This is a genomic window from Streptomyces sp. NPDC056224 (genome assembly GCF_042267665.1).
Lineage (GTDB): Bacteria > Actinomycetota > Actinomycetes > Streptomycetales > Streptomycetaceae > Streptomyces.
In genome coordinates this window covers 55,629-111,166 of sequence record NZ_JBHJTK010000005.1, presented here as the reverse complement: position 1 = coordinate 111,166, position 55,538 = coordinate 55,629, and the positions used below count along the sequence as shown (strand labels likewise).

The 55,538-nt window shown below is 71.8% G+C and carries 52 protein-coding genes, 3 tRNA genes and 1 pseudogene (2 of these 56 cut by a window edge); 30 read left to right on the top strand and 26 right to left on the bottom strand.

Annotated features, from left to right (window positions below; genetic code table 11):
- From gyrB to ACFCZ1_RS09420, 6 genes are all read left to right on the top strand, one after another.
- Positions 1-775: the end of a DNA topoisomerase (ATP-hydrolyzing) subunit B gene (gene gyrB, locus ACFCZ1_RS09445; RefSeq protein ID WP_376677977.1), read on the top strand. The gene continues 1,247 nt to the left of window position 1, outside the view; the window shows 775 of its 2,022 coding nt (coding positions 1,248-2,022); its start codon lies beyond the left edge, outside the window; its stop codon occupies positions 773-775.
- Positions 776-815: 40 nt separating this feature from the next.
- Entirely contained in the window at positions 816-3,434 is a 2,619-nt protein-coding gene (gyrA, locus tag ACFCZ1_RS09440; protein WP_376677804.1) for a DNA gyrase subunit A, read from the top strand.
- An 87-nt stretch (positions 3,435-3,521) separates the two neighbouring features.
- Positions 3,522-4,070 (top strand): DUF3566 domain-containing protein, encoded by a 549-nt coding sequence (locus tag ACFCZ1_RS09435; RefSeq protein WP_376677803.1) that lies wholly within the window; start codon positions 3,522-3,524, stop codon positions 4,068-4,070.
- 105 nt (positions 4,071-4,175) lie between these two features.
- Positions 4,176-4,249 (top strand) — tRNA-Ile (locus ACFCZ1_RS09430).
- Positions 4,250-4,394: 145 nt separating this feature from the next.
- Positions 4,395-4,529 carry a DLW-39 family protein gene (locus ACFCZ1_RS09425; RefSeq protein WP_208809277.1) on the top strand — a complete coding sequence of 45 codons (135 nt, stop codon included), beginning with the start codon at positions 4,395-4,397 and terminating at the stop codon, positions 4,527-4,529.
- A gap of 122 nt (positions 4,530-4,651) precedes the next feature.
- On the top strand, positions 4,652-5,977 hold the full coding sequence (locus ACFCZ1_RS09420; protein WP_376677802.1) for a hypothetical protein: 1,326 nt from the start codon (positions 4,652-4,654) through the stop codon (positions 5,975-5,977).
- On the opposite strand, the gene ACFCZ1_RS09415 is transcribed toward ACFCZ1_RS09420, so the two are convergent.
- Positions 5,964-7,310 (bottom strand): protein kinase, encoded by a 1,347-nt coding sequence (locus tag ACFCZ1_RS09415; RefSeq protein ID WP_376677801.1) that lies wholly within the window; start codon positions 7,308-7,310, stop codon positions 5,964-5,966. The genes ACFCZ1_RS09420 and ACFCZ1_RS09415 overlap by 14 nt on opposite strands.
- A 44-nt stretch (positions 7,311-7,354) precedes the next feature.
- Entirely contained in the window at positions 7,355-7,903 is a 549-nt protein-coding gene (locus tag ACFCZ1_RS09410; RefSeq protein ID WP_376677800.1) for a helix-turn-helix domain-containing protein, read from the bottom strand.
- 161 nt (positions 7,904-8,064) lie between these two features.
- On the opposite strand from ACFCZ1_RS09410, the gene ACFCZ1_RS09405 reads away from it, so the two are divergent.
- Positions 8,065-8,137, top strand: a tRNA-Ala gene (locus ACFCZ1_RS09405).
- 103 nt (positions 8,138-8,240) lie between these two features.
- On the opposite strand, the gene ACFCZ1_RS09400 is transcribed toward ACFCZ1_RS09405, so the two are convergent.
- Complete coding sequence (locus tag ACFCZ1_RS09400) at positions 8,241-8,765, bottom strand: GNAT family N-acetyltransferase (RefSeq protein ID WP_376677799.1); 525 nt, start codon at positions 8,763-8,765, stop codon at positions 8,241-8,243.
- Between the two features lie 790 nt (positions 8,766-9,555).
- Here ACFCZ1_RS09400 and ACFCZ1_RS09395 point away from each other — a divergent pair.
- Positions 9,556-10,098 carry a LysM peptidoglycan-binding domain-containing protein gene (locus ACFCZ1_RS09395; RefSeq protein WP_376677798.1) on the top strand — a complete coding sequence of 181 codons (543 nt, stop codon included), beginning with the start codon at positions 9,556-9,558 and terminating at the stop codon, positions 10,096-10,098.
- Positions 10,099-10,160: 62 nt separating this feature from the next.
- Here ACFCZ1_RS09395 and ACFCZ1_RS09390 read toward each other — a convergent pair whose 3' ends face one another.
- A complete protein-coding gene (locus ACFCZ1_RS09390; RefSeq protein ID WP_376677976.1) occupies positions 10,161-10,871 on the bottom strand; it encodes a DUF5324 family protein in 711 nt (236 codons plus the stop codon).
- A gap of 174 nt (positions 10,872-11,045) precedes the next feature.
- Between ACFCZ1_RS09390 and ACFCZ1_RS09385 the strand changes: the two genes are divergently transcribed.
- Complete coding sequence (locus ACFCZ1_RS09385) at positions 11,046-11,573, top strand: peptidylprolyl isomerase (RefSeq protein WP_376677975.1); 528 nt, start codon at positions 11,046-11,048, stop codon at positions 11,571-11,573.
- A gap of 110 nt (positions 11,574-11,683) precedes the next feature.
- On the top strand, positions 11,684-12,559 hold the full coding sequence (locus ACFCZ1_RS09380; protein WP_376677797.1) for a rhomboid family intramembrane serine protease: 876 nt from the start codon (positions 11,684-11,686) through the stop codon (positions 12,557-12,559).
- Positions 12,560-12,674: 115 nt separating this feature from the next.
- Here ACFCZ1_RS09380 and crgA read toward each other — a convergent pair whose 3' ends face one another.
- Entirely contained in the window at positions 12,675-12,929 is a 255-nt protein-coding gene (gene crgA / locus ACFCZ1_RS09375; protein WP_376677796.1) for a cell division protein CrgA, read from the bottom strand.
- 91 nt (positions 12,930-13,020) lie between these two features.
- Here crgA and ACFCZ1_RS09370 point away from each other — a divergent pair, with 91 nt between their 5' ends.
- From ACFCZ1_RS09370 to ACFCZ1_RS09345, 6 genes and pseudogenes are all read left to right on the top strand, one after another.
- Positions 13,021-13,809 carry a DUF881 domain-containing protein gene (locus ACFCZ1_RS09370; protein ID WP_376677795.1) on the top strand — a complete coding sequence of 263 codons (789 nt, stop codon included), beginning with the start codon at positions 13,021-13,023 and terminating at the stop codon, positions 13,807-13,809.
- On the top strand, positions 13,766-14,527 hold the full coding sequence (locus ACFCZ1_RS09365; protein WP_376677794.1) for a class E sortase: 762 nt from the start codon (positions 13,766-13,768) through the stop codon (positions 14,525-14,527). Before ACFCZ1_RS09370 ends, ACFCZ1_RS09365 begins: the two co-directional genes overlap by 44 nt.
- Before the next feature lie 87 nt (positions 14,528-14,614).
- Positions 14,615-14,791, top strand: a complete 177-nt coding sequence (locus tag ACFCZ1_RS09360) for a hypothetical protein (protein ID WP_030011120.1) — start codon at positions 14,615-14,617, stop codon at positions 14,789-14,791.
- Positions 14,788-15,426, top strand: coding sequence for an aminodeoxychorismate/anthranilate synthase component II (locus ACFCZ1_RS09355; protein ID WP_376677793.1), 639 nt, complete (start codon positions 14,788-14,790; stop codon positions 15,424-15,426). Before ACFCZ1_RS09360 ends, ACFCZ1_RS09355 begins: the two co-directional genes overlap by 4 nt.
- Positions 15,390-16,250 (top strand): annotated as a pseudogene (locus ACFCZ1_RS09350) (class E sortase); the annotation flags it as partial. The gene ACFCZ1_RS09355 and the pseudogene ACFCZ1_RS09350, both read left to right, overlap by 37 nt.
- Positions 16,251-16,272: 22 nt before the next feature.
- A complete protein-coding gene (locus ACFCZ1_RS09345; protein WP_376677792.1) occupies positions 16,273-17,010 on the top strand; it encodes a class E sortase in 738 nt (245 codons plus the stop codon).
- Positions 17,011-17,277: 267 nt separating this feature from the next.
- Here the strand turns inward: ACFCZ1_RS09345 and pknB are convergent, their stop codons facing one another.
- From pknB to ACFCZ1_RS09315, 6 genes are all read right to left on the bottom strand, one after another.
- Positions 17,278-19,290, bottom strand: coding sequence for a Stk1 family PASTA domain-containing Ser/Thr kinase (gene pknB / locus ACFCZ1_RS09340; RefSeq protein WP_376677791.1), 2,013 nt, complete (start codon positions 19,288-19,290; stop codon positions 17,278-17,280).
- A gap of 219 nt (positions 19,291-19,509) precedes the next feature.
- Complete coding sequence (locus ACFCZ1_RS09335; protein WP_376677790.1) at positions 19,510-20,976, bottom strand: peptidoglycan D,D-transpeptidase FtsI family protein; 1,467 nt, start codon at positions 20,974-20,976, stop codon at positions 19,510-19,512.
- Complete coding sequence (locus ACFCZ1_RS09330) at positions 20,973-22,397, bottom strand: FtsW/RodA/SpoVE family cell cycle protein (RefSeq protein ID WP_376677789.1); 1,425 nt, start codon at positions 22,395-22,397, stop codon at positions 20,973-20,975. Before ACFCZ1_RS09330 ends, ACFCZ1_RS09335 begins: the two co-directional genes overlap by 4 nt.
- A gap of 31 nt (positions 22,398-22,428) precedes the next feature.
- A complete protein-coding gene (locus tag ACFCZ1_RS09325; protein ID WP_376677788.1) occupies positions 22,429-23,931 on the bottom strand; it encodes a PP2C family protein-serine/threonine phosphatase in 1,503 nt (500 codons plus the stop codon).
- A 93-nt stretch (positions 23,932-24,024) separates the two neighbouring features.
- Positions 24,025-24,522 carry an FHA domain-containing protein gene (locus tag ACFCZ1_RS09320; protein WP_376677787.1) on the bottom strand — a complete coding sequence of 166 codons (498 nt, stop codon included), beginning with the start codon at positions 24,520-24,522 and terminating at the stop codon, positions 24,025-24,027.
- Positions 24,523-24,532: 10 nt separating this feature from the next.
- On the bottom strand, positions 24,533-25,363 hold the full coding sequence (locus ACFCZ1_RS09315; protein WP_376677786.1) for an FhaA domain-containing protein: 831 nt from the start codon (positions 25,361-25,363) through the stop codon (positions 24,533-24,535).
- Positions 25,364-25,656: 293 nt separating this feature from the next.
- On the opposite strand from ACFCZ1_RS09315, the gene ACFCZ1_RS09310 reads away from it, so the two are divergent.
- The 6 genes from ACFCZ1_RS09310 to ACFCZ1_RS09285 all read left to right on the top strand — a co-directional run bounded on the left by ACFCZ1_RS09310 (position 25,657) and on the right by ACFCZ1_RS09285 (position 31,219).
- Positions 25,657-25,739: transfer RNA gene (locus tag ACFCZ1_RS09310), tRNA-Leu, on the top strand.
- A gap of 333 nt (positions 25,740-26,072) precedes the next feature.
- Positions 26,073-27,746 (top strand): sensor histidine kinase, encoded by a 1,674-nt coding sequence (locus ACFCZ1_RS09305; protein WP_376677974.1) that lies wholly within the window; start codon positions 26,073-26,075, stop codon positions 27,744-27,746.
- 20 nt (positions 27,747-27,766) lie between these two features.
- The gene (locus tag ACFCZ1_RS09300) at positions 27,767-28,414 is read left to right on the top strand and encodes a response regulator (protein ID WP_376677973.1); all 648 of its coding nucleotides are present in this window, start codon (positions 27,767-27,769) and stop codon (positions 28,412-28,414) included.
- A gap of 53 nt (positions 28,415-28,467) precedes the next feature.
- Positions 28,468-29,868, top strand: coding sequence for a DUF2252 domain-containing protein (locus tag ACFCZ1_RS09295; RefSeq protein ID WP_376677785.1), 1,401 nt, complete (start codon positions 28,468-28,470; stop codon positions 29,866-29,868).
- Between the two features lie 82 nt (positions 29,869-29,950).
- Complete coding sequence (locus tag ACFCZ1_RS09290) at positions 29,951-30,784, top strand: J domain-containing protein (protein ID WP_376677784.1); 834 nt, start codon at positions 29,951-29,953, stop codon at positions 30,782-30,784.
- Positions 30,785-30,874: 90 nt separating this feature from the next.
- Positions 30,875-31,219 (top strand): rhodanese-like domain-containing protein, encoded by a 345-nt coding sequence (locus ACFCZ1_RS09285; RefSeq protein ID WP_376677783.1) that lies wholly within the window; start codon positions 30,875-30,877, stop codon positions 31,217-31,219.
- 12 nt (positions 31,220-31,231) lie between these two features.
- Here ACFCZ1_RS09285 and ACFCZ1_RS09280 read toward each other — a convergent pair whose 3' ends face one another.
- The 6 genes from ACFCZ1_RS09280 to paaA form a co-directional block, all read right to left on the bottom strand.
- A complete protein-coding gene (locus ACFCZ1_RS09280; protein ID WP_376677782.1) occupies positions 31,232-32,380 on the bottom strand; it encodes an acyl-CoA dehydrogenase family protein in 1,149 nt (382 codons plus the stop codon).
- 89 nt (positions 32,381-32,469) lie between these two features.
- A complete protein-coding gene (locus tag ACFCZ1_RS09275) occupies positions 32,470-33,573 on the bottom strand; it encodes a 2Fe-2S iron-sulfur cluster-binding protein (protein ID WP_376677781.1) in 1,104 nt (367 codons plus the stop codon).
- Positions 33,574-34,080, bottom strand: a complete 507-nt coding sequence (gene paaD, locus ACFCZ1_RS09270) for a 1,2-phenylacetyl-CoA epoxidase subunit PaaD (RefSeq protein WP_376677780.1) — start codon at positions 34,078-34,080, stop codon at positions 33,574-33,576.
- A complete protein-coding gene (paaC, locus tag ACFCZ1_RS09265; RefSeq protein WP_376677779.1) occupies positions 34,074-34,820 on the bottom strand; it encodes a 1,2-phenylacetyl-CoA epoxidase subunit PaaC in 747 nt (248 codons plus the stop codon). The genes paaD and paaC overlap by 7 nt, the downstream gene beginning before the upstream one ends.
- Positions 34,817-35,101 (bottom strand): 1,2-phenylacetyl-CoA epoxidase subunit PaaB, encoded by a 285-nt coding sequence (paaB, locus tag ACFCZ1_RS09260; RefSeq protein WP_030817166.1) that lies wholly within the window; start codon positions 35,099-35,101, stop codon positions 34,817-34,819. The genes paaC and paaB overlap by 4 nt, the downstream gene beginning before the upstream one ends.
- On the bottom strand, positions 35,098-36,135 hold the full coding sequence (gene paaA / locus ACFCZ1_RS09255; RefSeq protein ID WP_376677778.1) for a 1,2-phenylacetyl-CoA epoxidase subunit PaaA: 1,038 nt from the start codon (positions 36,133-36,135) through the stop codon (positions 35,098-35,100). Before paaA ends, paaB begins: the two co-directional genes overlap by 4 nt.
- Positions 36,136-36,210: 75 nt before the next feature.
- Between paaA and ACFCZ1_RS09250 the strand changes: the two genes are divergently transcribed.
- Genes ACFCZ1_RS09250 through ACFCZ1_RS09240 form a run of 3 tightly spaced genes read left to right on the top strand, consistent with a single transcriptional unit; the run spans position 36,211 to position 38,921 of the window.
- Positions 36,211-36,945, top strand: coding sequence for a DUF5819 family protein (locus ACFCZ1_RS09250; protein WP_376677777.1), 735 nt, complete (start codon positions 36,211-36,213; stop codon positions 36,943-36,945).
- A gap of 50 nt (positions 36,946-36,995) precedes the next feature.
- Positions 36,996-38,111 carry an HTTM domain-containing protein gene (locus ACFCZ1_RS09245; RefSeq protein ID WP_376677972.1) on the top strand — a complete coding sequence of 372 codons (1,116 nt, stop codon included), beginning with the start codon at positions 36,996-36,998 and terminating at the stop codon, positions 38,109-38,111.
- A gap of 48 nt (positions 38,112-38,159) precedes the next feature.
- Positions 38,160-38,921, top strand: a complete 762-nt coding sequence (locus ACFCZ1_RS09240) for a TrmH family RNA methyltransferase (RefSeq protein WP_376677776.1) — start codon at positions 38,160-38,162, stop codon at positions 38,919-38,921.
- Here the strand turns inward: ACFCZ1_RS09240 and paaN are convergent.
- Positions 38,918-40,600, bottom strand: a complete 1,683-nt coding sequence (gene paaN, locus ACFCZ1_RS09235; RefSeq protein WP_376677775.1) for a phenylacetic acid degradation protein PaaN — start codon at positions 40,598-40,600, stop codon at positions 38,918-38,920. The genes ACFCZ1_RS09240 and paaN overlap by 4 nt on opposite strands.
- Positions 40,601-40,724: 124 nt before the next feature.
- Here paaN and ACFCZ1_RS09230 point away from each other — a divergent pair, with 124 nt between their 5' ends.
- Together ACFCZ1_RS09230 and ACFCZ1_RS09225 are read left to right on the top strand one after the other, a co-directional pair.
- Positions 40,725-42,263 (top strand): 3-hydroxyacyl-CoA dehydrogenase, encoded by a 1,539-nt coding sequence (locus ACFCZ1_RS09230; protein WP_376677774.1) that lies wholly within the window; start codon positions 40,725-40,727, stop codon positions 42,261-42,263.
- Positions 42,260-42,847 carry a TetR/AcrR family transcriptional regulator gene (locus ACFCZ1_RS09225; RefSeq protein ID WP_376677773.1) on the top strand — a complete coding sequence of 196 codons (588 nt, stop codon included), beginning with the start codon at positions 42,260-42,262 and terminating at the stop codon, positions 42,845-42,847. Before ACFCZ1_RS09230 ends, ACFCZ1_RS09225 begins: the two co-directional genes overlap by 4 nt.
- A gap of 141 nt (positions 42,848-42,988) precedes the next feature.
- Here the strand turns inward: ACFCZ1_RS09225 and ACFCZ1_RS09220 are convergent, their stop codons facing one another.
- The gene (locus ACFCZ1_RS09220) at positions 42,989-43,549 is read right to left on the bottom strand and encodes an Lrp/AsnC family transcriptional regulator (RefSeq protein WP_376677772.1); all 561 of its coding nucleotides are present in this window, start codon (positions 43,547-43,549) and stop codon (positions 42,989-42,991) included.
- Between the two features lie 202 nt (positions 43,550-43,751).
- On the opposite strand from ACFCZ1_RS09220, the gene pdhA reads away from it, so the two are divergent.
- From pdhA to ACFCZ1_RS09205, 3 genes are read left to right on the top strand one after another with little or no spacing between them, the layout of a single operon-like run.
- The gene (gene pdhA, locus ACFCZ1_RS09215; protein ID WP_376677771.1) at positions 43,752-44,888 is read left to right on the top strand and encodes a pyruvate dehydrogenase (acetyl-transferring) E1 component subunit alpha; all 1,137 of its coding nucleotides are present in this window, start codon (positions 43,752-43,754) and stop codon (positions 44,886-44,888) included.
- A complete protein-coding gene (locus ACFCZ1_RS09210; protein ID WP_376677770.1) occupies positions 44,885-45,904 on the top strand; it encodes an alpha-ketoacid dehydrogenase subunit beta in 1,020 nt (339 codons plus the stop codon). The genes pdhA and ACFCZ1_RS09210 overlap by 4 nt, the downstream gene beginning before the upstream one ends.
- Positions 45,904-47,283, top strand: coding sequence for a dihydrolipoamide acetyltransferase family protein (locus ACFCZ1_RS09205; protein ID WP_376677769.1), 1,380 nt, complete (start codon positions 45,904-45,906; stop codon positions 47,281-47,283). Before ACFCZ1_RS09210 ends, ACFCZ1_RS09205 begins: the two co-directional genes overlap by 1 nt.
- A 116-nt stretch (positions 47,284-47,399) precedes the next feature.
- Here the strand turns inward: ACFCZ1_RS09205 and ACFCZ1_RS09200 are convergent, their stop codons facing one another.
- The 7 genes from ACFCZ1_RS09200 to ACFCZ1_RS09170 all read right to left on the bottom strand — a co-directional run.
- Positions 47,400-48,398 (bottom strand): NAD(P)H-quinone oxidoreductase, encoded by a 999-nt coding sequence (locus ACFCZ1_RS09200; RefSeq protein WP_376677768.1) that lies wholly within the window; start codon positions 48,396-48,398, stop codon positions 47,400-47,402.
- Positions 48,399-48,424: 26 nt separating this feature from the next.
- The gene (locus ACFCZ1_RS09195) at positions 48,425-49,525 is read right to left on the bottom strand and encodes a potassium channel family protein (RefSeq protein ID WP_376677767.1); all 1,101 of its coding nucleotides are present in this window, start codon (positions 49,523-49,525) and stop codon (positions 48,425-48,427) included.
- Positions 49,513-50,868: a molybdopterin molybdotransferase MoeA gene (locus ACFCZ1_RS09190; protein ID WP_376677971.1), complete on the bottom strand. Its 1,356-nt coding sequence runs from the start codon at positions 50,866-50,868 to the stop codon at positions 49,513-49,515. The genes ACFCZ1_RS09195 and ACFCZ1_RS09190 overlap by 13 nt, the downstream gene beginning before the upstream one ends.
- Positions 50,814-51,683 (bottom strand): NTP transferase domain-containing protein, encoded by an 870-nt coding sequence (locus ACFCZ1_RS09185; protein ID WP_376677766.1) that lies wholly within the window; start codon positions 51,681-51,683, stop codon positions 50,814-50,816. The genes ACFCZ1_RS09190 and ACFCZ1_RS09185 overlap by 55 nt, the downstream gene beginning before the upstream one ends.
- A 301-nt stretch (positions 51,684-51,984) precedes the next feature.
- Positions 51,985-52,524 carry a bacterial proteasome activator family protein gene (locus ACFCZ1_RS09180; protein ID WP_376677765.1) on the bottom strand — a complete coding sequence of 180 codons (540 nt, stop codon included), beginning with the start codon at positions 52,522-52,524 and terminating at the stop codon, positions 51,985-51,987.
- Between the two features lie 95 nt (positions 52,525-52,619).
- Entirely contained in the window at positions 52,620-55,472 is a 2,853-nt protein-coding gene (locus tag ACFCZ1_RS09175) for an FtsX-like permease family protein (protein ID WP_376677764.1), read from the bottom strand.
- A protein-coding gene (locus ACFCZ1_RS09170) for an ABC transporter ATP-binding protein (protein ID WP_376677763.1) crosses the window boundary here: on the bottom strand, positions 55,469-55,538 show its 3' portion. 677 nt of this gene lie beyond the right edge of the window; 70 of the gene's 747 nt are visible here — the last part of the coding sequence; its start codon lies off the right edge, out of view; the stop codon is at positions 55,469-55,471. Before ACFCZ1_RS09170 ends, ACFCZ1_RS09175 begins: the two co-directional genes overlap by 4 nt.

Here is a 55,538-nt window from a genome sequence, read left to right as displayed (position 1 = left end):
CGTGGCGGCCCGCAAGGCCCGTGACCTGACGCGCCGCAAGGGTCTGCTGGAGAGCGCCTCGCTGCCGGGAAAGCTGTCCGACTGCCAGTCGAACGACCCGACGATGTGCGAGATCTTCATCGTCGAGGGTGACTCGGCCGGCGGCTCCGCGAAGTCCGGCCGCAACCCGATGTACCAGGCCATCCTGCCGATCCGCGGCAAGATCCTGAACGTCGAGAAGGCCCGGATCGACAAGATCCTGCAGAACACCGAGGTCCAGGCGCTGATCAGTGCCTTCGGCACGGGTGTGCACGAGGACTTCGACATCGAGAAGCTCCGCTATCACAAGATCATCCTGATGGCGGACGCCGACGTCGACGGCCAGCACATCAACACCCTGCTGCTGACCTTCCTGTTCCGCTTCATGCGGCCGCTGGTCGAGGCCGGTCACGTGTACCTGTCCCGCCCGCCGCTGTACAAGATCAAGTGGGGTCGCGACGATTTCGAGTACGCGTACTCGGACCGCGAGCGCGACGCCCTGATCGAGCTCGGCAAGCAGAACGGCAAGCGGATCAAGGACGACTCCGTCCAGCGCTTCAAGGGTCTGGGCGAGATGAACGCCGAGGAGCTGCGCGTCACCACCATGGACGTGGACCACCGCGTGCTCGGCCAGGTCACCCTGGACGACGCGGCGCAGGCCGACGACCTGTTCTCGGTGCTGATGGGTGAGGACGTCGAGGCCCGGCGCTCCTTCATCCAGCGCAACGCCAAGGACGTTCGGTTCCTCGACATCTGAGTCGGCTCAGCTGACTGCCTGAAAGGACTTCTGACCAGCAATGGCCGACGAAACCACCCCCACCGCCGAGAACCCCGCGGAGGAGCAGCCCGTGCTGCGGATCGAGCCCGTCGGGCTCGAGACGGAGATGCAGCGCTCCTACCTCGACTACGCGATGTCCGTCATCGTCTCGCGCGCGCTGCCCGACGTACGGGACGGCCTCAAGCCGGTCCACCGCCGCGTGCTGTACGCGATGTACGACGGCGGCTACCGGCCCGAGAAGGGCTTCTACAAGTGCGCCCGCGTCGTCGGTGACGTCATGGGTACGTACCACCCGCACGGCGACTCCTCGATCTACGACGCCCTGGTGCGCCTGGCGCAGCCGTGGTCGATGCGCATGCCGCTGGTGGACTCGAACGGCAACTTCGGCTCTCCGGGCAACGACCCGGCGGCCGCGATGCGCTACACCGAGTGCAAGCTGATGCCGCAGGCCATGGAGATGCTCCGGGACATCGACGAGGAGACCGTCGACTTCACGGACAACTACGACGGCCGCAACCAGGAGCCGACGGTCCTGCCGGCGCGCTTCCCGAACCTGCTCGTCAACGGTTCCGCCGGTATCGCGGTCGGCATGGCGACCAACATCCCGCCGCACAACCTGCGCGAGGTCGCGGCGGGCGCGCAGTGGGCGCTGGAGCACCCGGAGGCCTCGCACGAGGAGCTCCAGGAAGCGCTCATCGAGCGGATCAAGGGCCCTGACTTCCCGTCGGGCGCCCTGGTCGTGGGCCGCAAGGGCATCGAGGAGGCGTACCGGACCGGTCGCGGCTCCATCACGATGCGCGCGGTGGTCGCGGTCGAGGAGATCCAGAACCGCCAGTGCCTGGTGGTCACGGAGCTCCCGTACCAGACCAACCCCGACAACCTCGCGCAGAAGATCGCGGACCTGGTGAAGGACGGCAAGGTCGGCGGCATCGCCGACGTCCGTGACGAGACCTCGTCGCGGACCGGCCAGCGCCTGGTGATCGTCCTGAAGCGTGACGCCGTCGCCAAGGTCGTGCTGAACAACCTGTACAAGCACACCGACCTGCAGACGAACTTCGGCGCGAACATGCTGGCGCTGGTGGACGGCGTGCCGCGCACGCTGTCGATCGACGCGTTCATCCGTCACTGGGTGCAGCACCAGATCGAGGTCATCGTCCGGCGCACGCGCTTCCGTCTGCGCAAGGCCGAGGAGCGCGCGCACATCCTGCGCGGTCTGCTCAAGGCGCTGGACGCGATCGACGAGGTCATCGCGCTGATCCGGCGCAGCAACACGGTCGAGATCGCGCGCGAGGGCCTGATGGGCCTGCTGGAGATCGACGAGATCCAGGCGAACGCGATCCTGGAGATGCAGCTGCGGCGCCTGGCGGCGCTGGAGCGGCAGAAGATCGTCGCGGAGCACGACGAGCTCCAGGCGAAGATCAACGAGTACAACGCGATCCTGGCCTCGCCGGAGAAGCAGCGCTCGATCGTCAGCGAGGAACTGGCCGCGCTCGTCGAGAAGTACGGCGACGACCGGCGGTCCAAGCTGGTGCCCTTCGACGGGGACATGTCCATCGAGGACCTGATCGCCGAAGAGGACATCGTCGTCACGATCACGCACGGCGGCTACGTCAAGCGCACCAAGACCGAGGACTACCGCTCGCAGAAGCGCGGCGGCAAGGGCGTGCGCGGTACGAAGCTGAAGCAGGACGACCTGGTCGACCACTTCTTCGTCTCCACCACGCACCACTGGCTGCTGTTCTTCACGAACAAGGGCCGGGTCTACCGGTCCAAGGCGTACGAGCTTCCGGACGCCGGCCGTGACGCGCGCGGGCAGCACGTGGCGAACCTGCTGGCCTTCCAGCCGGACGAGAAGATCGCGCAGATCCTCGCCATCCGCGACTACGAGGCGGCGCCGTACCTGATCCTGGCCACCAAGGGCGGCCTGGTGAAGAAGACGGCGCTGAAGGACTACGACTCGCCCCGTTCGGGCGGCGTCATCGCGATCAACCTCCGGGAGACGGGCGCCGACGGCGCCGACGGCACCGCCGACGAGCTGATCGGCGCGGAGCTGGTGTCCGCCGAGGACGACCTGCTGCTGATCAGCAAGAAGGCGCAGTCGATCCGCTTCACGGCGACCGACGACGCGCTGCGCCCGATGGGCCGCGCCACCTCGGGCGTGAAGGGCATGAGCTTCCGCGAGGGTGACGAACTGCTCTCCATGAGCGTTGTCCGGCCGGGTACGTTCGTCTTCACCGCGACCGACGGCGGCTACGCCAAGCGGACGCCGGTCGACGAGTACCGCGTGCAGGGTCGTGGCGGTCTGGGCATCAAGGCCGCGAAGATCGTGGAGGACCGCGGGTCGCTCGTCGGGGCGCTCGTGGTGGACGAAACGGACGAGATTCTCGCCATCACGCTCAGCGGTGGTGTGATTCGTACGCGCGTCAATGAAGTCAGGGAGACCGGCCGTGACACCATGGGCGTCCAGCTGATCAACCTGGGCAAGCGCGATGCCGTGGTGGGCATCGCCCGTAACGCCGAGGCCGGTCAGGAAGCTGACGAGGTCGAGGCCGACGAGACCGAGACCGAGGCGGCCGACGGACAGGCCGCCGAGGCCGCCGAGGGCACGCAGCCTTCGGCTGGGGAGCACGAGGAGTAAGTCGTGAGTGGAGCCACGGGCGCCGGACCGGCCGAGACTGGAGCGAATGGTGCCCGTGGCCCCGCCGCGGACTCCCAGGGGGGGACTGTGACGGACACCCGAGGACCGCAGCCGCAGGCCGACGTGGAAGCCGGTCAGGAGCGGCCCGCGCAGCCCTATCACCCGCCGCAGGCCTACGCGGCGCCCGCGGGCCCGGGTGCGCCGCGCGGCGGCGGTGCGGGCGGCGCGCAGCGCAAGCCGCGGACGGGGGCCCGGATGGCGCCCAGGACGCGCAAGGCGCGGCTGCGGGTGGCCAAGGCCGACCCGTGGTCGGTGATGAAGGTCAGCTTCCTGTTGTCGATCGCGCTGGGCGTCTGCACGATCGTGGCGGCGGCGGTGCTGTGGATGGTCATGGACGCGATGGGCGTCTTCTCGACCGTCGGCGGCACGATCAGCGAGGCGACCGGCTCGAACGAGAGCAACGGCTTCGACCTCCAGTCGTTCCTGTCGCTGCCGCGCGTTCTGATCTTCACATCGGTGATCGCGGTCATCGACGTGGTCCTGGCGACGGCGCTGGCGACGCTCGGTGCGTTCATCTACAACCTGTCGGCGGGGTTCGTCGGCGGTGTGGAGCTGACGCTCGCCGAGGACGAGTGACCTGCGCAGACCTTCGCAGGTCGGTGTCCACAGGGCTCCGCGGCGGGGATTTTGGACCTCCCGGGTCTGTGCGCTAACCTTCAGGAGTCAGCGCGCAGCGCGGATGGGGCTATAGCTCAGTTGGTTAGAGCGCATCCCTGATAAGGATGAGGCCACAGGTTCAAATCCTGTTAGCCCCACAGTGTCGAAGACCCCCAGGCCCATGGCCTGGGGGTCTTCGTCGTTGGGCCAGTTGATGGGCCGGCAGGTCACCGATCGGTATCGGTCGGTGTGTATTGTTGGGCGCCAGAAGTCCCCTACGTCAACGAAAGACGAGGTCGCGCGGTGAAGAAGCTGCTCCTGGTCGCACTGGCCGCCATCGGCGGGCTCCTCGTGTACCGCCAGATCCAGGCGGACCGCGCCGAGCAGGACCTGTGGACGGAGGCAACTGACTCCGTGCCCTCTGGTTCCGGTGTGTGAGACCGAAAGCTGATCTCATGAAGCCCCGGCTGCCGCTGCGGCCGGGGCTTTGTGCTGTTCTGTGACGAAGAATTACATTATGCAAAGATTTGGCTTGCGCTAGCAAAATCGGGGTGGGCGTGATGGGTCGGGTACGGACGGCAGCGCGTACGGGGGCCGTGGCGGGGGCGGCGGCCCTGGTCATGGCGGCGGGTGTGCCGGGCGCCGCCCACGCGGAGGGCACGGCGTCGCAGCCGGTCCCGGAGTACCGCGCGGCGGACGGCGCGAAGGCGGTCGAGGGCAAGCCCTCCAGTGCGGACGCCCCGCTCCTGGAGGCCGGGAACTTCTACGAGGACACGCTCGCCCCCGGGGAGCGCGTCTACCGGCTCGTCCTGGAGCAGGACGGGTCCGATGTGTACGTCTCCGCCGTGCTCCGGCCCGCTCCGGGCGCCAAGGTCTCCTCCAGTGACGGCATCGAGGTGGAGATCATGACCACCGCAGGGCGCTCCTGCCCGGGCAGTACCGGCCGCGCGAGCTTCAACTACGACCCCGCCCCCGTCAGCGCCGCCGGTGTCCGGCGGGGGGCGGAGGACGAGGACTGCGCGCCGGCCGGCGTCTACTACGCCAAGGTCACCCGTACGTCGGCCAAGAGCTCCGACCAGAGCCCCTGGCCGCTGGAACTCCGGGTGCAGCGCGAACCCGGCCGCGGCACGGGCGGCCCCACCGCCGCGCCCAGCGGCTGGCCCTCGGGGGCCCCGGCCCTGCCCGGCACCGAGGCGGTGGCCCGCACCGGTGGCACCGGCTTCAACGACGCCCGCGCGCTGGGCCCCGGGGTGTGGCGCGATGAGATGCGCCCCGGCCAGACCCGCTATTACCGGGTCCCGCTGGACTGGGGGCAGCAGCTGGGCCTCAGCGCCGAACTCGCCGCCGCCAAGATGACCAGGCAGTACGGATCCGCCTCGGGCGGGCTCGTCGTCTCCCTCTACACCCCTTACCGGAGCCTGATCTCCGACAAGGACACCTCGTACGACGGCAAGCAGGCCGGGATCACCCTGGAGAAGACCCCTCCCGTCGCCTACGAGAACCGCTTCGCCGGCGACCGGGCCGTCGCGTCCGTGGGCATCGCGGGCTGGTACTACGTCGCGGTGACCATGGGTGGGAAGGTCGCCGAATTCACCGAGGACGCGGTGCCCGTGCCGCTGACCCTGCGGGTGGACGTGACCGGTACCCCCGCCAAGGCGCCCGCGTACAAGGAGGGCCTGGCGGCGGGCGGGTTCGGGGTCGGAGCCGGGGACCGGGCCGCGGCGAAGGCCGGGCTCACCGCTCCGGAAGCCGCCGACGCGGCGGAGAACCGCTCCGTGATGCGGGTGGTGGCGGGCGCCGGATTCGGCACCGGGACGCTGCTGCTGCTCGTGCTGGGCGGCTGGATCCTGCTGGCCCGCAGGGGCGCGCGCACTACAGCCGGGTGAGCGCCCAGACGCCGACGGCGAAACAGAGCAGCGCGGCGGTGAGGATGCCGGCCGTCACCTTCCCCGGCGGCGGGGCGATCCCGGCGGCCCGGGCGGGCGGTGCCGACGAGGTGTGCGGTGCGGGCGGCGTCGGCGGCGGGAGGTGGAAACTCCCGGTCTCCGAGGGCCCCGCGTACGCGGCGGGCACCGGGACGGTCCCGGCCGTGCCGCGCGGATCGGTGCCGGAAGCCTCCGCCACGGTGGCCGGAGCCGCGTAGGGGGACGCGTACGGCGAGGCGTACGGACCCGGAGTGGCGTACGGATTCGGGGACGGGGACGGGGACGGGGACGGGGACGGGGTCGTGGCCGGGACCGGTGTCCCGGTCGGGCTCTGAGGTCCGGTCGGGGTCTGAGGTCCGTTCGGCGGCGGTACCACGGCGGCCGTGGGTCCGTCCGGGGCCGCCGCTGCCGACGTCTGCGGACCTTGAGGGCCGAAACCGGCGGGGAGCGGGCCGAGTTGGTCGAACACCTCCACCGGATCCGCGCCCGGCGCGGTCGGCGCGAGCAGCTCCACGGCCCCGGCAAGGGCCTTGCGCGCCCCCGTGGCCGTTTTGAACCGGGCATGGGGGTCCGGCTGCAGGAGACCGGCGATGACGTCCCACAGCGGCGCGGGGACGCCTTCCGGGGCACCGGGAGTGCCATGGGCGAGGAAGTGTTCCACCAGGGCCTGCGAGTCGGGCTTGCGCCCCTGGAGCAGGTACAGGGCGACCAGCCCGACGGCGAAGAGGTCGGCGGGGAAGTCGGGCTCGGCACCCAGCAGTTGCTCGGGGGCGAAGTAACCGGGGGTGCCGACGACGTAGTTCGTCTCGGTCAGCCGGGGCTCGCCCTTGCGCATGGAGATGCCGAAGTCGGACAGCCGCAGGTGCGGCCGCCCGGTTCCGGTGGCCTCCATCAGGATGTTGGCCGGTTTGATGTCGCGGTGGACGACGCCCTCCGCGTGCACCGCCGCCAGGCCCGACAGGAGCTGGTCGAGCAGGGTGCACACGAACCCGGGCGGGAGGGGACCGTAGTCCCCGATGACGTGGCCCAGGGAGCCGCCGCTGACCAGGTCCATCGTGAAGAGGACCTTGTCGTCGTCGGCCGCCCAGCTGGCGGGGGCCAGTACGTGCGGGTGATCGATGCGCAGGGCCTGCTCCCGTACGAACCTCAGGAGCGTGTGGGCGTCGCTCTGCAGGAGGACCTTCGCGGCGACGTACCGGCGGCGACGGTGGTCCCAGGCGCGCCACACGGCGCCCGCGCCACCGCGCCCGATCGGATCGATCAGTTCGTACCGACCGGCGAAAACCTCACCCATCGCTGTGCCCGTCCCCCGTCACCCGTAGTCCGCCGTCGCGCTCGTCAGTTCTGGTGGGCCTCGTAGTGGGCGACCGCGTCTGCGGTGCGGCCCGCGCCGTACACCCTGAGGAACTCCGCCAGTTCCGGGTGGCTGGGGGCGAGGCTGTCCGCCGCGTCGATGATGTCGCCCGCCGCGGAGACCGAGCGCAGCAGCGACTGGATCTCACGGACGACGCGCTTGACGGTGGGCGCACCCGAACTGGTGGTGCTCTGACCGCTGTTGCTGAGGACGGAGCCCCCCTGGGTCTTCTTGATCTCGTCCATCCGGTTGGTGGCCTCCGCGGCACTGACGCTCCCGTCGGCCACCTGGCCGGCGAGATCCTGGAGCGCCTGGACACGCTGCACCACGGCAGGGTTTCCGATCTTGGCGCGCTGGCCGCTCATCAGCTGGGACAGCATGGGCGCCGACAGTCCGAGGACGGCAGCGAGGCGGGCCTGGTTCAAGCCGAGGTCATCTATGAGCCGGCGGAAGAGCGCTCCCAGCGGCTCCCCGTACCAACTGCGCTGAAGCTCTCTGGCTCTGGCCGTGGCCTCTTGCTGTACTGCGTCCACTCTTACTACTCCCCTTCGCTGGTGCGAACCTCGCGAGCATCTTACGGAGAGTGGTCGCACGGCGGGAGTCCCTATCATTTTGCGAGATGAGGGGGTACACCCGGTACTCTGTTCTGCGGAACACCCGCTCCCCGCACGGGGACAGGCGTGTGCCGACCCATGGGGCCTTAGCTCAGTTGGTAGAGCGCTGCCTTTGCAAGGCAGATGTCAGGAGTTCGAATCTCCTAGGCTCCACATGTAGACCCTCCTTGACCTGCGGAAACGCGGTCAAGGAGGGTCTTTTTCGCGTCGGGGCCGAGGCGGTGGGCACGTCGGCCGGACCGATCGCAGGGGGTTTCTAGAGGTCGATCCAGTAGCGGTACTTGGGGCCGATCAGGGTCTCGCGGAGATCTTCGAGGACGCCGCCGCAGCTCTCGATCGTGCGCACGGATGCGGTGTTGTCCGGGTCGCAGGTCAGCAGGACCCGGTCCATCCCCATCACCCGTGCCTCGTGGAGCACCGATTCCAGCGCCCAGCCGGCCAGCCCCCGCCGCCTCGCCGAGGGGCGCACGCTGTAGCCGATGTGGCCGCCCGCGTCGAGGAGGAAGGCGTTCAGGTGGTGGCGCAGGTCGATCGCGCCCAGGTAGGTGTCGTCCTCGGCGATCCACCAGTACGTGGCGTGGACCCTGCCCTGCTCGACCGGCACCGTACGGTCCGCGTACCCGTGCAGCCGCTCCACCCAGGCCGCGAATCCCCCGGGGCTGTCGACGTCGTCGTCGGAGCCGAGGCCGGCCCCGTCCATGGGGGCGTCGGGACCCCATTCCTCGCGGGCGGCGAGCCAGGAGGAGTGCAGGCGGGAGGCGGGCCGTATGAGCTCGGGCATGTTCCGGACGCTATCAGCCGGTCCGCGGCGGCCGGGGTCCTCGGCGTTCGGTCCGGCCAGGCCGGCCTTCGCCGGGGCGTCCGCGGTGAAGACCGTCGTCGTGGGGCCCGCGCACACCCTCGGCCTCGGGGCGCTCTCCGCGGCCGCGTCGTACCCGCCGACTGCCCCACCGGCCTGCCGCCGGTTCTGCCGCAGGCTGCCGACGCGGGCCCGGCCCCGCCCGCCGCCACCAGGCCGGGCGCCCCCACCAGGCCGGGCGGGTCCGCCCCCGGGCCCGGGCCCGTTCCACACCGCCCGGTACATCGGCGCGGCCCTCGGTGGGGCCGTCCTGTCCACGCCGGCCGCGCCCGCCCGTGTGACCCAGGGCGGGACCGAAGAGCTTGGCCTTCGGGAGTCAGGTGCCGCCCGGGCCCCATGCATCGAGTCCGCCGTGGATGGGCCACCCACGTTTCGGGCCCCCTGCTCCTGCCCGCCGGGGCGTCTCTGTTTCACGTGAAACATCGGCGGGGCCGCCCCTGCGCCGCGGAGCGCCGAGCCCGGATCATCGCCGCCGCCGGCAAGGGGCGACCGTCGCCGTGGACAGCCCGCGGGTCGTCGGCCAGGCCCACGCGGACGCCGTGGCCGCTCCGCCGACAGCCCGCACCGGCGCGCCGCTCCCGTCGGCGACCGGCATCCGCCGCTCCCCGGGTCCCCCGGACGGCTCCGTCACGGGGCCGCCCGGCCCCCGGTGTCCGACAGTGGGGGAGGGCACCGAGCCCAGGGGGGATCACCACGCCGGAGGCGTACACACATGGGACTCTTCGACTTCCTGAAGTCCGACAAGAAGAAGGAACACGAGGCCGCCGAGAAGGCGAAGGAGCAGGTCCAGCAGCAGACCTCCGCGGCGACGACACGCCCCGGGAGCCAGGCGGCCGACGCGGCCTCGGCCACCCGCGCGGCCGCCGAGCGCATGGCCGCCGCCGCGCCGCCGAAGCCCAAGCACGCCCCCGCGGCCCCGACCCCGGCCTCGGCCGCGCACAAGGCCGTCCCCGTCACCCCCCAGCCCGCCCCCATGCCGCCCAAGCCGACCTCGGCCTCCTCCGCCCCCGGAGCCCCGCACACCCCGACCCCCGCGTCGGCCGCGCACAAGGCCGTCCCCGCGGCTCCCGGGCCGGCGCCCGTGGCCAAGAAGCGCACGTACACCGTCCGGCCCGGCGACTCGCTCTACGAAATCGCCCGCCGCGAGCTCGGCAACGAAGCCCGCTGGCGCGAGCTCTACGCCATGAACAAGGGCGTCATCGGCTCCAACCCCGACCTCGTCCGACCGGGCATGGTCCTGACCCTGCCCGGCTGACCGGCCGGACGACACGGCCGAGGGGCCCGGATCCTGGTGGATCCGGGCCCCCTCGGCGCGGGTCAGCGCTGCTCGTCCTCCGGGGCCGGTCCCGGGCCCGTTTCGCGCTCCTTCTCCGCCAGCTCGTCGTCGAAGCTCGCCGGCCCGGCGTCGCGCGCCGGCACCTCCGTGGCGGCCGGCGGCTCGACGAGCCAGTCCGGGTTCGACTGCTGGTCCCACCACTTCCACGCCGCGAAGGCGGCGCCGGCCAGCACACCGACCAGCGCGACACCGCGCAGCACCCGGCCCCTGCGCGCCCGCCGCTCATGGCGCGCCACCATCCGCTGCACCTCCTTGGCCGACACCTGCCCGCGGAGCGCGGCCAGGGCCGCCGCCGACGCCGCCGCCGACCGTGCGGCGGCCTCCTCGGCCACCGGGGAGGCCACGGCGAGCGCGCTCTCGATCCGCGGCTGGGTGTAGTCGGCTGCCTGACGCGCCACCAGACGCGTCTGCTCCACGGCCTTCTTCGCAGCCCGGTCGACGTTCGGCGGCACGTGGGCGCGCGCCGACACGATCCGGGGATGTACGTGGCAGTCGTATGTCGTGCGCGCTTGCCGCGCGGCCTCGTTGGCCGCCTGCGACACCATGGGCGCCAGCCGCTCGTTCGCCTCCTGTACGTAGTGCACCGCGGCATCCTTGGCGGATTCCGCATACGGCGCCACCACTTCCGCCGCGTGCCGCACACTCTCCCTGGCGCTCTCGGCTGCCAGGCGCACGCTGTCCTTGCCGGTCACGGGATCCTCCTCCTCGGTGGCGGACACAGTTCACCTTTCCACCCTTTGTCGGATCATGCCTGCCATAGCGCCGACCGGCATGCGTGACAGGGCATACGGGTGGACGATTTCTGTGCCGCACTGCGCTGCGTGCGACCATCTGGACCGACAGTGATGACTATGGAAGGCAGATCCGTGGCCGAGAAGCTCTACGCCACCCTGAAGACCAACCACGGCGACATCGTGATCGAGCTGCTGGAGAACTTCGCTCCGAAGACGGTCCGGAACTTCGTGGAGCTCGCCACGGGCGCGCGTGAATGGACCCGCCCCACCGACGGCCAGAAGACCACGGACCCGCTCTACGACGGCACCGTCTTCCACCGCGTCATCAGCGGTTTCATGATCCAGGGCGGCGACCCGCTGGGCAACGGCACCGGCGGCCCCGGCTACCAGTTCGCCGACGAGTTCCACCCCGACCTGGCCTTCACCAAGCCCTACCTGCTCGCCATGGCCAACGCGGGCCCGGGCACCAACGGCTCGCAGTTCTTCATCACCGTCGCGCCCACCGCGTGGCTGACCCGCAAGCACACCATCTTCGGCGAGGTCACCGACCCGGCCAGCCAGAAGATCGTGGACGCCATCGCCTCCAGCGCCACCAACCCGCGCACCGAGCGTCCGGTGGACGACGTGATCATCCAGTCGGTCGTCATCGAGAAGCGCTGACCCCGGAGGGAACCTTTGGGCCCCGCCCGTCCGTCCTGCATGCATACGAAGTGTGGGGCCGACAGGACCGGCGGGGCGCTCCTGCGCCTCGCCGCCGATCGAGGGAACCGATGGACACCGACCGTCTGCCGGGCTGCTACCGCCACCCGGACCGCGACACGGGGATCAGCTGCACCCGCTGCGAGCGCCCCATCTGCCCCGAGTGCATGATCAGCGCCTCGGTCGGCTTCCAGTGCCCCGAATGCGTCCGCGAGGGCTCCGGCACCGGCCACCGGCCGACCGCGAACGCGCCGCGCACCATCGCGGGCGGGGTGGTGGCCGCGGATCCCCACCTGGTCACCAAGGCCCTGATCGGCGTCAACGCCGCGGTGTTCCTCGCGGGTCTGGTGGCCCCGGCGGTCGTGGTCCAGCTGGAGCTGCTCGGCCAGTACGTGGAATTCTTCGGCGGCCCCGTCGAAGGGGTTTCCACCGGCCAGTACTACCGCCTGCTGACGTCGGTGTTCCTGCACGTCGAGTGGTGGCACATCATCGGCAACATGATCGGCCTGTGGGTGATCGGCGGCCCGCTGGAAGCGGCGCTGGGCCGGTCCCGCTATCTCGCCGTCTACCTGCTCTCGGGGCTCGGGGCCAGCGCCTTCGTCTATCTGCTGACCGCACCGAACACCCCGACCCTCGGCGCCTCGGGCGCGGTCTTCGGGCTGCTCGGCGCCACCGTCGTCCTCGCCCGCCGGCTGCGCTACGAGATGCGGCCGGTGATCGTCATGGTCGTGCTGATGCTGGTGCTGACCTTCGTGCCGATCGGCGGCAGCCTCACCGTGTCCTGGCAGGCGCACGTGGGCGGGCTGGTCACCGGCGCCCTGGTGGGCCTGGGCATGCTCCGGCCCGCCGCCGGCAGGTACCGCGCGCTCATCCAATGGGGGACGTGCGCGGCCGTATTCCTGCTGGCGGCAGCGGTGATTCTGATCCGGACCGCGGAACTCACCTGATCACACCGGCGTCAACTCTCCACAGAGTTATCCACAGATCTTCTGTCTTTTCCTCAGGTGTGGATGACGCTGTGGATAACTCATGGGGAGAGCTTCCCTCAGGGGGCGCTTGGTGCTACTTCCACTGCGTGGATACGCCGAATCCCGCTGCGATAAATCCGAAACCAACTACAATGTTCCAATTGCCCAGAGCCTCGATCGGCAGCTGGGTTTCGGTCACGTAGAAGACGACGATCCACGCGAGACCGATCAGGAACAGCGCCAGCATGACCGGAGCGACCCAGCTGCGGTTCGTCAGCCTGATGGACTGCGGCGTCCGCGTGGGCGGAGGCGTGTAGTCGTCCTTCTTGCGGATACGTGACTTCGGCACGAGGGGCTCTCCTGTCGATGCGCTGGGGACCTTGCCTGCCCCGGGCGTCCGTTAGCGTAGTGGACCTGTGGCGTTGAAGGAGAAGGGTACGTTGAGCAATTCCGACGACTCCTCCGCGGGTCCCCGTCGCCGGGCCAGGCCGGTCCGGCTGCTGACCGCCGCCGTCTTCGCCCTGGCCGGGCTGCTCTTCGTCACCAGTTTCAACACCTCCAAGGGTACGAACATCCGGACGGACGCCTCGCTCCTCAAGCTGTCGGACCTCATCGAGGAACGCAGTCAGAGCAACGCGGAGCTGGAGGAGAGCCTCGGACCGGTACGCCGGCGGGTGGACTCCCTCGCCGAGCGCGACGACGGCAGCACCAAGGCCGAGGACGCGAAGCTGGCCGCTCTGCGCGCCGCGTCGGGCACCGAGGAGCTGTCCGGCAAGGGTCTGACGGTCACCCTCAACGACGCGCCGCCGAACGCCACCGCCCGGATCCCCAACGTGCCCGAGCCGCAGCCCAACGACCTGGTGATCCACCAGCAGGACCTCCAGGCCGTGGTGAACGCCCTCTGGCAGGGCGGGGCCCAGGGCATCCAGGTCATGGACCAGCGGCTGATCGCCACCAGCGCGGTCCGCTGCGTGGGCAACACCCTGATCCTCCAGGGCCGCGTGTACTCGCCGCCGTACAAGGTCTCGGCGGTCGGCGACCCGGGCGCGTTGCGCAAGGCCCTCGCCGCCTCCCCGGCCCTGCAGAACTACCAGCTGTACGTGAACGCGTACGGGCTCGGCTGGAAAGTGGACGAGCACAAGGCGCTGACACTTCCCGGCTACTCCGGCACAGTGGACCTCCACTATGCGAAGCCGCTGGCCCCGTCCTCCGAGACGAGTTCGCCCTGACGCCGTACTGCGCCTGGTGGTACGGACGTTCAGCGAGGTGTGCCTGACGGCGGGCACGCTGATCGTGCTGTTCGTCGCCTACGTCCTGCTGTGGACCGGGGTCAAGGCCGACCGGGCCATGGACGGCGAGATGGCCCGGCTGCGCGACCACTGGGCCGCGGGCCCGGCGGAGGCCCCGGCGGCCACCCCGGCCGCCGCGCCGTCGCCGGAACCGTCCCCGTCCCCGTCCGCGGCCCCGGCGGGCTACCCCGCCGGCCGGGCCTTCGCCGAGATGTACATCCCCCGCTTCGGCCCGGACTGGAACAAGCCCGTCCTGGAGGGCACGGACACCGAGCTGCTGAAGAAGGGCCTCGGCCACTACGCCGGCACCGCCGGGCTCGGCGCCATCGGCAACTTCTCGGTGGCGGGCCACCGGCGCACTTACGGAGACCCCTTCAAGGACTTCCCCGGACTGCGCCCCGGTGACGCCGTGATCCTCAAGGACGCGACGACCTGGTACACGTACACGGTGCGCGGCGGGCCGCTGCGCACCGTGCCCACGGACGTCGGGGTCGTCGACCCTGTGCCCCGGAAATCGCCGTTCACGGCCCCCGGCCGGTACCTGACGCTGACGACCTGCGACCCCGAGTGGGGACACAGCCACCGGCTGGTCGTGTGGGCGGAGCTGACCGGCACGCGCCCCGTGGGGCGGGGCGGGCCGGAGGGTTTGCCGAGGTGACTCTCCCGGCCGGGCCGCTGCCTTTAGTCTGTTCGCGTACCGCCCCTGCGGTGCGGGGAACGATCGTGGACGAAAAGGGAAGACGGAATGTACGGCTGGATCTGGCGGCATCTGCCGGGCAACGCGTGGGTACGCGCGCTGATCTCACTCGTACTGGTCCTCGCGGTGGTGTTCGTGCTGTTCCAGTACGTCTTCCCGTGGGCCGAACCGCTCCTTCCGTTCAACGATGTGACGGTGGACGAGGGATCGGGAGCCACTCCGTGAGCGCGCGCATTCTGGTCGTGGACAACTACGACAGCTTTGTCTTCAACCTGGTCCAGTACCTCTATCAGCTCGGCGCCGAATGCGAGGTGCTGCGCAACGACGAGGTCGAGCTCTCGCACGCGCAGGACGGCTTCGACGGGGTGCTGCTCTCCCCCGGCCCGGGGACGCCGGAGGAGGCGGGGGTCTGCGTCGACATGGTCCGCCACTGCGCGCAGACGGGCGTGCCGGTCTTCGGCGTCTGCCTCGGAATGCAGTCGATGGCGGTGGCGTACGGAGGGGTCGTGGACCGGGCGCCGGAGCTGCTGCACGGCAAGACCTCGCCGGTGGTGCACGAGGGCCTCGGCGTCTTCGCCGGCCTGCCGTCGCCGTTCACCGCGACCCGCTACCACTCCCTCGCCGCCGAGCCCGGGACCCTCCCCGACGAGCTGGAGGTCACGGCACGCACCGAGGACGGGATCATCATGGGCCTGCGCCACCGGGAGCACGACGTGGAGGGTGTGCAGTTCCACCCCGAGTCGGTGCTGACGGAGTGGGGCCACCGGATGCTCGCGAACTGGCTGGTGCGGTGCGGTGACGCGGGTGCCGTGGAGCGCTCGGTGGGGCTGGCCCCGGTGGTGGGCAAGGCCGTCGCGTGACCGCGCTCGCGCCGTCCGCGCCCACAGGGGGCCGGGCCGCGCGGCGCAGGGCAGCTCAGGAGGCCGCGAAGCGGGCCGCCAGGAACACCCGGAGGCGGGGCGGGCGGCGGCGCAGGCGGCCGGCCTCGGGCGGCCCGGTGGTCATCGCGAGCCGGCTCGGCGGGGAACTGTTCATCACGCTGGGCCTGGTGATGCTGCTGTTCGTCGCCTACCAGCTCTGGTACACGAACATCGTGGCGGAGCGGGCGGCGAACGGGGCCGCGGGCTCGCTCCAGCAGACGTGGCAGCGGGACCCGGACGAGGCCGGGCCCGCCGCCCCGGTGGTGTCGGCGTTCGAGCCGGGCCAGGGGTTCGCGATCCTGTACATCCCGAAGCTGGACCTGAAGGTGCCGGTGGCGGAGGGGATCAGCAAGCCGAAGGTGCTGGACCGGGGAATGGTCGGGCACTACGGGGAGGGTGCGCTCAAGACGGCGATGCCGGCGGACGCGCAGGGCAACTTCGCCGTGGCGGGCCACCGCAACACCCACGGGGAGCCTTTCCGCTACATCAACCGGCTGGTGGCGGGGGATCCCGTCGTGGTCGAGACGCGGGACGCGTACTACACGTACGAGATGACCTCGGCGCTGGCGCAGACACCGCCGACGAACGTGTCCGTGCTGAAGCCCGTGCCGGAGGGATCGGGGTTCACCTCGGCGGGCCGGTACATCACGCTGACGACCTGCACTCCGGAGTTCACCAGCACCTACCGGATGATCGTATGGGGCAGGATGACCGATGAACGCCCCCGCAGCCAGGGCCCTCCGCCCGCGCTGAACAGCCCGTAGCCGCCCTAAGGACGAATCAGCAGTGTCTCGTGCCCGCCGCCGCGCCGCGGCCCCGCCCGCAGGCCGCCGCAGTGTGCTCGCCGGGTTCCTGAGCCTGCTGGGCGAGGCCCTGATCACGATCGGCCTGGTCCTCGGCCTGTTCGTGGCCTACTCGCTGTGGTGGACGAACGTGCTCGCGGACCGGCAGGCGTCGGCCCGGGGCGACGCGATCCGCCAGCAGTGGCAGACGCCGGGACCGGAGGCCTCGAAGCCCGCGGAACCGGGGGCGCTGGACACGAAGGACGGCATCGGCTTCCTGCACGTGCCGGCGATGAGGAACGGCGAGGTGCTGGTCAAGCCGGGCACGGAGCCGGACGTCCTCAACGACGGGGTCGCGGGCTATTACAGGGACCCGGTGAAGTCGGCGCTGCCGTGGGACGCGAAGGGGAACTTCTCCCTCGCCGCGCACCGGGACGGCCACGGCGCGAAGTTCCACAACATCGACAAGGTGAAGAACGGCGACGCGATCGTCTTCGAGACCAAGGACACCTGGTACGTGTACAAGGTCTTCGCGGAGCTCCGGCAGACGTCGAAGTACAACGTGGACGTGATCAGCCCGGTCCCGAAGGAGTCGGGCAGGACCGCCCCGGGCCGCTACATCACCCTGACCACGTGCACACCGGTGTACACGTCGAAGTACCGGTACGTGGTGTGGGGCGAGCTGGTCCGCACGGAGAAGGTGGACGGCAAGCGGACGCCGCCCGCGGAGCTCGCCGGCTGACTTCCCTCGGGGAGGCCGGTCACGCGGCCGCGGAGGGTCACCCCTGCAGAACCCCGGGCCTCAGGAAGGCCCCTGTGGACGGCTGTGACGCCTCCCGGGGCGGCGATGACCCGATGGGGCCAAGGCGTCGCGGGTGAAGGCGCACGCGACCGCACAGAAGGTCGCGTCGGCCTCGTGTAGGACGGTCGCCACGCCCTCGGCCCCGTGGAAGCGTCGAAAAAGGTCCGGCCCCTCTCCACGGAGAGGGGCCGGACCTTTGTGCTGCTGCTAGCGGCGGCCGCCGCCGGTCAGGCCTCCGAAGAGGCCGCCGTCCTGCTGGCCGCCCTGCGTCGTGAAGACGTTGACCACCGAGCCGGTGTTGACCGGGAAGCCGGCGGGCGGGTCGGACTGGAACACCACCGCGTTGTCGTCCGTCGGGCCGTTGATGACCCGGCCGAACGTCAGGCCCTTGGACGCCAGTTCCTGCTTCGCCTGGGCCACGGTCCTGCCGGCCAGGGTCGGCACCTGGGTCTGCTGCGGCGCGGCCTTGGAGATCGTGATGTTGACCGTCCTGCCCACGTCGAGCTGCTCACCGGGCTGGTTGCCCTGATCGACGACGGTCCGCGGGGCGGCTCCGGGGAAGTCGATCTCGGTGACGGAGCCGAGCTTGAGCTTGACCGCCTTGAGCGCCTTCTCCGCGTCGTCCTTGGTCTTGCCCTTCAGGTCCGGGACGACCGACTTGGCCTGCTCCTTGGCGACGGTCAGCGTGATGACGCTGTTCTTCTCCGCCTCGCCACCGGTCTTGGGGGTCTGGTCGATCACGATGCCGGGGGTGCGCTCGGACTCCTGGAGCTTGCGGTCGACCTGGAAGCCCTTTTCCTTCAGTGCCTTCTCGGCCTCTTCGAATTTGAGGCCGAGGACGTCGGGGACCGACACCTTGGGCGCGCCCGAGGAGACCGTCACCGTGACGGTGGAGTCCTTCGCGACCTTGGTATCGGCCACCGGGTCCTGCTTGCAGACGATGCCCTTGGGCTGGTCGCAGGCTTCGTCGGCACCCTTGACGACCTTGAGGCCGACGTTCTCGCCGCTCTTCTGCGCCTGCTCGAGGGTCGAGCCGATGAGCTTGGGCACGCTGGGCCGGTTGTCGGCGGTGTTGTTGAAGAGGGAGCGGCCGATGAGGATCGCGCCGACCAGGACGAGGATGCCGGCCACCACGAGCAGGATCGTGGAGACCCTGCTCTTCTTCTGGCGGCGGTGCGGCCCCTGGTCGTAGCCACCGGGGCCCTGGTCGCCGTACCCGTAGCCGCCGTCGCCCGGGGGCATGGGCGGCATCATCGAGGTCTGGCCGGATTCGGTGGCGCGCAGGGCGGTGGTGGGCTGGTCGTAGCCCTGGTGTCCGTAGCCGCCCTGGTCGGGGTAGCCGTAGCCGGACGCGCCCATGGAGGCGGCGGCGGCGACGGGCTGGCCGTCGAGGCAGGCCTCGATGTCGGCACGCATCTCGTCGGCGGACTGGTAGCGGTAGTCGGGGTCCTTGACCAGGGCCTTCAGGACGATCGCGTCCATTTCGGGCGTGATCTCGGGATCGAAGTTCGACGGCGGCTGCGGTTCTTCGCGTACGTGCTGGTAGGCGACGGCCACGGGGGAGTCGCCGACGAACGGGGGCCGTACGCAGAGGAGTTCGTAGAGCAGGCAGCCCGCGGAGTAGAGGTCGGAGCGCGCGTCGACCTGCTCGCCCTTGGCCTGCTCCGGGGAGAGGTACTGGGCGGTGCCGATGACGGCCGCCGTCTGTGTCATGGTCATGCCGGAGTCGCCCATGGCGCGGGCGATGCCGAAGTCCATGACCTTGACCTGGCCGGTGCGGGTCAGCATCACGTTGGCGGGCTTGATGTCGCGGTGCACGATGCCGGCGCGGTGGGAGTACTCGAGGGCCTGGAGGATGCCGATGCACATTTCCAGGGTGCGTTCGGGCAGCAGCTTGCGCCCGGAGTGCAGCAGCTCGCGCAGGGTGGACCCGTCGACGTACTCCATCACGATGTACGGGATGGAGATGTTGTCGACGTAGTCCTCGCCGGTGTCGTAGACGGCGACGATCGCCGGGTGGTTCAGCGACGCGGCCGATTGGGCCTCGCGCCGGAACCGGGCCTGGAAGGACGGGTCGCGGGCGAGATCGGCGCGCAGGGTCTTGACGGCGACGGTACGGCCGAGCCGGGTGTCGTGGGCGAGGTAGACCTCGGCCATGCCACCGCGGCCGAGCACGTGGCTCAGCTCGTACCGGCCGCCGAGGCGACGCGGCTCTTCCATAACGTTGCAGCCCTCTCCGTCAGTCCCGACCGCACCTGTGTGTGGTCCGGCGGTGTGCTGTTCGCGCAAAGGCTACCGGCCGATCGTCTGTGATCGGTTCGCGGCCACAGGCTGATACTGGACCGGTACCGTACGCCCGGATCCGGCCGGGATCAGTGATGTGGATCACTGTGCTCCGGCGGTCCGTCGCCCCTGGATCGTTCCGGGACGATCGCTTGGTCATCGCTGGCTCTTCAGTACGGCTTCCATGACCGCCTTGGCGACCGGAGCGGCGAGGCCGCCGCCGCTGATGTCGTCGCGGGCGGTGCCTTCGCTGTCCTCGATGACGACGGCGACGGCGACGGGCGAGGAGCCGTCCGGGTTCTCGGCGTAGGAGATGAACCAGGCGTAGGGGCGCTTCTTGTTGCCCTCGCCGTGCTGGGCGGTGCCGGTCTTGCCGCCGACCTTGACGTTGTTGATCTTCGCCTTGCCGCCGGTGCCGCTGTCGACGACGTTGACCATCATCTCCTGGACCTTCTGCGCGTTGGCGGCGGAGAGCGGCCGGCTCATCTCCTGCGGCGAGTGCTTCTCGATGACGTCGAGGTTGGGCGCGGTGAGCTGGTCGACCATGTAGGGCTTCATCAGCTTGCCGTCGTTCGCGATCGCCGCGGTGACCATGGCCATCTGGAGCGGGGTGGCGGCCGTGTTGAACTGGCCGATGGCGCTCTGCGCGTTGCCGTCCTTGCCCATCTTCTTGTCGTAGACGCTGGCGAAGGCGCGGACGGGAATGTCGATCTTGTCGTTGTTGAAGCCGAACTTCTCGGCGGTCTCCACCATCTTGTCGCGGGTGACCTTGTCGCCCATGTTCGCGAAGACGGAGTTGCAGGAGATGCGCAGGGCCTCGTTGAGGCTGGCCTTGTCGCAACCGGCGTGGGAGTTCGGCAGCTGGGTCTTGGTGCCCGGCAGGAAGTACGGCTCCGGGGTGTCGGTCGGGTCGTTGATCTCCTTGACGACGCCGTGTTCGAGCGCGGCGGCCGCGGTGACGACCTTGAAGGTGGAGCCCGGCGGGTAGGTCTCGCGCAGGGCGCGGTTGACGAGGTTCTTGTCCTCGCTGTCCTTCAGTTCGACCCAGGCCTTCTCGTCGGTCTTGGAGTTGCCGGCGAAGCGGGAGGGGTCGTAGGAGGGGGTGGAGACCAGGGCGAGGACGGCGCCGGTGCGCGGGTCGATGGCGGCGACCGCGCCCTTGTTGTTGGCGAGCTTCTCGAAGGCGGCCTTCTGGGCGGCCGGGTTGAGGGTGGTGACGACGTTGCCGCCCTGCTTCTTCTCCCCGGTGAACATGCCGATGGTGCGGTCGAAGAAGAGCCGGTCGTCGTTGCCGGTGAGGATGCCGTCTTCGAGGGATTCGAGCTGGGTGGAGCCGAAGGCCTGCGAGGCGTACCCGGTGACGGGGGCCCACAGGGGGCCGTCCATATAGGTCCGCTTGTACTTGTAGTCGCTGCCGTCGGTGACCGTCGAGCCGGTGATCGGTTCGCCGTTGACGATGATGTTGCCGCGTTCGGTGGCGTACTGGGCGATCTGGACCCGGCGGTTTTCCTTGCGGGTGCTGAGTTCCTCGGCCTGGACGTACTGCAGCCAGTTGGTGCGGATCAGCAGCGCGAGGACGAGCAGCCCGCAGAACAGCGAGATGCGGCGCAGGGGCTTGTTCATGACGGGCGGACCACCTGGGTCATCTCGGAGTCGGGGGACGGGGCGGGGGCCGGGGCAGGTCGGCGTGCGGTGTCGCTGATCCGGATGAGGACGGCGATGAGGATCCAGTTCGCGAGGACGGAGGAGCCGCCGGAGGCGAGGAAGGGCATGGTCATGCCGGTGAGGGGGATGAGGCCCATGACTCCGCCGGCGACGACGAAGATCTGGAGGGCGAAGGCGCCGGACAGGCCGATGGCGAAGAGCTTGCCGAAGGGGTCGCGGGCGGCGAGGGCGGTGCGGACGCCCCGCTCGATGATGAGGCCGTAGAGCAGGAGGAAGGCCATCACGCCGGCGAGGCCGAGCTCCTCGCCGACGGTGGAGAAGATGAAGTCGGAGTTGGCGGCGAAGCCGATGAGGTCGGAGTTGCCCTGTCCCCAGCCGGTGCCGAGGACCCCGCCGGAGCCGAAGCTCATGATCGACTGGCCGACCTGCTCGCAGGCTCCGGACTTGGAGTAGCAGGCGAAGGGGTCGAGCCAGGCGTTGACGCGGGCCTTGACGTGGCTGGCGGTGGCGCCGACGACGGTGGCTCCGCCGACCGACATGAGCAGGCCGATGACGATCCAGCTGGTCCGCTCGGTGGCGACGTACAGCATGATCACGAACATGCCGAAGAAGAGCAGCGAGGTGCCGAGGTCGTTCTCGAAGACGAGGACGAGCAGGCTCATCGCCCAGATCATCAGGATCGGGCCGAGGTCGCGGCCGCGCGGCAGGTAGAGGCCCATGAAGCGGCGGCTGGCCAGGGCGAGGGCGTCGCGCTTCACCATGAGATAACCGGCGAAGAAGATCGCGATGACGATCTTCGCGAACTCGCCGGGCTGGATGGAGAAGCCTCCGACGCTGATCCAGATCTTGGCGCCGAAGACGTCCGCGCCCAGGCCCGGGATGACGGGCAGGATCAGCAGGACCAGGGCGCCGGCCATGGAGATGTACGTGAACCGCTGCAGGACGCGGTGGTCCTTGAGGATCAGCAGGACGGCGGCGAACAGGGCGATGGCGACCGCCGTGTACATCATCTGGCGGGGCGCGGAGGGGGTGAAGTTGCCGAAGGAGCGCTTGGCGAGGTTCTGCAGCCGCTCGGACTGGTCGAGGCGCCAGATCAGGACGAGGCCCAGCCCGTTGAGGAGGGTGGCCAGCGGCAGCAGCAGCGGGTCGGCGTACTTCGCGTACCGGCGTACGACGAGGTGCGCGATCCCGGCGAGGGCGCCGAGGCCGAGGCCGTAGAGCACCATGCCGGGGGGCAGCTCGCCGTGGATCGACAGGCCCACGTTGGCGTAGGCGAAGATCGGGATGACCACGGCGAAGGCGAGCAGCAGGAGCTCGGTGTTCCGCCGGCTCGGCAGCTCGATGGCGCCGATGGTGGTCGTGTTGGTGACAACGCTCATGGTGTGGCAGGCCCCCTGTGCCCGCGAGTGTCTACTGCTTGCCGCAGAGGCTGACCACTTGCTGCTCCGCGGGAGTCAGAGTGGAGCCCGGTGTCTGGTTCTGCGCCTCGGCGTTGCGGCGTTCCTCGTCCTTCTTGCAGGCGGAGACCTGTACGCCGAGGTCGTCGAGCTTCTCGCGGGCGACGTCGAGGCTGCCCTCGCTGATGGTGGCCTCGACGAGCTTCCGCTTGAAGGGCGGCAGGTACTTCAGTTCGATGTCGGGGCGGTCGGTCTCCACCTTGGAGAGCTCCAGCGGTCCGAGTTTCGGGCTGATGCCGCGGAAGAGCGCGACGTGCTCGCCCTTCACGCCGACGTAGAACTGCGTCTGGGTCCAGCGCCAGCCGGCGTAGAGGCCGCCGCCGACGGCGCCGGCGACGAGGAGCAGGACCAGCGTACGGGTGGTCCACTTGCGCCCTTTGCCGCGGCGTCTGCGGGGGTGGTCGTACGTGTCCTCGTAGCCGGAGTCCGCGTCGTAGGACTCGGCTTCGCCGAAGCTGCCGTAGGCGCCGCCCTGGCCCTGGTCGCCGTATCCGTAGCCGCCCGCCTCGCCGCTGCCGGGGGGGCCGAAGGCGCCGGCGGGCGGAGCGGCCTGGCGGCCGAGGCCCGAGGCACGGCCGGCCGGGGTCTCCATGGCGTTGCCGCCGTCGAAGAGCTGGTGCTGGTTCTCGGCGACCGCGCCGACGACGACGGGGGTGTCGCTGACCTGGGCGGCGAGGGTGTCGCCGCTGTCGGTGTCGAGCACGTCGGCGACGATGCAGGTGATGTTGTCGGGTCCGCCGCCGCGCAGGGCGAGCTGGATGAGCGACTGCACGGTCTCGCGGGGGCCGTGGTAGTCGGCGAGGGTCTCTTCGAGGGTCTGGTGGGAGACCACGCCGGAGAGTCCGTCGGAGCAGATGAGGTAGCGGTCGCCGGCACGGACCTCGCGGATGGAGAGGTCGGGTTCGACGATGTCGCCGCTGCCGAGTGCCCGCATCAGGAGGGAGCGCTGCGGGTGGGTGGTGGCTTCCTCTTCGGTGATGCGGCCCTCGTCGACGAGGCGCTGCACCCAGGTGTGGTCCTGGGTGATCTGGGTGAGGACGCCGTCGCGGAGCAGGTAGGCGCGGGAGTCTCCGACATGGACGAGGCCGAGGCGCTGGCCGGTCCACAGCAGGGCGGTGAGCGTGGTGCCCATGCCCTCGAGCTGGGGGTCCTCCTCGACCATGACGCGCAGCTGGTCGTTGGCGCGCTGCACGGCCGTGGCGAGGGAGGTGAGGATGTCGGAGCCCGGGACGTCGTCGTCGAGCTGCACGAGGGTGGAGATCACCTCGGAGCTCGCGACCTCGCCGGCGGCCTGGCCTCCCATGCCGTCGGCGATCGCGAGGAGACGGGGTCCGGCGTAGCCGGAGTCCTCGTTCCCCTCACGGATCATGCCTTTGTGCGATCCGGCGGCGAACCGCAGGGACAGACTCATGCGCACCTCGCCGGTCGGCTCCGGGTACAACCGGTCTCGAGCCACACTGCCCACCCTCCGGTCGGGAGCGCGCACGTGTCCGTGTCCTCGGTGGGACGGATCACCGCCGCGCGCTCGCTCCGCTCGCTCATTCTCGTACTACTTCCGCAGCTCGATGACGGTCTTGCCGATGCGGATCGGGGCGCCCGGCGGAATGGGCGTCGGGGTGGTCAGCCGGGTCCGGTCGAGATACGTGCCGTTGGTGGACCCGAGATCCTCGACGATCCACTGGCCGTCCCGGTCGGGGTAGATCCTGGCATGGCGGCTGGACGCGTAGTCGTCGTCCAGCACGATCGTCGAGTCGTGGGCGCGGCCCAGCGTGATCGTCTGGCCGGCGAGGGCCACCGTGGTTCCCGTGAGGGTGCCCTCGGACACGACGAGCTTGGTGGGCGCACCGCGGCGCTGGCGCTGCTGCGGTGGCGCGGCCTGGCGCCCCGGCTGCTGCGGGGCGGTGCCCGCGCCGCCGCGGCGGGAGCCGCGCTGCGTCACTCTCGTTCCGAAGAGGTCGCTGCGGATGACCTGTACGGCCACGATGACGAACAGCCACAGAACGGCTAGGAAACCCAGCCGCATGACCGTCAGGGTCAGCTCTGACATTGCCCCCGCTTCACCCTTCGGCTTGCCGGTAAATGATGGTGGTGCTGCCCACGACGATCCGCGAGCCGTCGCGGAGCGTAGCGCGGGTGGTGTGCTGCCCGTCCACCACGATGCCGTTGGTGGACCCGAGATCCTGGATCGTCGAGGGCGTTCCGGTCCGGATCTCACAGTGCCGGCGCGAGACGCCGGGGTCGTCGATCCGCACGTCGGCTTCCGTGCTTCGGCCGAGTACGAGCGTGGGGCGCGAGATCTGGTGGCGGGTGCCGTTGATCTCGATCCAGTGGCGCTTGGGGGCGCCGGAGGCCGCGGCCGCGCCGGGTCCGCCGGGGGCGGGCCGCCGGGCGCCGGATCCGCCGGGGGGCGGGGCGCTGGGCATGGGCGGTGCGGCGACCGGGGGGTAGCCGTAGCCGCCCTGGACCGATGCACCGCCCTGCTGCCGGCCCTGGGGGGCCTGCGGCTGGGAGGTGCTGGCGGCGAGGGTGCGGCTGCGGACCCGGTAGAGACCGGTGTCGAGGTCGTCGGCCTTCTCCAGGTGGACCTTGATGGGGCCCATGAAGCTGTAGCGCTGCTGCTTGGCGTAGTCGCGGACGAGGCCCGCGAGCTCGTCGCCGAGCTGCCCGGAGTAGGGGCTCAGGCGGTCGTAGTCGCCGGCGCTGAGTTCGACGATGAAGTCGTTGGGGACGACGGTCCGCTCGCGGTTCCAGATGGTGGCGTTGTTGTCGCACTCCCGCTGGAGGGCTCCGGCGATCTCCACCGGCTGGACCTCGGACTTGAACACCTTGGCGAAGGTGCCGTTCACCAGACCTTCGAGTCGCTGCTCGAACCGCTTCAGAACTCCCATGGGGCACCTCCTCCGTCGTTGTCGCCCTGTACTGCTTACTGATCGTATCCACGCGTGGCGGATTCGGGTGGTTCCCCATCGGTCCTGTGCGGACGAGTGTTGGTCCTCACAAGGGATCGTAGGGGCGCCCCAAGGACAGTGTCCCGCACCAGGAGCGGAGTGCGGGAGGGGCCGTCCCGGGCGGTGTGCGGGGGTGCGGGGAAAGCGATGTGATTCCACCCCGTCCTCCGTGCTAATGTTTCGACGTCGCCAGGGGAACGGCCCGAAAGGGAAGATTCACTGGGGCGCCGCTCGGGCGAGTGGCGGAACGGCAGACGCGCTGGCTTCAGGTGCCAGTGTCCTTCGGGACGTGGGGGTTCAAATCCCCCCTCGCCCACATCGACGAAACGGTCGTCATCGCGAAAGCGGTGGCGGCCGTTTCGTGTTGTGCGTTCGCGGTCCCGGTCGACGGGTGGGCCGGGGGCGGTGGACGTGACGTAGACCACGGTGGGCGGCCGTCGCTGACGCGTGGTCAGGCCCGGGGGCCGGGGTCGCCGTCGCGCCGGGTCCGGGCCGCCGTCGTGCCGGGTCAGACTTTCGCGGCCGGCTCTACGCCCGCGGCTCGACGTTCGTCGTGACCGGCTCGACTTTCGTCGCGCGGGGCGCGACGAAAGAGGGCGGCCGGGGGTGCGGCGGGATGTCTAGGGTCAACCGCGTGGATGCGAAGGCGATGACGCGTGCGGGCCGGGACTGGCTGAAGGGGCCGGAGCCCTGGACCGGGCGGATGCTGGCGGGGGATCTGGCGCTGGCCGGGATCCTGGCCCTGCTCGGCCTGGGCGTCGAGGAGCTCGACAAGGGCTCCGGGCGGCGGATGCTGGCGAGTGCCGTGGTCGTGCTGGCGCTGACCCTGCTGCGGCGGCGAATACCGTCGACGACGCTCGTGGCGGGCTCGGCGGTGAGCGCGTTCCTGCCCGGCACGGTCCTGATCACGGCTCTGCTGGGCTGGTCGGCGGGGCGACGGATCGTCGGGGTGGGCCGGGCGGGGGCCGCCTTCACCCTGGCGTTCCTGGCGTCGGTCGGGCTGAGCGTGGTGCACGAGTGGGCGCAGATGCGGCCGCTCCTGGTGGTCGTGTTCTCCACGCTGATGTTCCTGGCGACGACGGTGATGCCGGGTCTGGCCAGCCGGTACTGGTCGCAGCGCCGGACGCTGCTGCGTGCGCTCCAGGAGCGCAACGGGCAGCTGCTGCGCGAGCGGGCGATGGTGGCCGGGCAGGCGAGGCTGCGCGAGCGGCAGCGGATCGCCCAGGACATGCACGACAGCCTCGGCCACCAACTGGCGCTGATCTCGGTGCACACGGGTGCGCTGGAGGTGGATCCGAAGATCACCGACCGCCAGCGCGAGGCGGTGGGGGTGCTGCGCCAGGCGTCGGTGGCGGCGATGCACGAGCTGCGGGAGGTCGTCGGCATCCTGCGGGACGGGGTCGAGGCGCCGGTGCCCGTGGAGGAGGCGGCGCAGCCCGCGGCCCGCGGGGTGGCCGGCATCGCGGGGGTCGTGGAGGCGGCGCGGGGCGCGGGGACCGATGTGCGGATGTCCGTCTCGGGCCAGCCGCGGCCGCTCGTGGCGGCCTGCGACCACGCCGCCTACCGGATCGTGCAGGAGGCGCTGACGAACGCGTACAAGCACGCTCCGGGGGCCCCGATCACGGTGGAGCTGCGGTACGAGGACGACTCGCTGGTGGTGGAGATCGCCAACGGTCCGGCGGCCGGTCCCGGGGCCGGTGAGGTGGTGTCGGGCGGGCAGGGGCTGACGGGACTGCGCGAGCGGGCCCGCCTGGTCGGCGGGATGGTGTACGCGGGAGCGGTCGAGGGCGGCGGGTTCCGGGTGGCCGGAGTGCTCCCGTACGGGGCGGAGCCCGCCGGGGTGGAGGACGTCGCCGACGACTTCGGCCAGCAGGCGCAGGCCCGGGGGCTGCGGGGCGGGCCGCCGATGGACTGGGACGCGGTGGACCGGGAGCTGGCCGTACGGGTGCGCAGCCGCAGCGGCGGTTTCGCGCTGGGCTGTGGCATCGCCTTCGCGGCCGTGGTGCTCATGGTGATCGTGCTCGGTGCGGCGGTGGCCCTGCTGGTCGGCTCGATGAGCGATGCGCTGCTCGACCGGGACGAGTTCGACGCGGTGCGGGTGGGCGAATCGGAGCAAGCCGTGCGGGACCGGCTGCCGAGCGGTGAGAGCTTCCTGACCGCCGGGGCGGAGGGCAAGGGGCCGCCGCGGCCGGAGGGCTCGCAGTGTCTGGCGCTGCTGGCGGGCGACGACGGCTCGGGCTCCTTGGGGACCGACCTGATTTTCCGGTTCTGCTTCAAGGACGGCAAGCTCGTGGACAAGCAGGCTTACGAGGTCAAGCAGTAGGAGCGCGGGTGCAAGCCGAAGTGATCCGAGTGGTGATCGCCGATGACGAGCCGCTGATCCGGGCCGGGATCAGGATGATCCTGACGTCGGCGCCGGACATCGAGGTCGTCGCGGAGGCGGTGAACGGGCGGGAAGCGGTGGACCTGGCCCGCGCACACGCGCCGGACGTGGTGCTGCTGGACATCCAGATGCCGGTGATGGACGGGCTGACCGCGCTGGGGGAGCTGGGGCGGGCCGTGCCGGAGGTGCGGGCGCTGATCCTGACGACCTTCGGGGAGAAGGAGAACGTGCTGCGGGCGCTGGGCCAGGGCGGTGCGGGGTTCCTGCTGAAGGACTCGGCGCCGGGCGAGCTGATCGGGGCCGTCCGGGCGGCCGCGGCCGGGGACGCGTACCTCTCGCCGTCGGCGACGCGCCACGTGGTGGACCAGCTGGCGTCGGGGAAGGCGGTGGCGCGCGGCGAGGAGGCCCGGCGCCAGGTCGCGGCGCTGAGCGAACGCGAGCGTGGGGTCCTCGCGCTGCTGGGGGAGGGCCTGTCGAACGCGGACGCGGGGCGGCGGCTGCACATGAGCGAGGCGACCGTGAAGACGTACGTGAGCCGGATCCTGGCGAAGCTGGGCTGCGAGAACAGGGTGCAGGCCGCGCTGCTGGCCAGGGACGCCGGGCTGTAGATACCGTCAGCCCGTTCCGGAAGCGATCAGATGTACGGGTGGGGGCGGCGCGCATGGCGACGGTAGCGGGGTATCGGATACCGGAAGTGACGGGGTTCGCGCCGCGGGTGGTGGCCGGCTCGCCGAAGGAGGAGGGCAAGGCGCTGCGCGGGCGCGTGCCGCGGGCGGCGCACGCTGCCTTCGAGGCGCCTGCCGGGCGCCCGGACGCCGTGCGGGCGGTGGAGGAGTCCAATGTCGGCCGGGTTCCCGAACTGGCGCCGATCCGGGTGGGCCGGATGGCCGCGAACCCCTTCGCGTTCCTGCGCGGGGCGGCCGGGCTGATGGCCCACGACCTGTCCGGCGGTCCGGTGACCGGGATCGGCGCGCAGATATGCGGGGACGCGCACGCGGCGAACTTCGGACTGTACGGGGACGCGCGCGGGCGGCTGGTCATCGACCTGAACGACTTCGACGAGACCGTGTTCGGTCCGTGGGAGTGGGACGTGAAGCGGCTGGCGGCCTCGCTGGTGCTGGCCGGCCGGGTGGCGGGCGCGGACGAGGACACCTGCCGGGCGGCCGCGCTGGACGCGGTGGGCGCCTACCGGCGGACCATGCGGCTGCTGGCCCGGCTGCCCGCGCTCGACGCGTGGAACGCCATCGCGGACGAGGAACTGGTCTCGCACACCGATGCCCGCGATCTGCTGGGCACGTTGGAGCGGGTCTCGGAGAAGGCCCGCAACAACACCTCGGCGCGGTTCGCGGCCAAGTCGACGGTGGTCGCGGCGGACGGCAGCCGGCGTTTCGTGGACGCGCTGCCCGTGCTGCGGCGGGTCGGGGACGGGGAGGCGGCGGCCGTGGCGGCCGCGCTGGGACCGTACCTGCACACGCTCCAGGGAGACCGGCTGCCACTGCTGGCCCGGTACGCGATCCACGACGTGGCCTTCCGCGTGGTGGGGACGGGGAGCGTGGGCACGCGTTCGTACGTGGTGCTGCTGCTGGACCACCGCGGCGAGCCGCTGGTGCTGCAGGTCAAGGAGGCGCGCCCCTCGGTGCTGCTGCCGCACCTGCCCGCGCTGGGCTTCGTCTCGGCGCCGGAGGAGCACGAGGGGCGCCGGGTGGTGGCCGGACAGAAGCGGATGCAGGTGGTCTCGGACATCATGCTGGGCTGGACCACGGTGGAGGGCCGGCCCTTCCAGGTGCGGCAGTTCCGCAATCGCAAGGGCAGCGTGGATCCGGCGGCGCTGGCCGTCGACCAGATCGACGACTACGGGCGGATGACCGGGGCCCTGCTGGCCCGGGCGCACGCGCACAGCGTCGACCCGCGGCTGCTGGCCGGGTACTGCGGGAAGAACGAGGAGCTGGACGAGGCGATGGCCGCCTTCGCCGTGGCCTACGCGGACCGGACCGAAGCCGACCACGCCGACCTGGTGGCGGCGGTCCGCAGCGGGCGGATCGCGGCGGAGACCGGGGTCTAGAGCCCGTCGCGACGGCTGTCTCGCGGGCGGACCGTGTTTCACGTGAAACATGGTCCGCCCGGGGTGGCCGTAGGCTGGCCGGGTGAGCGAGCAGACCGAGCAGACAGTCCCTGGCGAATCCGGCGATGTGGGCGAGGAGCGTCCCGAGGCGCGCTTGGAGCGGGCCGTGCGGGCCGCCGAGCAGGCGCTGATCGAGTTCGAGATCGCGGTGGAGACCTTCCGGGTCGAGGTGGAGAACTTCTCCCGCCTGCACCACCAGAAGCTCGGCCCGATGTACTCGCGGCTCGACGAACTGGACGCCCTGATCGCCGAGGCCAGGGCGGCCCGTACCGGCGATCCGGAGGATCTGCGGCGTGCGCGGGACGCGCGGTCGCTGGTGATGCCGATGCCCGGGGTGGACGAGCTGTTCCACGACTGGCTGGACTCGGACGGGATCTCCGACGATGCGGCCGCGATGCTCACCGACCGGCCCGTGCGGCCGCCGGAGCGGGTGCGCCCCTCGGAGGAGGTGCGCCGCCTCTACCGCGAGCTGGTCCGCAAGGCCCACCCGGACCTCGCCCAGGACGACGCGGAGCGGGAGCGCCGCGACGCCTTCATCGCGCGGGTCAACGCCGCGTACGGGCGGGGTGAGGAGCAGCTGCTGCGCGAGCTGGCCGAGGAGTGGGCGGCCGGTCCGGCGCCCGAGGAGGCGGCGCCCGGCGGGAGCGGGGAGCTGTATGCCCGCCTGGAGTGGCTGGCGCGCCGCAAGGAGCTGCTGTCGCTGGTGGCCAAGGAGCTGGAGGACAGCGCGATCGGGTCGATGCTGAGGATGGCGCCCGAGGACCCGGACCGGCTGCTGGAGGAGATCGCGGAGCAGCTGCTGGCGCAGGTCTCCGAGCGGGAGGCGGAGCTGGCCGCGGCGCTCGCCGCGCAGTGACCCGGTGGGTCCGGGGCGCCGGCGGGCTGAATCCCGCCGGGTGCGTCGGATAGGTTGGCAGCACATCCGTGACGAGAGAAGGCGACAGCTATGAACTTCGGACCGCTTCCCTCGGTGGACGCTGCCGCGGTGCCCTCCGAAGGCTTGGTCCTCGACGTCCGTGAGGACGACGAATGGGCTGCCGGCCATGTCGAGGGTGCGCTGCACATCCCGATGAGCGACTTCGTGGGCCGCTTCGGTGAGCTGACGGAGGCGGTCGAGGACGGCCGCCGGGTGTACGTGATGTGCCGGGTCGGCGGCCGCTCCGCCCAGGTCACCCAGTACCTGGTGCGCCAGGAGATCGACGCGGTGAACGTCGACGGCGGCATGCAGGCATGGGACGGCGCCGGGCGCCCGATGGTGACGGACAACGGGAACCCGGCCTTCGTGCTGTAGTCGCAGCCGCTGTCAGGCGAGGGGGTGGGCGGCCAGCAGGTCGCCCAGGGCTTCCTCGTGCGCGGCGGCCGGCCCGAGCTGGAGCTCCAGCTGCTTGGCCCACGCGTGGTAGCGGTGCAGCGGGTAGTCGGTGTCGGCTCCGAAGCCGCCGTGCAGGTGCTGGGCGGTCTGCACGACCCGGCGCACACCCTCCGAGGCCCAGATCTTGGCGACGGCGACATCACCCGAGCTGGGCAGCGGGCCGCCCGCGCCGCCGGTCGCCGCGTCGAGCCGCCATGCGGCCTGCCAGAGGGTGACCTCCATGGCGCGCAGGTCGATGTAGCGGTCGGCGGCCTGGACGGCGACGGCCTGGAAGGTGGCCACCGGGAATCCGAACTGCTCGCGCCTGCTCGTGTACTGGCTGGTCATGGCGAGGACGCCCTCTCCGAGGCCGAGCGCGAGGGCGCAGGTCCCGGTGGCGAGGAGCTGGCGGAGCCGGTCCCAGGCGCCGGGGGCGTCGATGAGGTGAGCGCGGGGCACCCGTACGCCGTCCAGGGCGAGTTCGGCGAGCCGCTCCCCGCTGGTGGAGACCTGCTCGGCGAGGGCGAGGCCTTCGGCGGTGCGCGGGATCAAGGCGAGGACGGCCCCGCCTTCGCCGGTGTGGGCGGGTACGGCGATCCAGTCGGCGCTGTGCGCCCAGGGAACGGCGGTCTGCGTGCCGTCCAGGATCCAGTCGCCGCCGACGCCCTCGCGGCGGGCGGTGACGGCGAGTTCGGCCGGGTCGTGGCCGGAGAGGCCGTGCGCGGCGGCGGTGAGCACGAGGCTCCCGCGCCCGGCGCCGGGCAGCAGGGCGGCGGCCAGTTCGGGGCTGCCGTGGGCCTGTATGGCCATGGCGGCGGCGCAGTGTTCCAGCAGTGGCACCCGGGCCAGTACCCTCGCGGCTTCGCGCAGCACCAGGCACAGCGCGATGGCGTCCAGGCCGGCGCCGCCGTGCTCCTCGGCGAGGACCAGGCTCAGCAGGTCGGATCCGGCGAGCCTGGCCCACAGCCGACGGTCGAAGTCGTCGGCGACGGCTCCCGGGGTGAGCGCGGGACTGGGCACGCCGTCGGGCGCGACGTCCGCGAACACGGCCCGGGCCGCCTCGACGGCCGCCTGCTGCTCCTCGGTGAAGGTGAAGTCCACTGCCGGTCCTCCCGTTCTGATCTGACGGGGCGTCAAGATAGAGCAGGTTCTCTGAAATGGACAGGCCTGGAAGACGGACGGGGCCGGGGCTACCGGTCGAAGTCGATCTCCACGTCCTCCGTCACCGGGTGCGACTGACAGGCCAGCACGAACCCGGCCTCGGTCTCCTCCGCCTCCAGCGCGAAGTTCCGCTCCATCCGGACCTCTCCCGCCACGAGGAACGCCCGGCAGGTGCCGCACACCCCGCCCTTGCAGGCGTACGGGGCGTCCGCGCGGTTGCGGAGCACGGCGTCCAGCAGGGATTCCCCGTCCTGGACCGGCCAGGTCCCGGAACGGCCGTCGAGCCGTGCGGTGACCCGTCCGTGGGAGGGGGCGGGCCCGGACGCGGCGGCGCGGGCCGGCGCCGTGATGTCCTCGACGTGGAAGATCTCCTCGTGCACCCGGGTCCGTACGACGCCGAGGGCGCCCAGGGCCCGCTCCGCCCCCTGGACCAGGCCGTATGGTCCGCACAGGAACCAGCCCGTCACGTCGGCGACCGGCAGCAGCGCGGGCAGCAGGGCGGCCAGGCGCTCCTCGTCCAGGCGCCCGGAGGGCAGGCCGGATTCCTGCTCCTCCCGGGAGAGGACCGTGACCAGCTGGAACCGCGCCGGATACCGGTCTTTGAGGTCGGCGACCTCCTCCAGGAACATCGTCGACGCCGCCGTGCGGTCGCTGCGCACGAGGCAGAAGCGGGCGTCGGGGCGGGCGGCCAGCAGGCTCGCCGCGATGGACAGCACGGGGGTGATCCCGCTGCCGCCGACGATCGCCGCGTAGTGCGCGGCGGCGGGTGCGGCGGCCGGGTCCAGGACGAACCTGCCGGCCGGGACCATCACGTCCAGCACGTCGCCGGCGGCGATCTCCTTGTGCGCGAAGGTGGAGAACTCGCCGCCCTCCACCAGGCGCACCCCGACCCGCAGCTCCGCCGGGCCGGGGCCCTGCGGCCCCGGGGCGGGGGAGCAGATCGAGTAGGTGCGGCGGATCTCCTCACCCTGTGCGGCGGCGCGGCGCAGGGTGAGGTGCTGGCCGGGGGCGTGCCGGTAGTCCTCGCGCAGCTCCTGCGGGACCCGGAGGGTCAGGGCCACCGAGTCGTCGGTGAGCCGGTCGACTGCCGCCACCGTCAGCGGGTGGAACGCGCCGTGGCGGGGTGCAGCCATCTACAGCTCCTTGAAGTGGTCGAACGGTTCGCGGCAGGCGGTGCAGCGGCGCAGCGCCTTGCAGGCGGTGGAGGAGAACCGGCTGAGCAGCTCGGTGTCGGTCGATCCGCAGTGCGGGCAGCGGACCGACAGGGTGAGCGGGACCGGCCCGTCGGCCGCGTGGGGGCGCGGCGGGGCGATGCCGAACTCGGCGAGCTTGCGCCGGCCCTCGGCGCTGATGTCGTCGGTCGACCATGCGGGGGCCAGCACGGTGGTCACCCGCACCTTGGGTATGCCGTGGCCGGTGAGGGCCCGCTCGATGTCGGCGGACATGGCCTCGATGGCGGGGCAGCCGGTGTAGGTGGGAGTGAGGGTGACCTCGGCGTGGCCGTCCTCGTAAACCCGCACCCCCCGCACCACGCCGAGCTCGCCGAGGGTGAGCACGGGCAGCTCGGGGTCCGGAACGGAGCCGGCCAGCTCGGTCAGCTCCGCCTCCAGGCGGGTCGTCCCGGCGCCGGCGGTCACCACGACGCCCCCGGGTGGCTGCGGTGCAGGTGCTGCATCTCGGCGAGCAGCCGGCCGAAGGGCTCGGTGTGCAGGCCCTGCCGTCCGGCTCCGGCCGCCCAGGCGCCGGTGCGCGGCCCCTCGGGCAGTGCGAGCCCGGCCCGCTCCAGTACGCCGGTCAGCGAGGCGAGCCAGCGCTCTTCCAGGGCGGCCCAGTCCAGGCCTTCGAGTCCCTCCACCGGCTGGAACATCTCCCCGGTGTACTTCCACAGGGCGTCCAGGGCGGCCCGCATGCGGCCGCGGCTCTCCTCGGTGCCGTCGCCGAGCCGCAGGGTCCACTGCTCGGCGTGGTCGCGGTGGTAGGCGGTCTCCTTGACGGCCTTGGCCGCCAGCGGGGCGATCGGGCCGTCCCCGCGCGCCAGTTCCGCGTAGAGCTCGTGCTGGTGGAGGGAGAAGTAGAGCTGCCGGGCGATGGTGTGGGCGAAGTCGCCGTTGGGCTGCTCGACCAGCTGGAGGTTGCGGAAGGAGCGCTCCTCGCGCAGGAACGCCAGCTCGTCCTCGTCGCCGGCCATGGACAGCAGGATGCGGGCCTGGCCGAGCAGGTCGAGGGCGATGTTGGCGAGCGCGACCTCCTCCTCCAGGACGGGTGCGTGCCCCGCCCATTCGCCGAGGCGGTGGGAGAGGATCAGGGCGTCGTCGCCGAGGGCGAGGGCCGCCGCCGTGGTCGCCCCGGTGGTCGCGGCGGTGGTGTCGGTGCCGGTCACAGGTGGCTCACCCCCTCCGGGATGTCGTAGAACGTCGGGTGCCGGTAGGGCTTGTCGGCGGACGGGGCGAAGAACGGGTCCCGCTCGTCCGGCGAGGAGGCGGTGATCTCGGTGGAGGGCACCACCCAGATCGAGATGCCCTCGTTGCGCCGGGTGTAGAGGTCGCGGGCGTTGCGCAGGGCCATCTCCGCGTCGGGGGCGTGCAGGCTTCCCGCGTGCGTGTGCGACAGACCACGCCGCGAACGCACGAACACCTCCCACAGTGGCCAGTTCTGCGTCATACCCGTGCCTCCTCGTTCTTCTCGGCGTGCTGTGCCGCCTGCTTCTCCGCATACGCCGCGGCCGCGTCGCGCACCCAGGCGCCTTCCTCGTGTGCCCTGCGGCGCTGGCTTATGCGCTGCTCGTTGCACGGACCGTTGCCCTTGAGCACGTTCCAGAACTCCGCCCAGTCGATGGCGCCGAAGTCGTGGTGCCCGCGCTCCTCGTTCCACTTCAGGTCCGGGTCGGGCAGGGTCAGGCCGAGGGCCTCGGCCTGCGGGACGGCGATGTCGACGAACCGCTGGCGCAGCTCGTCGTTCGAGTGCCGCTTGATCCGCCAGGCCATCGACTGCGCCGAGTGGGCCGACTCGTCGTCCGGCGGGCCGAACATCATCAGCGAGGGCCACCACCAGCGGTCGACCGCGTCCTGGGCCATCGCGTGCTGCGCCTCGGTGCCCTTGGACAGGGTCATGAGGAGCTCGAAGCCCTGGCGCTGGTGGAAGGACTCCTCCTTGCAGATCCGGACCATGGCGCGCGCGTACGGCCCGTAGGAGCAGCGGCAGATCGGTACCTGGTTGGTGATCGCCGCGCCGTCCACGAGCCAGCCGATGGCGCCGACGTCGGCCCAGGTCAGGGTCGGGTAGTTGAAGATCGAGGAGTACTTCTGCTTGCCCGCGTGGAGCTTGTCGAGCAGCTCGTCGCGGCTGGTGCCCAGGGTCTCGGCCGCGCTGTAGAGGTACAGCCCGTGGCCCGCCTCGTCCTGCACCTTGGCCATCAGGATCGCCTTGCGGCGCAGCGAGGGCGCGCGGGTGATCCAGTTGGCCTCGGGCTGCATTCCGATGATCTCGGAGTGGGCGTGCTGGGCCATCTGGCGGACGAGGGAGGCGCGGTACTCCTCGGGCATCCAGTCGCGCGGTTCCACGCGCTCCTCCGCCGCGACGGCCGCGTCGAAGGCCGCCGCGAGCTGTGCGCCCAGATCAGCAGCCATGTCCGTCCCATCCGTCCCGTCTGTCCCGAGGGCCGTTTCCGGCCCCGTCTCCGGGGTCACTGCAACCATCCCGGCCCCTTGTCCGTGTGTGTCGGCCGGCCGTCTGGCCACCCGACCGACCGATCGTTCGGTTCATCCTCTTCAATGGTGAGACGGCGGCCCGTAGGGTGTCAACCTCTGAGGTCAACCCTGTGGACGCCGGACGATCGGGGCGGGATGGATTCGAACGAGCACGAGCCCGCCGGAAGGGCCGCTCCGCCACCCCCGAGGGCGCCCGGAATAGCGGGTCTGTCCACCCCGTACCGGATCGTCGCCGCGCTCGCCCTCGGGGCTGTCGCGGTCGCCACCTGCGGACATCTCGTCCTGGTGTTCCTGCACGTCGCCCCGGCGAACACGGTGAGCCGGCAGCACGCGAAGACGGTCGACGGCTGGATCTACCCCGAGTTCGAACAGAACTGGAAGCTCTTCGCCCCCAATCCGCTCCAGCAGAACATCGCGGTGCAGGTGCGCGCCCAGGTGCGCACCGCCGACGGCGAGCTCACCACCACCGACTGGCGCGACCTGAGCGCCGAGGACGGCGCGGCCATCCGGCACAGCCTGCTGCCGAGCCACACGGAACAGAACGAGCTCCGCCGGGCCTGGGACTTCTTCACCGGCTCGCACGACGAGGACAACAAGCCGAACGGCGAGCGCGGCACGCTGTCCGAGGCGTACCTGCGGCGGATCGCGGTGGACCGGCTCACCCCGGCCCACCCCGGCGGGCGCCTCCTGCGGGTCCAGCTGCGCTCGGCGACGCGGGCGGTGGACGCGCCCGAGTGGAGCGGCGAGAAGACCGACACCCAGACCTACTACCGGGAGCTGCCGTGGTGGACGGTGTGAGACTCCGGGCCTCCGCGGGGCGGGCGCTGGCGAAGGCCACCGGACAGGCCATGGGCCCGTACCAGAGCGCCGTGATCCGCATCGGTTTCGCCGGGACCTGGCTCTTCTTCCTGCTGCGCGAGTTCCCGCAGCGCGGCGAGCTGTACGGGCCGGACGGGCCGTGGAGCTGGGAGCTGGCGCAGCGGCTGATCGCCTCCAACGGGGCCTTCACGGTGCTGATGTGGTCCGACTCGACGCTGTGGTTCGAGATCGTCTACGCGGTGTCCGTGCTGGCGAGCGTGGGGCTGCTGCTGGGCTGGCGGACACGGGCCACGTCCGTGGTGTTCATGGCCGGGGTGCTCTCGCTGCAGAACCGCAGCGTGTTCATGGGCGACGGCGGGGACAACGTCATCCACCTGATGGCGCTCTACCTGGTCCTGACCCGGTGCGCGCAGGTGTGGTCCCTGGACGCGCGGCGGTCCCGGCTGCGCGGTTCGGCCTGCGCGGGGGCCGCCGGGCCGGCGCTGTGGGCGGTGCTGGGCGCGGTGTTCGCGTACGGGGCGGTGACCGGGCGGTTCAGTGACGGCTGGCTTGCGGCCTTCGCGGCGGTCTGGGTGGCCTGCGCGCTGTGGTGGGTGGTGGACCGGTACGAGCCGGAGGGACAGGGGCGCGCGACGCTGGACGTGCTGGCCAACCTGCTGCACAACGCCGGGATGCTGGTGATCATGGCAGAGGTCTGCCTGATCTACGCGACGGCGGGCTGGTACAAGATCCAGGGTTCGCGGTGGCAGGACGGGACGGCGCTGTACTACCCGCTGGGGCTCGACTACTTCACCCCGTGGCCGGGGCTGTCGGCGCTGCTGGCGAGCAGCGGGACGCTGGTGATGCTGCTGTCGTACGGGACGGTGGCGGTGCAGGTGGCGTTCCCGTTCACCCTGTTCAACCGGCGGATCAAGAACGTGCTGCTGGGCCTGATGATGCTGGAGCACGCCGGGATCGCGGTGCTGTTGGGCCTGCCGTTCTTCTCCCTGGCGATGATCGCCGCCGACGCGGTGTTCCTGCCGACGGTGTTCCTGGTCTGGCTGGGCGCCCGGGTCGCCGCGCTGCGGCCCCGCCGGGGTCCGGTCCTGGCGGCCCCGCCGGACGCCGAGCCGGCCCCGGTGTCCGCCGGGTCCGCCCTGACCTGACCTGCGGCGCCGTCTCCCCGGGCGCCGGCCGGACCGTAGGGTCTGGGTATGAGTGAGGACCAGAGCCCCGAAGAGACCGTGCGGCAGTGGCGGGAGGCCGTGGAGCGGGGGGACCTCGTCCTGCTCGACGGGTTTCACACCCTGAAGCACGCCCTGCGGTTCGGGGCCGACGTGCGCATGGCCGTCGCGGACGACCCCGGGGCGGTACGGGCGCTCGCCGGCGAGCTGGCCCCGGACGTCGAGGGGGAGGTGGCCCGGCTGGTGCGGCCGGCCCCGCTGCGGGGGCTGCTGCCCCGCGTGCACCCCACCGGCGTCGCCGCCCTCGCCGTACGGCCCGACAGGAGCGCGGGGCGGGCCGGGCTCGACCGGCTGCCGCGCCCCGCTCCCGTCGTCGTACTCGACAACCCCCGCAACCTCGGCAACGTCGGAGCCGTCGTGCGGCTCGCCGCGGGATTCGGAGCCACCGGTGTGGTGACCCGCGGCGACCTCGACCCCTGGCACCCGAACGTGGTCCGGGCCGGGGCCGGGCTGCACTACGCCACCACCGTCGCCCGGCTGGAGCTGGACGAACTGCCGCCCGGCCCGCTCTACGCGCTCGACCCGGAGGGCGAGGACATCCGCACCCTCACCCTCCCGGACGACGCGCTGCTCGCCTTCGGCTCGGAGAGGCACGGCATCTCACCCGAGCTGCGCGAACGCGCCGACCACCTGGTCGCACTGCCGATGCGGCCGCAGGTCTCCAGCTACAACCTGGCCACCAGCGTGGCCATGACCCTGTTCCACTGGGGCGGGCCCAGGGACACGGCTTAGGCCTGGCGGCGGACCTCCACCACGCGGAAGCGGTTCGACACGAAGGCGCCGTCGCACAGGGCCGCGTTGGCCGCGGGGTTGCCGCCCGAGCCGTGGAAGTCCGAGAACGCCGCGGTCTGGTTGACGTAGACCCCGCCGGTGAGGTTCAGGGAGAGCTGCGCGGACTCCTCCAGGCAGACCTCCTCGATCGCCCGCTCGGTGTCCGCGGACGTCGTGTACGCGCCCACGGTCATCGCGCCCTTCTCGCGGACCGTACGGCGCAGGAGGTCGAGGGCGTCGGCGGTCGAGTCCACCGCCACCGCGAACGACACCGGGCCGAAGCACTCCGAGAGGTACGCCGCGTCCGGGTCCGGCTTGGACGCGTCCAGCTTCACCATCACCGGCGTGCGGACCACCGCGTCCGGGAACTCCGGGTTCTCGACCTCGCGGGAGGCCAGCGCGACCTCGCCCAGACCGGCCGCCGCCTCCAGCCGGGCCTTGACGTCCGGGTTGACCAGCGCGCCCAGCAGTGCGTTGGCCCGGGCGTCGTCGCCCAGCAGGCCGCCGACCGAGGCGGCGAGGTCGGCGACGACCTCGTCGTACGTCTTGTGCCCGGCGTCCGTGGCGATGCCGTCGCGCGGGATCAGCAGGTTCTGCGGGGTGGTGCACATCTGGCCGCTGTACAGGGACAGGGAGAACGCCAGGTTGGAGAGCATCCCCTTGTAGTCGTCCGTGGAGTCGAGGACGACGGTGTTGACGCCCGCCTTCTCCGTGTAGACCTGCGCCTGGCGGGCGTTGGTCTCCAGCCAGTCGCCGAACTCCGTGGAGCCGGTGTAGTCGATCAGCTTGATCTCGGGGCGGAGCGCGAGGGTCTTGGCGATGCCCTCGCCCGGGCGCTCGACCGCCAGCGCGACCAGGTTCGGGTCGAAACCGGCCTCGGCGAGGACCTCTCGGGCCACCTGGACCGTGAGCGCCAGCGGGAGGACGGCGCGCGGGTGCGGCTTCACGAGCACCGCGTTGCCGGTGGCCAGGGAGGCGAACAGGCCCGGGTAGCCGTTCCAGGTGGGGAAGGTGTTGCAGCCGATCATCAGCGAGATGCCGCGGGGGACCGCGGTGAAGGTCTTGCCGAGCTCCAGCGGGTCGCGCTTGCCCTGCGGCTTCGACCAGTCGGCCTGCCCGGGGACACGCGTCTGCTCCTCGTACGCGTAGGCCACCGCCTCCAGGCCGCGGTCCTGTGCGTGCGGGCCGCCTGCCTGGAACGCCATCATGAACGCCTGGCCGCTGGTGTGCATGACCGCGTGGGCGAACTCGTGCGTGCGGGCGGAGATGCGCGACAGGATCTCGATGCAGACCAGGGCGCGCGCCTCGGGGCCCGCGTCGCGCCAGGCGGCCATGCCGGCCTTCATCGCGGGCAGCAGCACGTCCGGGTCGGCGTGCGGGTACTCGACGGCCAGGGCCGGGCCGTACGGGGACACCTCGGCGCCCGTCCAGCCGTCCGTGCCGGGCTGGCCCAGGTCCAGCCGGGTGCCGCGGAGGGCTTCGAACGCGGCGAGGCCGTCGGCCGGGGCGTTCTCCCCGTAGGCCTTGGGGTGCTCGGGATGCGGGGACCAGTAGGCGCGGCTGCGGATCGCCGACAGGGCCTGGTCCAGGGTGGGCCGGTGCTTGGCGGACAGCTGGGGGACGGTGAGCTCGGCGGCCATCAGGGACCAACTCCTCGTTGAGCCGGGCGAAGGAGAGCAGACTGGAGTTAGAGTAACCGAACGATCGGTCGGGACAAGAGGGCCCGGCGGACCTGTGGATAAGTCGGTGCGGGAGGATCAGGACATGACAGCAATCGAGCGGTCCCGCACTGTGGCGGTCGTCGGCGCGGGCACCATGGGCCAGGGAATCGCCCAGGTCGCCCTTCTCGCAGGTCACCGCGTGCTGATCTACGACATCGACGCCGCGCTCGCCGCCGACGGCGTCGGCATGGTGCAGGACCGCGTCGAGCGGATGGCCGCCAAGGGCCGCCTGGACCGCGTCGAGGCCGAGGACGCGATCGGCCGGATCGGTGCGGCGGGCGCCCTCGCCGACCTCGCCGGTGCCGCCCTCGTCATTGAGGCGGTGGTCGAGAACGTCACCGTCAAGCAGACGCTCTTCGCCGCACTCGAAGAGGTGGTTTCGCCGGACGCCCTGCTGGCCACCAACACCTCCTCGCTCTCCGTCACCGAGCTCGCCGCCGGTCTCGCGCACCCCGGCCGCTTCCTCGGCCTGCACTTCTTCAACCCGGCCCCGCTGCTCCCGCTCGTCGAGGTGGTCAGCGGTTTCGCGACCGGCGCGGCCGCCGCCGAGCGCGCGTACGCCACGGTCCTCGGCTGGGGGAAGACCCCGGTCCGCTGCGCCGACACCCCCGGCTTCATCGTCAACCGGATCGCCCGCCCCTTCTACGCCGAGGCCTTCTCGGTGTACGAGGAGCAGGGCGCCGACCCGGCCACCATCGACGCCGTGCTCCGCGAGAGCGGCGGCTTCAAGATGGGCCCGTTCCAGCTGACCGACCTGATCGGCCAGGACGTCAACGAGGCCGTGACCCGCTCGGTGTGGGAGTCCTTCTTCCGCAGCCCCAAGTTCACCCCGTCCCTCGCCCAGCGCCGGCTGGTCCAGTCGGGCCGCCTCGGCCGCAAGTCGGGGCACGGCTGGTTCCCGTACGGCCCGGACGCCACCGTGCCGCAGCCGCACACCGCCGCGCCCGAGGACGCCCCGGACAAGGTCACGATCGTCGGCGACCTCGGGCCCGCGGCGGAGCTGGCCGTTCTCCTGGAGGAGGCCGGGATCACGGTCGGCGCCACCGCGCACGGCGGCCCGTACATCCAGCTGCCCGGCGAGGGCCAGCTGGTCCTCGCCGACGGCAAGACCTCCGTGGAGTTCGCGGACGTCGTCTACTTCGACCTCGCCCTCGACTACCGGGGCGCCACCCGCATCGCGCTCTCCGCCAGCGAGGACACCAGCGAGCGGACCCTCGCCGAGGCCGTCGGCCTGTTCCAGAAGCTGGGCAAGAAGGTCTCCGTCATCGGCGACGTCCCCGGCATGATCGTCGCCCGGACCGTGGCGATGCTGATCGACCTGACGGCCGACGCGGTCGCGCGGGGCGCCGCCACCGCCGAGGACATCGACACGGCGATGAAGCTCGGGGTCAACTACCCGCTCGGACCGGCCGAATGGCACGACCGGCTCGGCCGGGACTGGGCCTACGACCTGCTGCACCACCTCGACGAGCGCTGCCCCGGCGGGCGGTACGCGCCCTCGCTGGCGCTGTTCAAGCTGGGATACGCCGCCGGGGAAGAGGACGGGACGGACGATACGGACGAGGCGGGGGAGACCGAGTGACCACGGCGAAGCGGGACACGTACACCCCCGAGACCCTGCTGTCCGTCGCGGTCCAGGTCTTCAACGAACGCGGCTACGACGGCACCTCGATGGAGCACCTCTCCAAAGCCGCGGGCATCTCGAAGTCCTCGATCTACCACCACGTCACGGGCAAGGAGGAGCTGCTCCGGCGCGCCGTGAGCCGCGCCCTCGACGGGCTCTTCGCCGTCCTGGAGGAGCCGGGCGCCGTACGCGGCCGGGCGGTGGAGCGCGTGGAGTACGTGACGCGCCGCACGGTGGAGGTGCTCGTCGGCGAACTGCCCTACGTGACCCTGCTGCTGCGGGTGCGCGGCAACACGCGGACCGAGCGCTGGGCGCTGGAACGCCGCCGCGAGTTCGACCACCAGGTCGCCGACCTCCTCAAGGCCGCCGCCGCCGAGGGCGACCTCCGCGCGGACGTGGACATCCGCCTCGCCACCCGCCTGCTCTTCGGCATGGTGAACTCCCTGGTCGAGTGGTACCGCCCGCACCCGGGCACGGGCCCCGACCAACTCGCGGACGCGGTGGTCACCATGGCCCTGGACGGCCTGCGGACCGCTCGCTGACCGCTCGCTGACCGCCTGCTGACCGCCCGCTGACCCGGGGGCGGCCGCCCCTTGCGGGCAGCCGCCGGACGGGTCCGCACCGCCTGCACAGCGCCCCCGGGAACGGCCCGCAGCCGTTCCCGGGGGCGCTGTCGCGTCCGGCTACTCCTCGGTGAGCGCAGGGGGCCCCACCGGACCCGGGCCCGCGTCCAGCAGATCCGTTTCCTCGAAGACCAGCAGGGTGCGCGTGGACAGGACCTCCGGGATGGCCTGGAGGCGGGTCAGGACCAGTTCCCGCAGGGTGCGGTTGTCCGGGGTGTGGACCAGCAGGAGTACGTCGAAGTCGCCGCTGACCAGGGCGATGTGCGCGGCGCCCGGGAGCTCGCGCAGCTGTTCGCGGACCGTGCGCCAGGAATTCTGGACGATCTTCAGCGTGATGTACGCGGAGGCGCCCTGACCTGCACGTTCGTGGTCGACGCGGGCCGTGAACCCGCGGATCACCCGGTCGTCGATGAGCCGGTTGATGCGGGCGTAGGCGTTCGCGCGCGAGACGTGCACCTGCTCCGCCACCGAGCGTATCGACGCGCGGCCGTCCGCCTGGAGCAGCCGCATGATGGATCTGTCGATCGGGTCCAGCGGGCGGGGTGGAACGGATGGGACTCCAGAGGCGCCCCCTGGCGGGACCGGTGCGGAACCCGCTCCGGCCATTTGTTCATCCGGCATTGCCCGATGCCTCCCTCTCCTGGACGTCCTGCATCCATCCCAGGGCCCCGGCGCCCGTTTGTCCACAGCCTGGAGCCGCCTGTAGCCAAATTGCGCGGACAACCGAACAATCGGTAGGTGAGGCGCCTCACATGCCCCCGGCCACCGCTGGGGGTAACCCCGGAGCGCCCAGTCGACTTCCCACGAGGAGGTGTACGCCGCCATGACGGTCCAAGAGCTGCCCGGTGCCGGTGCGTCCCACCGTCCCACCCCGCCTCCCGCCTGGAGGCCCCGTACGGACGCAGCGCCGCTGCTGCCGGACCCGGAGCCCTATCGGGTGCTGGGCACACCGGCGGCCGACCGGCTGGACCCCGCGCTGATGCGCCGCTGCTACGCGGAGCTCGTGCGCGGCCGCCGGTACAACGCGCAGGCCACCGCGCTGACCAAGCAGGGGCGGCTCGCCGTCTACCCGTCCACCGTGGGCCAGGAGGCCTGCGAGATCGCGGCGGCACTGGTCCTGGAGGACCAGGACTGGCTCTTCCCGAGCTACCGCGACACCCTGGCGGCCGTCGCGCGCGGGCTCGACCCCGTACAGGCGCTGACGCTGCTGCGGGGCGACTGGCACACCGGCTACGACCCGCGCGAGCACCGGATAGCCCCGCTCTCCACCCCGCTCGCCACCCAGCTGCCGCACGCGGTGGGCCTGGCGCACGCGGCCCGGCTGCGCGGTGACGACGTCGTCGCGCTCGCCATGGTCGGCGACGGCGGCACCAGCGAGGGCGACTTCCACGAGGCACTGAACTTCGCCGCCGTCTGGCAGGCGCCGGTGGTCTTCCTCGTGCAGAACAACGGTTTCGCGATCTCCGTCCCGCTGGCGAAGCAGACGGCCGCCCCGACGCTGGCCCACAAGGCCGTGGGGTACGGGATGCCCGGCCGGCTGGTCGACGGCAACGACATCGCGGCGATGCACGAGGTGCTGACCGAGGCCGTCCGGCGGGCACGGTCAGGCGGTGGTCCGACCCTGATCGAGGCCGTCACCTACCGGATGGAGGCCCACACGAACGCCGACGACGCCACCCGCTACCGCGGCGACGCCGAGGTCGAGGCCTGGAAGGGGCACGACCCGGTCGAGCTGCTGGAGCGCGAGCTGACCGCGCGCGGGATCCTCGACGAGGCGGGCATCCAGGAGGCGCGCGCCGCGGCCGAGACGATGGCCGCGGCGCTCCGCGAGGGGATGAACGCGGACCCGGTGCTGGACCCGATGGACCTCTTCGCGCACGTCTACGCGGAGCAGACCGGCAGGCTGCGCGAGCAGGCGGCCATGCTGCGCGCCGAGCTCGACGCGGAGGGAGACGCATGACCACGGTGGCGGCGAAGACGGCGAAGTCGGGGGTCAAGCCCGCGACGATGGCCCAGGCACTGACCCGGGCGATGCGCGACGCGATGGCCGAGGACCCGACGGTCCACGTCATGGGCGAGGACGTCGGGACGCTCGGCGGGGTCTTCCGGATCACGGACGGCCTGGCGAAGGAGTTCGGCGAGGACCGCTGTACGGACACCCCCCTCGCGGAGGCGGGGATCCTGGGCGCGGCGGTCGGCATGGCCATGTACGGGCTGCGGCCGGTCGTGGAGATGCAGTTCGACGCGTTCGCGTACCCGGCCTTCGAGCAGCTGATCTCGCACGTGGCGAAGATGCGCAACCGCACGCGGGGCGCGATGCCGCTGCCGATCACCATCCGCGTGCCGTACGGCGGCGGCATCGGCGGTGTGGAGCACCACTGCGACTCCTCCGAGGCGTACTACGTGGCGACGCCCGGCCTGCACGTGGTGACCCCGGCGACGGTCGAAGACGCGTACGGGCTGCTGCGCGCCTCGATCGCGAGCGACGACCCGGTGATCTTCCTGGAGCCGAAGCGGCTGTACTGGTCGAAGGCCGACTGGTCGCCCGAGGCGCCGACGGCCGTGCCCGGCATCGGGAAGGCGCTGGTGCGGCGTACGGGCACGAGCGCGACCCTGATCACGTACGGGCCCTCGCTGCCGGTGTGCCTGGAGGCGGCCGAGGCGGCGCGCGCGGAGGGCTGGGAGCTGGAGGTCGTGGACCTGCGCTCGCTGGTCCCCTTCGACGAGGACGTGGTCGTGGAGTCCGTGCGCCGGACCGGGCGCGCGGTGGTCGTCCACGAGGCGAACGGCTTCGGCGGACCTGGCGCGGAGATCGCCGCCCGGGTCATGGAGCGGTGCTTCCACCACCTGGAGGCGCCGGTGCTGCGGGTGACGGGCTTCGACATCCCCTACCCGCCGCCGATGCTGGAGAAGCACCACCTGCCGGGCGTAGACCGGATCCTGGACACCGTCGCCCGCTTGCAGTGGGAGAACTGATGCCGCAGGTCATGGAGTTCAAGCTGCCCGATCTCGGTGAGGGTCTGACCGAGGCCGAGATCGTGCGCTGGCTGGTGGCGGTGGGCGATGTCGTCGCCATCGACCAGCCGGTCGTCGAGGTCGAGACGGCCAAGGCGATGGTGGAAGTGCCCTGCCCGTACGGCGGCGTGGTCACCGCCCGCTTCGGGGAGGAGGGGCAGGAGCTTCCGGTCGGGGCCCCGCTGATCACCGTGGCGGTGGGTGCGGAGTCGCTGCCGGAGGCCCCGAAGGGTGCGGAGGCCCCGGGGGCTGAAGCCGAAGGCTCCGGCAGCGTGCCCCGGCCCCTGATCGGTTACGGCACGGACCACTCGCGCCCGGCGCGACGGCGACGGGTGCGACCCGTCACCGCAGCGGTGTCGGCGCCCGTCGCGGCCCCTGCCCCGGCTCCGGCCCCTGCCCCGGCTCCGGCCCCTGCCCCGGCTCTGGCCCCTGCCCCGGCTCCCGTTTCCGTCGCGGCGGCTCCGGCCGCTCCGGCGGGGCCGGTGCCGGTGATCTCACCACTGGTGCGCAAGCTGGCCAAGGACAACGGGATCGACCTGCGCGCCCTGCGCGGGTCGGGTCCGGAGGGCCTGATCCTGCGGGCGGACGTCGAGGCGGCGCTGCGCGCGCCGGAGCCGGTGGCGGCGGTCGCGGCCCCCGCGGCCGCGGCCGTGGGTGAACGGATTCCGCTCAAGGGGGTGCGCGGGGCGGTCGCCGAGAAGCTGTCGCGCAGCCGGCGGGAGATTCCGGACGCCACCTGCTGGGTCGACGCGGACGCCACCGAACTGATGGCGGCCCGGGCCGCGATGAACGCGGTGGGCGGTCCCAAGATCTCGGTGCTCGCGCTGCTGGCCCGGATCTGTACGGCCGCGCTGGCCCGGTACCCGGAGCTCAACTCCACCGTGGACCTGGAGGCGAAGGAGATCGTCCGGCTGCCGGCCGTGCACCTGGGCTTCGCGGCCCAGACGGAACGGGGCCTGATGGTCCCGGTGGTGCGCGACGCGCACACGCGCAACCCGGAGTCCCTGTCGGCGGAGTTCGCCCGGCTGACGGAGCTGGCGCGGGCGGGGAAGCTGGCGCCGGCCGATCTGACGGGCGGGACGTTCACCCTGAACAACTACGGGGTGTTCGGCGTCGACGGTTCCACGCCGATCATCAACCACCCGGAGGCGGCGATGCTCGGGGTGGGGCGGATCATGCCGAAGCCGTGGGTGCACGGTGGGGAGCTGGCGGTCCGCCAGGTCGTGCAGCTGTCGCTGACGTTCGACCACCGGGTCTGCGACGGCGGCACGGCGGGCGGATTCCTCCGCTACGTCGCCGACTGCGTGGAGTCCCCGGCGGTGCTGCTGCGCAGCCTGTAGTCCGGCGGGGGGCGGGATGGGGCGGAGCCGCCGCGCGGCTCTCCCCCGTCCCGCCCGTTCCCGTTCCTGTACCTGTTCCCGTTCTCCGGAACCGGAACCGGAACCGGAGCGAGGTCTCAGGCCGTCGCCGTGGCCGGCGGCGCGACGAGCAGCAGTTTGCCCACGTGGCTGCTCGACTCCATGACCCGGTGCGCCGCGGCGGCCTCAGGCATCGGGAACGTCGCGTGCACCACCGGCCGCACCCGCCCCGCCGACACCAGGGGCCACACGTGCTCCCGTACGGCCGCGACGATGGCCGCCTTCTCCTCCAGCGGGCGGGCCCGCAGGGAGGTCGCGGTGATCGCCGCCCGCTTGGCCAGCAGCGCGGCGAGGTTCAGTTCGGCCTTCACGCCGCCCTGGAGCCCGATGACCGCCAGCCGGCCGTTCACGGCGAGGGCGTCCACGTTCCGGGACAGGTACTTCGCGCCCATGATGTCCAGGATCACGTCCGCCCCGGCTCCGCCCGTCGCCGCCCGCACCTCGGCCACGAAGTCCTGCTCGCGGTAGTCGATCAGGATGTCGGCGCCCAGCTCCGCGCACCGCGCCAGCTTCTCCGGACCCCCGGCCGTCACGGCGACCGTCGCGCCCACCGCCTTGGCCAGCTGGATCGCCATCGTCCCGATGCCGCTGGACCCGCCGTGCACCAGGAGGGTCTCGCCGGGGCGCAGCCCGGCCACCATGAACACGTTGGACCACACGGTCGTGACGACCTCGGGCAGCGCGGCCGCCGTGACCAGGTCCACGCCCGTGGGGACGGGCAGCAGCTGGCCGGCCGGTACGGCCACCTTCTGCGCGTACCCGCCGCCGGCCAGGAGGGCGCACACCTCGTCACCCACCGACCAGCCGGACACACCCGGCCCGACCGCGGAGATCCGCCCCGAACACTCCAGCCCCGGGTAACGGGAGGCGCCGGGCGGGGGGTCGTAGAAGCCCTGGCGCTGGAGGACGTCGGCGCGGTTCACGGCGCTCGCCGCGACCTCGACGAGGACCTCGCCCTCGCCCGCCACCGGATCGGGTACGTCGGTCCAGACGAGGGCATCGGGGCCGCCGGGCTGCTCGATGGTGATCGCATGCATGGCCCGGAGGCTACGCGAAGCGGCGGCTACTCCGCTGGACCCAGTGTCACGTGCGGCGAAGTCGGGGGCGCCGCCCGCACGATGGTGATGAGACGGTCCGTCAGCTGCAGCGGGCTCGCGTGCGGGTCGTCGTAAGGGAGCAGCCGGTGCCCGCGCAGCACGCTCACCACCAGGTCGTCCGTCTCCCGTACCGACTTGCCCACCTCGGCACGGTTGACGGGCCTTTCGATGAGGTCGAGGCCGCTGCCCTGCTGGATCAGGTCCTCCATCACGGTGCCCGCGCTCGGGCTGAGGACCGAGAGGCCCAGCAGTCGGCCCGCCGCGCTCGCGCTCGTGATGACGGCGTCCGCGCCGGACTGGCGCAGCAGCGGCGCGTTCTCCTCCTCGCGGACCGCCGCGACGATCTTCGCGCCCCGATTGAGCTGCCGCGCCGTCAGCGTGACCAGCACCGCCGTGTCGTCCCGCTGGGTGGCGATGATGATCCGACGGGCCTTGTGCAGTTCGGCGCGGAGCAGCACGTCGGAGCGGGTGGCATCGCCGACCACGCCCGTGAAGCCCTCCGCGTTGGCCGTGTCGATCACCTTGGTGCTGGGGTCGACGATGACGACCTGCTCCTTGGACAGGCCGGTGGCCAGCAGCGTCCGCAGGGCCGAGCGGCCCTTGGTGCCGAAGCCGACGACGACCGTGTGCTCGCGCAAGTTCTTCCTCCAGCGCTTCAGCCGCCACTCTTCCCTCGTCCGCTCCGTGAGGACTTCCAGGGTGGTACCGACCAGGATGATCAGGAACAGCACGCGCAGCGGCGTGATCAGCAGAATGTTGATCAGCCGTGCGCTGTCGCTGTACGGGACGATGTCGCCGTAGCCGGTCGTCGACAGCGTCACGGTGGCGTAGTAGAAGCAGTCGAGGAGGTCGACCTGCTCGTTGGCGTTGTCGTGGTAGCCGTCGCGGTCCAGCCACACGATGAGGACCGTCAGGAAGAGCACGAACATGGCCATCAGCAGGCGCTTGGTGACCTGCCTCAGCGGCTGCTCGACGATGCGCTTGGGCAGTTTGATGCGCCGGGAGACGAGTTTCTCGTCGGCGTCGCGGGCCATGGCGTCGGACCCGTGAAGTTTCACGTGAAACATCCTCCCGAGGCCCACGGCAGATCCAGGATCTCCAGCTCCTGTCCCGACCGCGCCCCGTGAGGCGGTACGACGGCCAGCGCGTCGGCGGCCGCCACGCCGCGCAGCATCGCGGGACCGTTGTAGCGCAGCGGCACCGCGTGGTCGCCGTTCAGCAGGACCGGGACCAGCCGGGTGTCGTGCGGGTGGCCCGGCACGTCGCCCTCGACCGTGGCCGTGCAGCGGGGGCGCCGGCGGCGGCCGGCCAGGGCGCGCAGCAGCGGATCGGCGAGGGTCAGCAGCCCGGAGACGGCTGCGAGGGGGTTCCCGGGCAGTCCGACCAGGTACCGGACCGAGTCCTCGCCTCGGGTCTGCTCGCCGATCCGGGCCAGCAGCATCGGGTGGCCCGGGCGTACGGCCACGCCGTCGACCAGGAGTTCGGCACCGGCCCGGCGCAGTACGGGGTGGACGTGGTCGACGGGGCCGGAAGCGGTGCCGCCGGTGGTGACGACGACGTCGGCGGCCGAGGTGGTGACGGCCTCGAAGAGGGCTTCGGCCCCCGCGGGGTCGTCGCCGAGCCGCCGTGTGCCGATCACCTCGGCGCCGAGGCGGGTGAGCCAGGGGCCGAGCATGGGGCTCAGCGCGTCGCGGATGAGGCCGTCGTGCGGGCGGCCTTCGGTGAGGAGCTCGTCGCCGAGCACCAGGATCTCCACGCGGGGGCGGGACCGGGTGCTCAGCTCGTCGTACCCGGCGGCCGCGGCGAGGCCCAGCACGGCGGGGGTGACCAGGGACCCGGCGGGCAGCAGCAGGTCGCCGGAGCGGCACTCCTGGCCGCGCGGTCGGATGTCCTGGCCGGTGTGGACGGGCCGGTCCGCGAAGAGCTGCGTGCCGCTCTCGCGGCAGTACTCGCTGCGGATGACGGCGGTGGTGTCGGCGGGGATCCGGGCTCCGGTGGCGATCTGTACGGCTTCGCCGTCCGCCAGGGGCTCGGGCCGCTCGGAGCCCGCCAGTACCCCGCCGCCGGCGCGGACGGTCCACGGGCCGGGACCGGCGACGGCCCAGCCGTCCATGGCGGAGGTGTCGAAGGAGGGCAGGTCGGTCAGGGCGTCCAGGGGTTCGGCCAGTACCTCGCCGAGGGCGTCCGCGAGGGGCACCCGGTGGGCGCGGGCCCGCACATCGCTCCCGGCCCGGACGGCGATGTCCCGGGCCCGCGGCCAGGTGTCGGCGCGGTGGCCGCCGGCGCCGCCCGTCTCGGGGGCGCGGCTGACCAGGGCCAGGGCCTGGTCCAGGGCGTGTTCGGCGTCGGTGGGGGTCATCCGGTGCCGTTCTCCTGAGACGTGGCGTCGGCCTCCGCCTCGGCGGCCCAGCGCAGCGCCAGTTCGGCCGCCTTGCGGGAGGCTTCGGCGACGGCCTGGGAGGGGTCGGCCCCGGCGGCCTCGGCCCGCGCCGCCGCGTAGCCGACCAGGAAGGTGGTCAGCGGTGCGGCGGGCCGGGCGACGCCGTGCGCGGCGTCCCGGGCGAGGTCGAGCAGGGTCTTGGTGTCGACGGGGAGGTCGATGCCCAGCTCGTTCTTGACGGCGGTGATCCATTGGTCCAGCACGGTTCCATGCTCTCTGATCCGGGCGCGGGCGGCAGCAAGATCTTCCCAGGTGTCGCAGTCGAAGGAGGCGAGCGGCCGGGCCGCGACACGGGCGAGGTCCAGTTCCGCGGTGAGCGCGCGCAGTGGGAGCCCGGCGAGGCTGCCGTGCTCGGTGGCGAGGAGGGCCAGCTCGCGGCGGAGCGGTTCGGCCCGGTAGACGGCGATGAGCGGCTGGTCCCGGCCGGTCGCATCGCGCAGCAGCGCGCCCTCGCGCCCGCCGGGCGCGGCCAGCAGGGACCGCACGGTCTCCCGGTCCAGGAAGGGCAGGTCCGCGGAGAGTACGAGGACCAGTTCGGCGGCGGCGTGCCGCAGGCCGGCGTCCAGCGCGGCCACGGGGCCGCCGCCGGGCGGATCCTCGCGGGTCCAGAGCACCGGGCGGGCGGTGGCCCGGCGGCCGCCGACCACGACGGTGGTCCGGGCGTCCGGGCAGGCGTCCAGGACGCGGTCCAGGAGGGGACGGCCGCCGACGCTCAGTGCGGGCTTGTCCGCCCCGCCGAGGCGCTGCGCGGCTCCGCCTGCCAGGACGATCGCGTCGTAACTCATGCCCCAGAGTATGCGGCCGCCCCCGCCCCGACGGGGCCGAGGGGGGCGGGGGCGAAAAGACAGAGGCAGGTCCGCGTCGCCGTGAGGGCGATGCGGACCCGCCGTGGTGCTGCTGAGTGCGGTGGCCAGTGCTGTGGACGGAAGGGTGTGCCGTGCCGGGGGCCGCGACCCGGTGGACCGTGCCGGGGGCCGCGACCCGGTGGACCGTACCGGGGGCCGCGACCCGGTGGACCCTGCCGGTCACGGCGCTGGGTCCTGTCGTCGAAGTGACGTCGCGGGCCGGGCGCTATGACGACAGGGCCTAGAGGTACGGGCCCGAGCGGATCGCTCCGTGGCCGCCGTCGTCCTCGTCGTCGTGGGGGGCGCCGGGCGGCAGGGCGCGGCGCATCTGTTCGAGCTGGGCCCGCGCCGCCATCTGCTGCGCGAACAGGGCCGTCTGGATGCCGTGGAAGAGGCCCTCCAGCCAGCCCACCAACTGTGCCTGGGCGATGCGCAGTTCGGCCTCGGAGGGAATCGCCTCCTCGGTGAACGGGAGGGACAGGCGCTCCAGTTCCTCCACGAGCTCGGGGGCCAGACCGTCCTCCAGCTCCTTCACCGAGGCGGCATGGATGTCCTTGAGCCGGACCCGGCTCGCCTCGTCGAGAGGTGCGGCACGTACCTCTTCCAGGAGTTGCTTGATCATGCTGCCAATCCGCATGACCTTGGCGGGCTGTTCGACCATCTCCGTCACCGGGACCTCGCGCGACTCGTCATCGGCGCCGCCGACCGTCATCCCGTCCTGTCCCACGATCAGGACGTGCGGGGGACTGTCCTGCGACCGTTCACTCCTCGGCATCTCCATGCCGTCATTCTCTCGCACACCTTCGCTCTCACACGGTGTGCCCCCGTACGGGCGTGATCCACCCTGTACGGAGGCAACTCGTCACTCCGTGTTCACTATCCGGCGGCCCGCCGCGCGAGGGCCCCAGTGGACCGGGTGACCAGGGCCGCCAGCAGCGCGGCGCCCAGCGGGACGACGATCAGCAGCCCGCCGAGGGTCTCCCACGGCACCGCGATCGGCACGTAGATCTCGGTGGCCGAGGACTCGTACCCCATCGTGACGGCCCTGGCGAGGAACCGTTCCGTCTCGCGGGCCTGGGTGAGCCGGAGTCCGACCGCCGGCAGGATGCCGGCCGCCGACCCCAGGACCACGCCCATCAGCGCGATCACCCCGCACTGGAAGCCGCTCAGCGTGCGCCGCACCCGCGGGGGCGCGCCGACCGCGGCCAGCGTCTTCAGGTCGGCCTCGGCGTCGGCCTGGGCGAGCCCGGTGGCGATGCCCGCCGCACCGATGGTGACCAGGCCCGCGAAGATGGCCAGGGCGAGCATCTCGACGCTGTTGTCCCCCTTGTAGCCCTCCTCGATCGCGACCTGAGCGTCCACGCCCATCGCGTCGAGGGCGCCGTCCAGCCGCTGGCGCTGCTCACTGCTCGGCACGCCGCCGTCGAGCGCGAAGTACGCGCCGTGCGGGGTGGTCGTCAGCCCGGCGGCCTTGGCCGTCGCGGGGGGCAGCACGAGTTTGAAGCCCCAGCCGTTGACGCCCTCCGGCACCTGGTAGACGGGCAGGACCTTGTCCTCGCCCGGCGTTTCCTGGTGCTTGCCGCGCGCGGCGTCCGCCGCGTCGGGGTCGGTGATGAGCCGGATGGTGACCTTGCCGTCCTTCACGTTCTGCTTGTCGAAGGAGACCGGTGTGCCCGACTTCAGTGCCGCCACGGCGCCGGGGTCGGTCACGGCGAGCGCGGTGAGCAGCTTCTCGTCGGCGACGAGCGCGTCGTTCTCCACGTAGTTCCGGTACCGGGGCATCGCGCAACGCCAGTCCCTGCGCAACTCCTTGGCCTGCTCGGGAGTGAAGTCCGCCGGTCCGTGCGGGGAATCGGACATCGGGCAGCGCTGTTCCTTGGGCACGACGATCTCGGCGCGCCCGCAGCCGCTGTCGTTCGAGTGCGAGTCGCAGCCCGGCTTGCCGACGACCAGGCGGTCCACGTCGGCCCGCACGGACGGCGCGAACTCCTTGGACAGGGCCTCGCGCACGGAGGGCACGTCCTTGAAGGAGCTGTTGTCGGTGACCGTGATCACCCCGGAGTGGTGCGGCAGGTCGGCGACGTACTCGTGGCGGGCCTGTACGTCCGCGCTGTGCTGGTACGTAGCCACCGCGACGGTTCCGGCCACGGCGGCCAGCACCGCGGCCACGGCGGGCGCCGTACGTCCCCGGTTGCGCACCGCGTCGCGCAGCGCGAGCCGCGGCGACAGCGGCAGCCAGCGCCCGATCCGCCCGAAGAGGCCGACCAGCACCGGGGTGAGGGCGACGACGCCGAGCTCGGCGAGGGCGCTGCCGCCCGCGACGACCAGGGAGCCCGTCTCGGACACCGTGCCGTACAGGGCGATGGCGGCGCCGCCCGCGACGGCGATCAGGCCGAGGACGGGCAGCACCCGGTTGGCCCGGCGGATGCCGCGGCGCCCGGTGAGCGAGGCCAGCACGGTCTGCCGCGAGGCGGTGATCGCGGGGGCGATGGCGGCCAGCAGGCCGGTCACCACGGCGAGCAGCGCGATGGCGGCCAGCTCCAGGGGACGGATCTCGAACCCGCCCCAGCGCAGGCCGAGGTACTCCTCCAGCAGGGGCCGCAGCCCGAGGGTGAGGGCTATGCCGATGACGGTGCCGACCACGGCGGCGGCGGCGCCGATGACCAGGCCGCCGGAGAGCACGATGGCCCGGATGTGCCGCCGGTCCCCGCCGTTGGCGCCGACGAGCCCGAGCTGGCGGCGCGAGCGCCGGGCGCCGACCGCGAAGGCGGGTCCGGCGAGCAGGCAGATCTCCAGCATGGCCAGCCCGACGACGGTGGCCAGGACGGCCATTTCGACGGCGCGGGTCGAGCCCGAGGTGAACTGATCCTTGGGCTCCTGTCCGTACAGAGGCACTTCGGAGTCGGCGGGCTTGTGCAGGATGGCGGCGCGCGAGATGACGATCACGCTCTTGCCGTTGGCCTCCTTGACCATGTTCCACGTGAAACCATCGGCGCCGCCGGCCTTCACGAGGTACTTGTCGTCGGCCCGCACCCCGGGCGCCCCGGCGGCCTGAAGGGCCTTGTCGAGCGGGGTGAGCAGGGTCTGCGGCTGGGCGATGAGCTGCACTTCGCCCAGCGCGTTCGGCAGTTCGTACGCGCCCACGATCTTGTACTCGTGGTCGGTGCCGCGCGGGTTGACGCTGGATCCGACGAAGTAACCCGACTGCTTCAGGAAGGCGTTGGTCGCGATGACCTCGCCCGCCGCCTCGGGCAGTCGGCCCCGGTCGAGCGTGAACCGCCCCTTCACCAGCGGGCTGTGGGTGTCGATCTCGCGCAGGCCGGTGTCGAGGAGCCCGTGCGTGGTGCGCAGTTTGGCGTGCCCGGTGCTGTCCTTGACGACCTGGGCGCCGGCCGGGATCGACTGCGGCAGCAGCTGCGGGTCCTTGTCCTGGGGCGGCTCGTACGAGTCGTAGCCGCCGACCGGCGCGTACCGGTCGCCCGCGGGGTTCTGGTAGATCGGCACGTTCAGGCCGGACAGGCCGAGCTCGGCGTCGGCGGCGCCGAGGCGGCGCTGGAGCTCCTGCTCGGTGGAGAGCTCGGCGCTGCGCATCGTCAGGTCGGCGGCGCTCACGCCGACGATCGGCAGGGCGATCATCGCGAGGACGAGGATGCTGCGGCCCTTGGAGCGCCAGGCGTCGCGGCGGGCTATGCGGATGGCCGCCACCCAGGAGTGGTACCAGGAGATCACTGGCCGGCCGCCTGCCCGGAAAGGAGGGAGTCGGCGTGGCTGCGCAGCGTCTCGTCGACCACGCTG

Excerpts from the sequence above, each read along its gene's own strand:
- ACFCZ1_RS09305 (WP_376677974.1), top strand. The coding sequence starts at position 26,073 with ATGACGCGTGCGGGCCGGGACTGGCTGAAGGGGCCGGAGCCCTGGACC.
- ACFCZ1_RS09245 (WP_376677972.1), top strand. The coding sequence starts at position 36,996 with ATGGGCCCGTACCAGAGCGCCGTGATCCGCATCGGTTTCGCCGGGACC.
- ACFCZ1_RS09285 (WP_376677783.1), top strand. The coding sequence starts at position 30,875 with ATGAACTTCGGACCGCTTCCCTCGGTGGACGCTGCCGCGGTGCCCTCC.
- ACFCZ1_RS09295 (WP_376677785.1), top strand. The coding sequence starts at position 28,468 with ATGGCGACGGTAGCGGGGTATCGGATACCGGAAGTGACGGGGTTCGCG.
- ACFCZ1_RS09330 (WP_376677789.1), bottom strand. The coding sequence starts at position 22,397 with ATGAGCGTTGTCACCAACACGACCACCATCGGCGCCATCGAGCTGCCG.
- paaN (WP_376677775.1), bottom strand. The coding sequence starts at position 40,600 with ATGGCCGCCGAGCTCACCGTCCCCCAGCTGTCCGCCAAGCACCGGCCC.
- ACFCZ1_RS09320 (WP_376677787.1), bottom strand. The coding sequence starts at position 24,522 with ATGTCAGAGCTGACCCTGACGGTCATGCGGCTGGGTTTCCTAGCCGTT.
- ACFCZ1_RS09420 (WP_376677802.1), top strand. The coding sequence starts at position 4,652 with ATGGGTCGGGTACGGACGGCAGCGCGTACGGGGGCCGTGGCGGGGGCG.
- ACFCZ1_RS09210 (WP_376677770.1), top strand. The coding sequence starts at position 44,885 with ATGACCACGGTGGCGGCGAAGACGGCGAAGTCGGGGGTCAAGCCCGCG.
- ACFCZ1_RS09275 (WP_376677781.1), bottom strand. The coding sequence starts at position 33,573 with ATGGCTGCACCCCGCCACGGCGCGTTCCACCCGCTGACGGTGGCGGCA.
- ACFCZ1_RS09195 (WP_376677767.1), bottom strand. The coding sequence starts at position 49,525 with ATGTTTCACGTGAAACTTCACGGGTCCGACGCCATGGCCCGCGACGCC.
- ACFCZ1_RS09230 (WP_376677774.1), top strand. The coding sequence starts at position 40,725 with ATGACAGCAATCGAGCGGTCCCGCACTGTGGCGGTCGTCGGCGCGGGC.
- pknB (WP_376677791.1), bottom strand. The coding sequence starts at position 19,290 with ATGGAAGAGCCGCGTCGCCTCGGCGGCCGGTACGAGCTGAGCCACGTG.
- ACFCZ1_RS09220 (WP_376677772.1), bottom strand. The coding sequence starts at position 43,549 with ATGCCGGATGAACAAATGGCCGGAGCGGGTTCCGCACCGGTCCCGCCA.
- ACFCZ1_RS09180 (WP_376677765.1), bottom strand. The coding sequence starts at position 52,524 with ATGGAGATGCCGAGGAGTGAACGGTCGCAGGACAGTCCCCCGCACGTC.
- ACFCZ1_RS09200 (WP_376677768.1), bottom strand. The coding sequence starts at position 48,398 with ATGCATGCGATCACCATCGAGCAGCCCGGCGGCCCCGATGCCCTCGTC.
- ACFCZ1_RS09415 (WP_376677801.1), bottom strand. The coding sequence starts at position 7,310 with ATGGGTGAGGTTTTCGCCGGTCGGTACGAACTGATCGATCCGATCGGG.
- ACFCZ1_RS09205 (WP_376677769.1), top strand. The coding sequence starts at position 45,904 with ATGCCGCAGGTCATGGAGTTCAAGCTGCCCGATCTCGGTGAGGGTCTG.
- ACFCZ1_RS09250 (WP_376677777.1), top strand. The coding sequence starts at position 36,211 with ATGGTGAGACGGCGGCCCGTAGGGTGTCAACCTCTGAGGTCAACCCTG.
- ACFCZ1_RS09360 (WP_030011120.1), top strand. The coding sequence starts at position 14,615 with ATGTACGGCTGGATCTGGCGGCATCTGCCGGGCAACGCGTGGGTACGC.
- ACFCZ1_RS09185 (WP_376677766.1), bottom strand. The coding sequence starts at position 51,683 with ATGAGTTACGACGCGATCGTCCTGGCAGGCGGAGCCGCGCAGCGCCTC.
- ACFCZ1_RS09365 (WP_376677794.1), top strand. The coding sequence starts at position 13,766 with ATGCGAAGCCGCTGGCCCCGTCCTCCGAGACGAGTTCGCCCTGACGCC.
- ACFCZ1_RS09400 (WP_376677799.1), bottom strand. The coding sequence starts at position 8,765 with ATGCCCGAGCTCATACGGCCCGCCTCCCGCCTGCACTCCTCCTGGCTC.
- ACFCZ1_RS09395 (WP_376677798.1), top strand. The coding sequence starts at position 9,556 with ATGGGACTCTTCGACTTCCTGAAGTCCGACAAGAAGAAGGAACACGAG.
- ACFCZ1_RS09335 (WP_376677790.1), bottom strand. The coding sequence starts at position 20,976 with ATGAACAAGCCCCTGCGCCGCATCTCGCTGTTCTGCGGGCTGCTCGTC.
- ACFCZ1_RS09240 (WP_376677776.1), top strand. The coding sequence starts at position 38,160 with ATGAGTGAGGACCAGAGCCCCGAAGAGACCGTGCGGCAGTGGCGGGAG.
- ACFCZ1_RS09380 (WP_376677797.1), top strand. The coding sequence starts at position 11,684 with ATGGACACCGACCGTCTGCCGGGCTGCTACCGCCACCCGGACCGCGAC.
- paaB (WP_030817166.1), bottom strand. The coding sequence starts at position 35,101 with ATGACGCAGAACTGGCCACTGTGGGAGGTGTTCGTGCGTTCGCGGCGT.
- pdhA (WP_376677771.1), top strand. The coding sequence starts at position 43,752 with ATGACGGTCCAAGAGCTGCCCGGTGCCGGTGCGTCCCACCGTCCCACC.
- ACFCZ1_RS09315 (WP_376677786.1), bottom strand. The coding sequence starts at position 25,363 with ATGGGAGTTCTGAAGCGGTTCGAGCAGCGACTCGAAGGTCTGGTGAAC.
- paaA (WP_376677778.1), bottom strand. The coding sequence starts at position 36,135 with ATGGTTGCAGTGACCCCGGAGACGGGGCCGGAAACGGCCCTCGGGACA.
- gyrA (WP_376677804.1), top strand. The coding sequence starts at position 816 with ATGGCCGACGAAACCACCCCCACCGCCGAGAACCCCGCGGAGGAGCAG.